The organism is Stenotrophomonas sp. Nf1, assembly GCF_003028475.1.
Taxonomy (GTDB): domain Bacteria; phylum Pseudomonadota; class Gammaproteobacteria; order Xanthomonadales; family Xanthomonadaceae; genus Stenotrophomonas.
Genome location: NZ_PYTV01000003.1, coordinates 1 through 55,784 on the forward strand (window position 1 = coordinate 1; position 55,784 = coordinate 55,784).

Annotated in this window: 55 protein-coding genes (1 of these 55 running past the window's edge); 26 read left to right on the plus strand and 29 right to left on the minus strand. The window is 66.8% G+C overall.

The features are described 5' to 3' along the window. Positions 1-305: 305 nt before the first annotated feature. From C9412_RS06500 to lpdA, 5 genes are all read left to right on the plus strand, one after another. Positions 306-1,727, plus strand: a complete 1,422-nt coding sequence (locus tag C9412_RS06500) for a cupin domain-containing protein (protein ID WP_107230899.1) — start codon at positions 306-308, stop codon at positions 1,725-1,727. A gap of 8 nt (positions 1,728-1,735) precedes the next feature. Then, the gene (locus tag C9412_RS06505; protein ID WP_107230900.1) at positions 1,736-2,632 is read left to right on the plus strand and encodes a GNAT family N-acetyltransferase; all 897 of its coding nucleotides are present in this window, start codon (positions 1,736-1,738) and stop codon (positions 2,630-2,632) included. Between the two features lie 186 nt (positions 2,633-2,818). Next, positions 2,819-5,650 (plus strand): 2-oxoglutarate dehydrogenase E1 component, encoded by a 2,832-nt coding sequence (locus C9412_RS06510; RefSeq protein WP_107230901.1) that lies wholly within the window; start codon positions 2,819-2,821, stop codon positions 5,648-5,650. A gap of 39 nt (positions 5,651-5,689) precedes the next feature. After that, positions 5,690-6,892: a dihydrolipoyllysine-residue succinyltransferase gene (gene sucB / locus C9412_RS06515; protein ID WP_106550907.1), complete on the plus strand. Its 1,203-nt coding sequence runs from the start codon at positions 5,690-5,692 to the stop codon at positions 6,890-6,892. 63 nt (positions 6,893-6,955) lie between these two features. Then, complete coding sequence (gene lpdA / locus C9412_RS06520; RefSeq protein WP_008264626.1) at positions 6,956-8,392, plus strand: dihydrolipoyl dehydrogenase; 1,437 nt, start codon at positions 6,956-6,958, stop codon at positions 8,390-8,392. A 100-nt stretch (positions 8,393-8,492) separates the two neighbouring features. On the opposite strand, the gene C9412_RS06525 is transcribed toward lpdA, so the two are convergent. Together C9412_RS06525 and C9412_RS06530 are read right to left on the minus strand one after the other, a co-directional pair. After that, complete coding sequence (locus tag C9412_RS06525; protein WP_181358715.1) at positions 8,493-9,374, minus strand: YwqG family protein; 882 nt, start codon at positions 9,372-9,374, stop codon at positions 8,493-8,495. 56 nt (positions 9,375-9,430) lie between these two features. Further along, a complete protein-coding gene (locus C9412_RS06530) occupies positions 9,431-10,324 on the minus strand; it encodes a LysR family transcriptional regulator (protein ID WP_107230903.1) in 894 nt (297 codons plus the stop codon). A gap of 128 nt (positions 10,325-10,452) precedes the next feature. Between C9412_RS06530 and gstA the strand changes: the two genes are divergently transcribed. Further along, positions 10,453-11,055: a glutathione transferase GstA gene (gstA, locus tag C9412_RS06535; RefSeq protein WP_107230904.1), complete on the plus strand. Its 603-nt coding sequence runs from the start codon at positions 10,453-10,455 to the stop codon at positions 11,053-11,055. A gap of 71 nt (positions 11,056-11,126) precedes the next feature. Here gstA and C9412_RS06540 read toward each other — a convergent pair whose 3' ends face one another. From C9412_RS06540 to C9412_RS06590, 11 genes are all read right to left on the minus strand, one after another. Next, complete coding sequence (locus C9412_RS06540) at positions 11,127-11,369, minus strand: hypothetical protein (RefSeq protein WP_107230905.1); 243 nt, start codon at positions 11,367-11,369, stop codon at positions 11,127-11,129. Further along, positions 11,366-11,578 (minus strand): hypothetical protein, encoded by a 213-nt coding sequence (locus tag C9412_RS06545; RefSeq protein ID WP_107230906.1) that lies wholly within the window; start codon positions 11,576-11,578, stop codon positions 11,366-11,368. The genes C9412_RS06540 and C9412_RS06545 overlap by 4 nt, the downstream gene beginning before the upstream one ends. Before the next feature lie 214 nt (positions 11,579-11,792). Continuing rightward, complete coding sequence (locus C9412_RS06550) at positions 11,793-13,385, minus strand: alkaline phosphatase D family protein (protein ID WP_107230907.1); 1,593 nt, start codon at positions 13,383-13,385, stop codon at positions 11,793-11,795. Beyond that, positions 13,385-15,628, minus strand: a complete 2,244-nt coding sequence (locus C9412_RS06555) for a TonB-dependent receptor (RefSeq protein WP_107230908.1) — start codon at positions 15,626-15,628, stop codon at positions 13,385-13,387. Before C9412_RS06555 ends, C9412_RS06550 begins: the two co-directional genes overlap by 1 nt. A gap of 169 nt (positions 15,629-15,797) precedes the next feature. After that, positions 15,798-17,228: a replicative DNA helicase gene (locus tag C9412_RS06560; RefSeq protein WP_057498262.1), complete on the minus strand. Its 1,431-nt coding sequence runs from the start codon at positions 17,226-17,228 to the stop codon at positions 15,798-15,800. Positions 17,229-17,574: 346 nt separating this feature from the next. Next, the gene (locus tag C9412_RS06565) at positions 17,575-18,135 is read right to left on the minus strand and encodes an NAD(P)H-dependent oxidoreductase (RefSeq protein WP_057498263.1); all 561 of its coding nucleotides are present in this window, start codon (positions 18,133-18,135) and stop codon (positions 17,575-17,577) included. A gap of 66 nt (positions 18,136-18,201) precedes the next feature. Continuing rightward, positions 18,202-20,145 (minus strand): asparagine synthase (glutamine-hydrolyzing), encoded by a 1,944-nt coding sequence (gene asnB / locus C9412_RS06570; RefSeq protein WP_107230909.1) that lies wholly within the window; start codon positions 20,143-20,145, stop codon positions 18,202-18,204. Between the two features lie 3 nt (positions 20,146-20,148). Beyond that, the gene (locus C9412_RS06575) at positions 20,149-22,428 is read right to left on the minus strand and encodes a transketolase C-terminal domain-containing protein (protein ID WP_107230910.1); all 2,280 of its coding nucleotides are present in this window, start codon (positions 22,426-22,428) and stop codon (positions 20,149-20,151) included. Positions 22,429-22,533: 105 nt separating this feature from the next. Continuing rightward, entirely contained in the window at positions 22,534-23,193 is a 660-nt protein-coding gene (locus tag C9412_RS06580) for a glutathione S-transferase family protein (protein WP_107231251.1), read from the minus strand. Between the two features lie 154 nt (positions 23,194-23,347). Continuing rightward, a complete protein-coding gene (locus tag C9412_RS06585) occupies positions 23,348-23,890 on the minus strand; it encodes a GNAT family N-acetyltransferase (protein WP_107230911.1) in 543 nt (180 codons plus the stop codon). Between the two features lie 132 nt (positions 23,891-24,022). Next, positions 24,023-24,865: a glycine zipper 2TM domain-containing protein gene (locus C9412_RS06590; protein WP_107231252.1), complete on the minus strand. Its 843-nt coding sequence runs from the start codon at positions 24,863-24,865 to the stop codon at positions 24,023-24,025. Between the two features lie 163 nt (positions 24,866-25,028). On the opposite strand from C9412_RS06590, the gene C9412_RS06595 reads away from it, so the two are divergent. Both C9412_RS06595 and C9412_RS06600 read left to right on the plus strand, forming a co-directional pair. Continuing rightward, positions 25,029-25,244, plus strand: a complete 216-nt coding sequence (locus C9412_RS06595) for a DUF6116 family protein (protein ID WP_107230912.1) — start codon at positions 25,029-25,031, stop codon at positions 25,242-25,244. Beyond that, positions 25,241-26,014: a TatD family hydrolase gene (locus tag C9412_RS06600; RefSeq protein WP_107230913.1), complete on the plus strand. Its 774-nt coding sequence runs from the start codon at positions 25,241-25,243 to the stop codon at positions 26,012-26,014. Before C9412_RS06595 ends, C9412_RS06600 begins: the two co-directional genes overlap by 4 nt. A 142-nt stretch (positions 26,015-26,156) precedes the next feature. On the opposite strand, the gene C9412_RS06605 is transcribed toward C9412_RS06600, so the two are convergent. Then, the gene (locus C9412_RS06605) at positions 26,157-26,984 is read right to left on the minus strand and encodes a tRNA threonylcarbamoyladenosine dehydratase (RefSeq protein WP_107230914.1); all 828 of its coding nucleotides are present in this window, start codon (positions 26,982-26,984) and stop codon (positions 26,157-26,159) included. 80 nt (positions 26,985-27,064) lie between these two features. Between C9412_RS06605 and C9412_RS06610 the strand changes: the two genes are divergently transcribed. Then, positions 27,065-27,499 (plus strand): cytochrome c, encoded by a 435-nt coding sequence (locus C9412_RS06610; protein ID WP_107230915.1) that lies wholly within the window; start codon positions 27,065-27,067, stop codon positions 27,497-27,499. A gap of 136 nt (positions 27,500-27,635) precedes the next feature. Continuing rightward, positions 27,636-28,133: a glycine zipper 2TM domain-containing protein gene (locus C9412_RS06615; protein ID WP_057498272.1), complete on the plus strand. Its 498-nt coding sequence runs from the start codon at positions 27,636-27,638 to the stop codon at positions 28,131-28,133. 73 nt (positions 28,134-28,206) lie between these two features. On the opposite strand, the gene C9412_RS06620 is transcribed toward C9412_RS06615, so the two are convergent. After that, positions 28,207-28,416 (minus strand): cold-shock protein, encoded by a 210-nt coding sequence (locus C9412_RS06620; protein ID WP_057498273.1) that lies wholly within the window; start codon positions 28,414-28,416, stop codon positions 28,207-28,209. A gap of 236 nt (positions 28,417-28,652) precedes the next feature. Between C9412_RS06620 and C9412_RS06625 the strand changes: the two genes are divergently transcribed. From C9412_RS06625 to arsC, 3 genes are all read left to right on the plus strand, one after another. Next, positions 28,653-29,138, plus strand: a complete 486-nt coding sequence (locus C9412_RS06625; protein WP_057498274.1) for a DUF456 domain-containing protein — start codon at positions 28,653-28,655, stop codon at positions 29,136-29,138. Positions 29,139-29,257: 119 nt separating this feature from the next. Then, the gene (locus C9412_RS06630; RefSeq protein WP_107230916.1) at positions 29,258-30,418 is read left to right on the plus strand and encodes a phospholipase A; all 1,161 of its coding nucleotides are present in this window, start codon (positions 29,258-29,260) and stop codon (positions 30,416-30,418) included. Then, positions 30,418-30,759, plus strand: coding sequence for an arsenate reductase (glutaredoxin) (gene arsC / locus C9412_RS06635; protein ID WP_107230917.1), 342 nt, complete (start codon positions 30,418-30,420; stop codon positions 30,757-30,759). Before C9412_RS06630 ends, arsC begins: the two co-directional genes overlap by 1 nt. 95 nt (positions 30,760-30,854) lie before the next feature. Here arsC and C9412_RS06640 read toward each other — a convergent pair whose 3' ends face one another. The 3 genes from C9412_RS06640 to C9412_RS06650 all read right to left on the minus strand — a co-directional run bounded on the left by C9412_RS06640 (position 30,855) and on the right by C9412_RS06650 (position 33,529). Then, on the minus strand, positions 30,855-31,490 hold the full coding sequence (locus C9412_RS06640; RefSeq protein ID WP_107230918.1) for a glutathione S-transferase family protein: 636 nt from the start codon (positions 31,488-31,490) through the stop codon (positions 30,855-30,857). Positions 31,491-31,548: 58 nt separating this feature from the next. Beyond that, positions 31,549-31,887 (minus strand): hypothetical protein, encoded by a 339-nt coding sequence (locus tag C9412_RS06645; protein WP_107230919.1) that lies wholly within the window; start codon positions 31,885-31,887, stop codon positions 31,549-31,551. A gap of 124 nt (positions 31,888-32,011) precedes the next feature. Then, complete coding sequence (locus C9412_RS06650) at positions 32,012-33,529, minus strand: fumarate hydratase (RefSeq protein WP_107230920.1); 1,518 nt, start codon at positions 33,527-33,529, stop codon at positions 32,012-32,014. Positions 33,530-33,688: 159 nt separating this feature from the next. Between C9412_RS06650 and C9412_RS06655 the strand changes: the two genes are divergently transcribed. From C9412_RS06655 to C9412_RS06670, 4 genes are all read left to right on the plus strand, one after another. Next, the gene (locus C9412_RS06655; protein ID WP_107230921.1) at positions 33,689-34,585 is read left to right on the plus strand and encodes an RNA polymerase sigma-70 factor; all 897 of its coding nucleotides are present in this window, start codon (positions 33,689-33,691) and stop codon (positions 34,583-34,585) included. 36 nt (positions 34,586-34,621) lie between these two features. Beyond that, the gene (locus C9412_RS06660) at positions 34,622-35,071 is read left to right on the plus strand and encodes a carboxymuconolactone decarboxylase family protein (RefSeq protein WP_053509636.1); all 450 of its coding nucleotides are present in this window, start codon (positions 34,622-34,624) and stop codon (positions 35,069-35,071) included. Between the two features lie 159 nt (positions 35,072-35,230). Then, positions 35,231-37,084, plus strand: a complete 1,854-nt coding sequence (locus C9412_RS06665) for an ABC transporter ATP-binding protein (protein WP_107230922.1) — start codon at positions 35,231-35,233, stop codon at positions 37,082-37,084. A gap of 80 nt (positions 37,085-37,164) precedes the next feature. Next, positions 37,165-37,944, plus strand: coding sequence for a ferredoxin--NADP reductase (locus C9412_RS06670; RefSeq protein WP_006455701.1), 780 nt, complete (start codon positions 37,165-37,167; stop codon positions 37,942-37,944). 76 nt (positions 37,945-38,020) lie between these two features. Here the strand turns inward: C9412_RS06670 and C9412_RS06675 are convergent, their stop codons facing one another. Next, positions 38,021-38,500 carry a glutathione peroxidase gene (locus C9412_RS06675; RefSeq protein ID WP_107230923.1) on the minus strand — a complete coding sequence of 160 codons (480 nt, stop codon included), beginning with the start codon at positions 38,498-38,500 and terminating at the stop codon, positions 38,021-38,023. A 161-nt stretch (positions 38,501-38,661) separates the two neighbouring features. Between C9412_RS06675 and C9412_RS06680 the strand changes: the two genes are divergently transcribed. Beyond that, entirely contained in the window at positions 38,662-40,830 is a 2,169-nt protein-coding gene (locus tag C9412_RS06680) for a M3 family metallopeptidase (RefSeq protein WP_107230924.1), read from the plus strand. 125 nt (positions 40,831-40,955) lie between these two features. On the opposite strand, the gene C9412_RS06685 is transcribed toward C9412_RS06680, so the two are convergent. The 4 genes from C9412_RS06685 to C9412_RS06700 form a co-directional block, all read right to left on the minus strand. Further along, positions 40,956-41,717, minus strand: coding sequence for a hypothetical protein (locus C9412_RS06685; protein ID WP_107230925.1), 762 nt, complete (start codon positions 41,715-41,717; stop codon positions 40,956-40,958). 148 nt (positions 41,718-41,865) lie between these two features. Then, positions 41,866-42,981, minus strand: a complete 1,116-nt coding sequence (cfa, locus tag C9412_RS06690; protein WP_107230926.1) for a cyclopropane fatty acyl phospholipid synthase — start codon at positions 42,979-42,981, stop codon at positions 41,866-41,868. A 19-nt stretch (positions 42,982-43,000) separates the two neighbouring features. Next, a complete protein-coding gene (locus tag C9412_RS06695) occupies positions 43,001-43,882 on the minus strand; it encodes a DUF3298 and DUF4163 domain-containing protein (RefSeq protein ID WP_107231253.1) in 882 nt (293 codons plus the stop codon). A 37-nt stretch (positions 43,883-43,919) separates the two neighbouring features. Beyond that, positions 43,920-44,222, minus strand: a complete 303-nt coding sequence (locus tag C9412_RS06700) for a GNAT family N-acetyltransferase (RefSeq protein ID WP_006455911.1) — start codon at positions 44,220-44,222, stop codon at positions 43,920-43,922. A gap of 208 nt (positions 44,223-44,430) precedes the next feature. Between C9412_RS06700 and C9412_RS20680 the strand changes: the two genes are divergently transcribed. Further along, positions 44,431-44,592 (plus strand): hypothetical protein, encoded by a 162-nt coding sequence (locus tag C9412_RS20680; RefSeq protein ID WP_181358714.1) that lies wholly within the window; start codon positions 44,431-44,433, stop codon positions 44,590-44,592. A gap of 55 nt (positions 44,593-44,647) precedes the next feature. On the opposite strand, the gene C9412_RS06705 is transcribed toward C9412_RS20680, so the two are convergent. Together C9412_RS06705 and C9412_RS06710 are read right to left on the minus strand one after the other, a co-directional pair. Continuing rightward, positions 44,648-45,274 carry a rhomboid family intramembrane serine protease gene (locus C9412_RS06705; RefSeq protein WP_107230927.1) on the minus strand — a complete coding sequence of 209 codons (627 nt, stop codon included), beginning with the start codon at positions 45,272-45,274 and terminating at the stop codon, positions 44,648-44,650. A 7-nt stretch (positions 45,275-45,281) separates the two neighbouring features. Beyond that, a complete protein-coding gene (locus C9412_RS06710) occupies positions 45,282-46,847 on the minus strand; it encodes an oligopeptide:H+ symporter (protein WP_107230928.1) in 1,566 nt (521 codons plus the stop codon). Positions 46,848-47,009: 162 nt separating this feature from the next. Between C9412_RS06710 and C9412_RS06715 the strand changes: the two genes are divergently transcribed. Continuing rightward, a complete protein-coding gene (locus tag C9412_RS06715; protein WP_107230929.1) occupies positions 47,010-47,858 on the plus strand; it encodes an endonuclease/exonuclease/phosphatase family protein in 849 nt (282 codons plus the stop codon). Positions 47,859-47,989: 131 nt separating this feature from the next. Here the strand turns inward: C9412_RS06715 and C9412_RS06720 are convergent, their stop codons facing one another. Further along, entirely contained in the window at positions 47,990-48,601 is a 612-nt protein-coding gene (locus C9412_RS06720) for a superoxide dismutase (protein WP_005410310.1), read from the minus strand. 219 nt (positions 48,602-48,820) lie between these two features. Here C9412_RS06720 and C9412_RS06725 point away from each other — a divergent pair, with 219 nt between their 5' ends. Together C9412_RS06725 and C9412_RS06730 are read left to right on the plus strand one after the other, a co-directional pair. Then, positions 48,821-49,273 carry a ribonuclease domain-containing protein gene (locus C9412_RS06725; protein ID WP_107230930.1) on the plus strand — a complete coding sequence of 151 codons (453 nt, stop codon included), beginning with the start codon at positions 48,821-48,823 and terminating at the stop codon, positions 49,271-49,273. After that, entirely contained in the window at positions 49,273-49,686 is a 414-nt protein-coding gene (locus C9412_RS06730) for a barstar family protein (protein ID WP_107230931.1), read from the plus strand. Before C9412_RS06725 ends, C9412_RS06730 begins: the two co-directional genes overlap by 1 nt. Positions 49,687-49,845: 159 nt before the next feature. Here C9412_RS06730 and C9412_RS06735 read toward each other — a convergent pair whose 3' ends face one another. Continuing rightward, positions 49,846-51,606, minus strand: coding sequence for a hypothetical protein (locus tag C9412_RS06735; protein ID WP_107230932.1), 1,761 nt, complete (start codon positions 51,604-51,606; stop codon positions 49,846-49,848). Between the two features lie 10 nt (positions 51,607-51,616). Beyond that, positions 51,617-52,216 carry an NfuA family Fe-S biogenesis protein gene (locus tag C9412_RS06740; protein WP_005410314.1) on the minus strand — a complete coding sequence of 200 codons (600 nt, stop codon included), beginning with the start codon at positions 52,214-52,216 and terminating at the stop codon, positions 51,617-51,619. 90 nt (positions 52,217-52,306) lie between these two features. Here C9412_RS06740 and C9412_RS06745 point away from each other — a divergent pair, with 90 nt between their 5' ends. From C9412_RS06745 to zupT, 3 genes are all read left to right on the plus strand, one after another. Next, on the plus strand, positions 52,307-52,657 hold the full coding sequence (locus C9412_RS06745) for a 4a-hydroxytetrahydrobiopterin dehydratase (RefSeq protein ID WP_107230933.1): 351 nt from the start codon (positions 52,307-52,309) through the stop codon (positions 52,655-52,657). Beyond that, positions 52,654-53,070 carry an energy transducer TonB gene (locus tag C9412_RS06750; RefSeq protein ID WP_107230934.1) on the plus strand — a complete coding sequence of 139 codons (417 nt, stop codon included), beginning with the start codon at positions 52,654-52,656 and terminating at the stop codon, positions 53,068-53,070. Before C9412_RS06745 ends, C9412_RS06750 begins: the two co-directional genes overlap by 4 nt. A 95-nt stretch (positions 53,071-53,165) precedes the next feature. Continuing rightward, positions 53,166-53,975 carry a zinc transporter ZupT gene (gene zupT / locus C9412_RS06755; protein ID WP_107230935.1) on the plus strand — a complete coding sequence of 270 codons (810 nt, stop codon included), beginning with the start codon at positions 53,166-53,168 and terminating at the stop codon, positions 53,973-53,975. Positions 53,976-54,091: 116 nt separating this feature from the next. Here the strand turns inward: zupT and C9412_RS06760 are convergent, their stop codons facing one another. After that, on the minus strand, positions 54,092-55,066 hold the full coding sequence (locus C9412_RS06760; protein WP_107230936.1) for an RluA family pseudouridine synthase: 975 nt from the start codon (positions 55,064-55,066) through the stop codon (positions 54,092-54,094). A 408-nt stretch (positions 55,067-55,474) separates the two neighbouring features. Between C9412_RS06760 and rne the strand changes: the two genes are divergently transcribed. Continuing rightward, positions 55,475-55,784, plus strand: the start of a protein-coding gene (gene rne, locus C9412_RS06765; protein ID WP_107230937.1) for a ribonuclease E. It continues 2,945 nt past the right edge of the window; 310 of the gene's 3,255 nt are visible here — the first part of the coding sequence; its start codon is at positions 55,475-55,477; the stop codon falls past the right edge of the window.

Here is a 55,784-nt window from a genome sequence, read left to right on the forward strand (position 1 = left end):
GCGCAGGAAACTGTCAGGGGACGGGCGGGTGGGCCATGCAGGGGCGTTGGCGCCATGGATGGCGCCATCGAGCTTACAGGGACGTACTTGCAGCGTCCCCTGCATGGCCCACCCGCCCGGCCCAGCCCATGAAGCCGGTCGACTAACAGTCGACCCTACCAAGAGGTCGCCACGAGGGGCTCCGCCGTTGGCCGGAACCCCGCGACAAACCACCGCACGTGCGCAATCCCAACGAACGTCGGACAATGGAACCCTTGGCGGCCCGCCACGCCGCCCCTCCCGCTTTCCGCTGCAAGGATTCCCCCATGGCCGCCCGCAAGTCCTCCGCTCCGCTCATCGAAGTCACCGCCCGCCCCGGCCAGCCGCTGGGCATGGCCCCGGCCACCTTCCTGCGCGATTTCTGGCAGAAGCGCCCGCTGCTGATCCGCAACGCCTTCCCCAACTTCCAGACCCCGGTTCAGCCGGAAGACCTGGCCGGCCTGGCCTGCGAGGAGGGCGTGTTGGCGCGCCTGATCGAACACAACAAGGCCCAGGACAGCTGGCGCGTGCGCAGCGGCCCGTTCCAGGAAGACATATTCCCCGCCCTGCCCGACCACGACTGGACCCTGCTGGTGCAGGACGTGGACAAGTGGGACAAGGACGTGCGCGCCCTGATCGAGCACTTCCGCTTTCTGCCGCGCTGGCGCATGGACGATGTGATGATCAGCTTTGCCGCCACCGGCGGCTCGGTCGGCGCCCATGTCGACCAGTACGACGTGTTCCTGCTGCAGGCCCAGGGCCATCGCCGCTGGCAGATCGACGCCAGCGAATCGATCAAGGGCAAGCGCCCTCCGCTGGGCTTCCGCCCGGACGTCGAACTGAAGCTGCTGCAGGTGTTCAAGCCCACCCACGACTGGGTGCTGGCGCCGGGCGACATGCTGTACCTGCCGCCGAACGTGCCGCACCACGGCGTCGCCGAAGACCCCTGCCTGACCTTCTCCTTCGGCATGCGCGCACCGGCCTCGGCCGAGCTGATCAGCGACTACCTGGACACCCTGATCGCCGATGCCGACGAGAACATCCGCTACCAGGATGCCGACCTGAAGGTGCCGGCCGACCCGAACGAGATCGACACGGTGGCGATGGCGCGGGTGATCACCGCGCTCAATGCCATCCGCATGAACGACCCGGACAAGCTGGGCGACTGGTTCGGCCGCTTCATCACCACCTACCGCGCCGCCGGCGAAGTGATGGCCCACCAGGCCGCGCCGGCCCAGGAAGAGGTGGTCGAAGCGCTGGCCTCCGGCCTGCTGCTGCAGCGCCATCCGTGGGCACGGCTGGCCTGGCGCCGGGCCCAGCGTGGCGCCAGCCTGTACGTCAGCGGCCAGGACTTCGCGCTGCCGGTGAAGGACGCCCAGCGCCTGGCCGGCGCCGAACAGCTCGACGCCGCCGCCTATCGCGGCCTGTCCGACAAGGGCCGCGCGGTGGTCCAGCAGCTGCTGGTCGGTGGTGTGTTCCAGCTGATCGATCCGAACGAGATGTACGAGGCCGAAGACGAAGATGAAGACGACGGCGAAGACGCCGTGGTGCTCGGCGAGGTGGTCGAAGGCCGTGACCGCGTCGATGCGATCGATGCGGACGCGGTGTCCGACGATGTCCACTCCGTGACCGTGCATGACGACGGCATCGAGGTCATCGTCAGCTTCGACGACGAGGACGAGGACGACAGCAACGACGGCCGCGCCTGAGCCCTGCCATGATCCGGGTCCAGCAGGTCAGCCACGCCGACGCCCACGTCGCCATCCACGACGTGCGGCAGCGGGTGTTCGTGCAGGAACAGGACATCGCCGCCGAACTGGAGCGCGACGCGCTGGACCCGGTCAGCGCCCATGTGCTGGCCCTGGACGCCGACGGCCAGCCGGTCGGCACCGGCCGCCTGGCCCCGGATGGCCGCATCGGCCGCATGGCGGTGCTGGCCAGCCACCGCAGCCAGGGCGTCGGTGAAGCCCTGCTGGACGCGCTGGTCGAAGCCGGGCGCCGGCTCGGCCTGGCCGAACTGCATCTGCACGCCCAGCTGCCGGCCCGCGACTTCTACGCCCGCCAGGGCTTCCTGCCTGAGGGTGAGGTGTTCGAGGAAGCCGGCATCGGCCACCAGCAGATGCGCCGCCGGCTGGGCGTGGCCAGCGCCATCGACAGCCGCGCCGAGGCGCTGGCCATCACCACCGCCATCATCCACCGTGCCCGCCGCCAGCTGTGGCCGCACAGCCGCCAGCTGGACCCGGGCCTGCTGGACGCGCCACCGGTACAGGCCGCCCTGCGCCGCTTCGCCACCGCCCGCCACGACAAGCAGCTGCGGGTGATCGTGCACGACGCTGCCGCCATCGCCGCCGCAGGGGCACCGCTGCTGGCGCTGGCTCAGCGCCTGCCCAGCGTGATCCAGTTCCGCGAAGTGACCGACCCGGTCGACCGTGCACTGGCCTCGGCCTGCCTGCTCAACGATGCCGGCGACTTCTACTTTCGTCTGATCGGGCATCGCCTCGACGGCGAGGCCGGTATCGCGCTGCCGGCACGTTCGCAGCCGTTCGAACAGCAATTGCAGCGTGTCTGGGACCGTTCGCGCGAATGCAGCGAACTTCGCGCGCTCGGCATCTGAGCCGACAGCGCCGCCCCAACCTGTCTGGAAGCGGCATCGGGGGACGCAGGATGCCGCCGCTGCTGCCCCTTCGTGTCCGGATGGGGGTACAATTTGGCTGTTTGAACGCGCCCGTGCAGGGCTATTCATGTTCCTGCCGGGTCCTTCTGAAGCCATACCCCACAAAGCGAATCAGCACCCTCCATCGTGGACAATCTACTGAAGCAGTTTGCGCAATCTTCGCAACTCGCCGGCGGCAACGCCTCCTATGTCGAGGACCTGTACGAGCAGTACCTGGTCTCCCCGGATAGTGTCGATCCCAAATGGAAGACCTACTTCGACGGCTTCAAGGGCCGTGAAGCAGGTGACATCCCGCACTCGGCCGTCATCTCCCACATCGCGGAAGCGGCCAAGGATGCGCTGAAAGCCGGCACCGGCACCGGTGCGGGCGACGAGCGTGAGCGCAATGTCGGTCGTCTGATCACCGCCTACCGTTCGCGCGGCCATCTCGATGCGCGCCTGGACCCGCTGGGCCTGACCAAGCCGGTCAACACCCCGGACCTGGGCCTGCCGTTCCACAGCCTGTCCGATGGCGACCTCAACAGCGAGTTCAGCACCGGCGGCGTCGGTGGCCAGCCGCGCATGAAGCTGCGCGACCTGCTGGCGCGCCTGAAGGCGACCTACACCGGCTCGATCGGTGCGGAGTTCATGCACATCTCCGAGGTCGAGCAGCGCCAGTGGATCTACAAGAAGCTGGAACTGGCCGGTGGCAACTACCAGCTGGACGCTGACACCCAGCGCCGCACCCTGGAGCGCCTGACCGCAGCCGAAGGCCTGGAACGCTACCTGCACACCAAGTACGTCGGCCAGAAGCGCTTCTCGCTGGAAGGCGGCGACTCGCTGATCCCGATGATGGACACCATCATCCGCAGCGCCGGCAAGGATGGCGTCAAGGACGTGGTGATCGGCATGGCCCACCGCGGCCGCCTGAACGTGCTGGTCAACACCCTGGGCAAGAACCCGCGCAAGCTGTTCGACGAATTCGAAGGCAAGTTCGAGCACGACGAGCACGCGTCGGCCGGCGACGTGAAGTACCACATGGGCTTCTCTGCCGACGTTGCCACCGACGGCGGCCCGGTGCACCTGGCGCTGGCGTTCAACCCGTCGCACCTTGAAATCGCTGACCCGGTCGTGGCCGGTTCCGTGCGTTCGCGCCAGGAGCGCCGCAAGGACACCGCCCGCAAGCAGGTCATGCCGATCCTGATCCACGGCGACGCGGCCTTCTCCGGCCAGGGCGTGGTCATGGAGCTGTTCCAGATGTCGCAGGCCCGCGGCTTCGCCGTCGGCGGCACCGTGCACATCGTGGTCAACAACCAGGTCGGCTTCACCACCTCCAACCCGCTGGATACGCGCTCCACGCGCTATGCCACCGACGTGGCCAAGATGATCGCCGCGCCGGTACTGCACGTGAACGGCGATGACCCGGAAGCGGTGGTGTTCGCCGCGCAGCTGGCCTTCGAGTTCCGCCAGACGTTCGCCAAGGACGTGGTCATCGACCTGATGTGCTACCGCCGCTGGGGCCACAACGAGGCCGACGAACCGGCGATCACCCAGCCGTTGATGTACCAGGTGATCCGCAAGCACCCGACCACCCGCGAGATGTACGCCGAGCAGCTGGAAAAGGCGGGCGTGATCGCCGCCGGCGCCGGCAAGGCGATGGTCGATGCCTACCGCGAGAAGCTGGACGCCGGTGAAGTGACCACCGAGCTGGCCAAGGTCGAGAAGACCCCGCCGAGCAGCCCGCTGTTCGTCGATTGGCCCAAGCTGCTGGAAGGCAAGCTGTCCGATCCGATCTCGACCAAGGTCGAGAAGAACAAGCTGGTCGAACTGGCCAAGCTGATCAACACCATTCCGGACGAAGTGCAGCTGCACTCGCGCGTGGCCAAGGTCTACGACGACCGCCGCAAGATGGCCGCCGGTGAGATCCCGGGCGACTGGGGCTTTGCCGAGAATCTGGCCTACGCCACCCTGCTCGACGAAGGCAATGCACTGCGCCTGGTCGGCCAGGACGTCGGCCGCGGTACGTTCACCCATCGCCACGCGATCCTGCACGACCAGAAGACCGACAACTACTACATGCCGCTGCGGCAGCTGGTGGATTCGCCGGAGAAGGCCACCGTCATCGATTCGCTGCTGAGCGAAGAAGCGGTGATGGCCTACGAGTACGGCTTCTCCACCACCGATCCGAACACGCTGTGCATCTGGGAAGGCCAGTTCGGCGACTTCGCCAACGGCGCGCAGGTGGTCATCGACCAGTTCATCGCCGCCGGTGAAGCCAAGTGGGGCCGCATTTCCGGCCTGACCCTGCTGCTGCCGCATGGCTATGAAGGGCAAGGCCCGGAACACAGCTCGGCGCGCCTGGAGCGCTTCCTGCAGCTGTGCGCGCTGGAGAACATGCTGGTCGTGGTTCCGTCCACCCCGGCACAGGCCTTCCACATGCTGCGCCGCCAGCAGCACCTGACCACCCGCAAGCCGCTGGTGGTGATGTCGCCCAAGTCGCTGCTGCGCCACAAGCTGGCCGTGTCGACCCTGGACGAGCTGGCCAACGGCGAGTTCCAGCACCTGATCGGCGACGCCAACGCCGACGCCAAGAAGGTCAAGCGCGTGGTGCTGTGCTCGGGCAAGGTCTACTACGACCTGCTGGAAGACCAGACCAAGCGTGGCCAGGACGACGTGGCGATCATCCGCGTGGAGCAGCTGTATCCGTTCCCGCGTGCGCTGCTGGCCGCCGAACTGAAGAAGTACGGCAAGGCCACCGACGTGGTGTGGACGCAGGAAGAACCGCAGAACCAGGGTGCGTGGTACCAGATCCGCCACCACCTGCAGTTCTGCCTGGCCGATGGCCAGAACCTGCACTACGCCGGTCGCGCACGTTCGGCTTCGCCGGCTGCCGGTCACATGGCTGACCACGTCCGCGAACAGCAGCAGCTGGTCGCCGACGCACTGGTCAACCCGTTCAACGACACGTTCGCTGAATAATCCTCCCCCTATTTAGAAGACAAACCAGGAAGCTCCCGCATGGCCACCGAAGTCAAAGCCCCGGTACTGCCCGAATCCGTCGCCGACGGCACCATCGCCACCTGGCACAAGAAGGTGGGCGACGCCGTCAAGCGCGACGAAAACCTGCTTGACCTGGAAACCGACAAGGTCGTCCTGGAAGTGCCGTCGCCGGTCGACGGCGTGATCAAGGAAATCAAGTTCGCCGAAGGCTCGACCGTGACCTCCAGCCAGGTCGTGGCGATCATCGAAGAAGGCGCCGTGGCCGCTGCTCCGGCTCCGGCCGCTGAAGCCGCTCCGGCTGCCGCCGCAGCCCCGGCCGCTGCTGCTCCGGCCGCCGCTGCCGCTCCGGCTCCGGCTGCCAAGTCGGCTGCCGACGCGCTGCCGCCGGGCGCCCGCTTCACCGCGATCACCGAAGGCGTGAACCCGGCCGACGTTGACGGCACCGGCCGTCGCGGCGCGGTGACCAAGGAAGACATCGTCAACTTCGCCCGCAACGGCGGCGCCGGCAAGGCCGGTGGCGCACGTCCGGAAGAACGCGTGCCGATGACCCGCATCCGCAAGCGCATCGCCGAGCGCCTGATGGAGTCGAAGAACTCCACCGCCATGCTGACCACCTTCAACGAAGTCGACCTGTCCAAGGTCTCGGCGGCGCGCAAGGAACTGCAGGACGAGTTCGTCAAGGCCCATGGCATCAAGCTGGGCTTCATGAGCTTCTTCGTGAAGGCCGCGGCCAACGCGCTGCAGCGCTTCCCGCTGGTCAACGCCTCGATCGACGGCGACGACATCATCTATCACGGCTACTCGGACATCTCCATCGCCGTGTCGACCGAGAAGGGCCTGGTCACGCCGGTGCTGCGCAATGTCGAGCGCATGTCGTTCGCCGACATCGAGAAGACCATCGCCGACTACGCCAAGAAGGCGCGTGACGGCAAGCTGGGCCTGGATGAACTGCAGGGCGGCACCTTCACCGTGACCAACGGCGGCACCTTCGGTTCGCTGCTGTCGACCCCGATCATCAACCCGCCGCAGAGCGCCATCCTGGGCATGCACGCCATCAAGGAGCGTCCGATCGCCCAGAACGGCCAGGTCGTGATCGCGCCGATGATGTACCTGGCGCTGTCCTACGACCACCGCATCATCGACGGCAAGGATTCGGTGCAGTTCCTGGTGGACATCAAGAACCAGCTGGAAAACCCGGGCCGCATGCTGTTCGGCCTGTAAGACACCTCCCGCCCCTCCGCGCCTGCGCGGAGGGGTTCTGGTAATGCATCAAGGAATAATTCAATGGCTGAACAATTCGACGTCGTCGTCATCGGTGCCGGCCCGGCCGGTTACCACGCTGCCATCCGCGCGGCCCAGCTGGGCCTGAAGACCGCCTGCATCGACGCAGCGCTGGGCAAGGACGGCAAGCCGGCCCTCGGCGGCACCTGCCTGCGCGTGGGCTGCATCCCGTCCAAGGCGCTGCTGGATTCCTCGCGCCAGTTCTGGAACATGGGCCACATCTTTGGCGACCACGGCATCAGCTTCAAGGATGCCAAGATCGACGTCGAAGCGATGGTTGGCCGCAAGGACAAGATCGTCAAGCAGTTCACCGGCGGCATCGGCATGCTGTTCAAGGCCAACAAGGTCGCCGCCTACTACGGCTTCGGCGAACTGCAGCCGGGCAACGTGGTCAAGGTCACCCAGCATGACGGCTCGATCGTCGAGCTGAAGGGCACCAACGTGATCATCGCCGCCGGTTCGGATTCGATCGAACTGCCGTTCGCCAAGTTCGACGGCGAGACCATCGTCGACAACGTCGGCGGCCTGGACTTCACCGAAGTGCCGAACCGCCTGGCGGTGATCGGCGCCGGCGTGATCGGCCTGGAACTGGGCAGCGTGTGGAAGCGCCTGGGCGCTGAAGTCACCATCCTGGAAGCTCTGCCGGAGTTCCTGGCCGTGGCCGACGCCGAAGTGGCCAAGACCGCTGCCAAGGAATTCAAGAAGCAGGGCCTGGACATCCGCCTCGGTGCCAAGGTCTCCAAGACCGAGATCACCGGCAAGGGCAAGAAGAAGGAAGTCGTTGTCACCTACACCGACAGCGAAGGCGAAAAGACCCTGACCGTGGACAAGCTGCTGGTGGCCGTCGGCCGTCGCGCCGCCACCAAGGGCCTGCTGGCTGAAGGCACCGGCGTGAAGATCAACGAGCGTGGCCAGATCGAAGTCGACGCGCACTGCCACACCGGCGTCAACGGCGTGTGGGCGGTCGGCGACTGCGTGCGCGGCCCGATGCTGGCGCACAAGGGCTTCGAGGAAGGCATCGCGGTGGCTGAGCTGATCGCCGGCCTGCCGGGCCACGTCAACTTCGACACCATTCCGTGGGTCATCTACACCGAACCGGAACTGGCCTGGGTCGGCAAGACCGAAGCACAGCTGAAGGCCGAAGGCATTCCGTACAAGGCCGGCAGCTTCCCGTTCGCCGCCAACGGCCGTGCCGTGGCGATGATCGAGCCGGCTGGCTTCGTGAAGATCCTGGCCCATGCCGAAACCGATCGCATCCTCGGCATGCACCTGGTTGGCGCCAACGTCTCCGAGCTGGTGCACGAAGGCGTGCTGACCATGGAGTTCAGCGGCTCGGCCGATGATCTGGCCCGTATCTGCCACGCCCACCCGTCGCTGTCGGAAGTGATCCACGACGCGGCAATGGCGGTCAGCAAGCGCGCCATCCACAAGGCGAACTGATCGTTCGTCTTCGCGGTGGGTGTCGACCGTTGGTCGGCACTGAACTGCAAACGAAAAACCCCGCCTCGGCGGGGTTTTTTGTGCGCGCGGCCAGGTCAACTCAACAACACTGCAGCGCCATCCAGGTCTGCGACAGATCGCGCGCGGCCAGGTCATGACGACGAATCCAGAAATACAGCATTCCCGAGTCGCCCCACATCGCGTCGTTGTCGGCCGAGTCCAGCTGCAACAGCAGCTGCCACTGGCCCCGGTCCTGTTCCCATGCAGGCCTGCGCGGATCGCTGTAGGCAGTGCCGTCACCGCACGACAGGCCGTGAGTGACCAGCTGCGCTTCCAGCTGCATGTCGCCCTGGATGCTATGCGCATGGCCTCCCACCGCGTGCAGTGGCTTGGCGCGGCCAGCATGATGGGCTGCGACGGCATCGACCAGCTCGAAGTAGGCGTCTTCGCAGCGTTCGTCCCAGCCCAGGCCGTGTTCCGTCATCCATCCGCCGACGCGTGCGCCCTCGGCCGATTCCAGCTGAGGCAGGCGGAGCCCGGGGTGGAACACCAACGCGGAAGGGACAAGTGCGAACGCTTCATCGGCCGCGGGCAGGCGTCGTACAAGCTCGTCGGCGTTGAACAGGAAGACGCGGTGTCCCGTGCGATGTTCCGGTTCGTAGCCCCATGGCTGTTCGTCCATGTCGTAGAAGAACGACAACACCCCCGTTGACGGCAGATCCAGCCCCGATGGCGCATCGGCCAGATCCGCCAGGTTGATCTGTAGCAGGAAGTCCAGCGCACGCCCTCGATGAACGGGCCACGCAAACCCTTCCGGAACATCGGGACCGCCACCTTTGCGTGACGCCCCCAGCATCGGTGGGTCCGTTGCAACGGGCGCGAACGCCAGGCAGGGCCGCAGCAGGCTGGACAAGGCGTCGGCCTGGGCAGCCAGTCCGTGCTGCGCACACAGGTCGGCGAACCAGGGCGGTGCAATATCCATGTCCAACATCCATGTTGATTGGGAAGCGGCAGTCTAGATTGCGAAAGCGACGTGTATCAATGTGGGGCCAATGGATCCACAGCCACGCCCAGGCCCCGCAGGAAGACCTGCGTCGCGCGCGAAGCGCGACCTACTTCCGAGCAGACCAGACCAAACACACGGCGGATGCCTGGGGTTATCGGCAGCACCCGCAGACCATGACGATCCGCTGGAAGGGTCGATTCCGGCACCAGCGAAACACCCATGCCCTCGCGGACCAGCACGCACGCACTAGCCCAGTCGCGCACCGTGATCCGCACATCCCTCAGCTGCAAACCGGCCTCTTCCATCAAGCGCTGACCGTTCACCGCGCAACCGCCAGTGGCGAGGATGAAGGGCTCGGCAGCCAGTTCGTGCAACCCGATCCCACGTTCGGTGGCGCGACGTGTCAAGGCATGCGCTTGCGGCAGCACCGCCACCCATACATCGCTACCGAGCGTCAGGGGAGATCGTTCAGCGGCCGGATTCATCACCACGCCGGCCTCGACCGCGCCTGATTCCAGCCAGCGTTCCACCTCTTCATCCGAGCCCTCAACAACCGCGATTTCGATGCCTGGGTGGCGGCGGTGGAAATCACGCAGCAGCGCGGGTAGCACGGTTGAAACGATCGAGGGAAAGCTGGCCAGCCGGATGCGGGCGCCACTCAGACCTTGGCTGTCATCGGCAAGGGTGCGGATGGCCTGCAGTCCCGCCAGCATCGTCCGTGCGTGATCGATCACCTGCTCGCCCAAGGCGGTGATGCCCACCTGTCGGCGCTCACGGTTGAACACGGCAAACCCCAGGGCCGCTTCCAGCTGCGCAATGGCCTGGCTGGCGCCCGACTGGGTGATGCCTACGCGCTGCGCGGCCCCCGAAATGGTGCCTGCGTCTGCCACGGCGACCAGCAGGCGCCAATGTGCAAGGTTCATCATGCTGGACAGTAGTACAGCTTATGCATTGAAAGTTGAACATTAATTTTACCGGGTGGCGCGGCGTCTGCAGACTGCCTGGCATCGGCAAGCCGTGTCCTGGCTACGCCGCCCTGCCCCGGAGACCTTCCATGAAGCTGTACTACGCGCCCTACACCTGCTCGCTTTCGCCGCATATCGTGCTGCGCGAGCTTGGCCTGCCCTTCAAACTGGTCAAGGTCGACAACACCACCAAACAGACCACCGATGGCCGTGATTTCCGCACCATCAACCGCAAAGGCTATGTAGCGGCGCTGGAACTGGATGACGGTCAGGTGCTGACCGAAGGACCGGCCATCGTCCAGTACCTGGCCGACCTGAAACCCGAATACGCGCTGGCCCCGCCCGTCGGCAGCTGGGAGCGGGTTCGACTGCAGGAATGGCTGAACTTCGTCACCAGCGAAATCCATGCTGGCTCGGCGCCGCTGTTCAACGCCACACTTCCGGAGGACGCCAAGGCATTCTTCCGCGAGAAGCTGTTCAAGCGTTTCGACATGCTGCAGGAGACACTGGCACAGCAGGACTTCCTGATGGGACCGTCCTTCAGTGTGGTCGACGCCTATCTGTTCACCGTGCTGGGCTGGTGCCGGTTCTTCGCCATCGACCTTGCGGCGTGGTCAGCGCTGCCCGCTTACGTCCGCAGGGTCAACGCGCGACCGGCCGTGCAGGCGGCGCTACGTGCCGAGGCCGCATGATGTAGAGCCGAGCCGACGCTCGGCTCTCCGGTTGGCGATCCGGGAAGGCACAGCCGAGCATGGGCTCGGCGCTACACCTTCCCAACCGGCTTCTTCGGCGGGTCGTCACAGACCCGGTGCTGCACCACCGTCTCGCCAACCTTCCATTCCTTCACCACCCGGCAGTTCTCCTTCTGCGCAGGCTTCTGCGGCGTCTTCAACTCGGCCTTGTCGGCATCGTTCTGGCGCTCCAGGTAGGCCCCGGTTGGCTGCGGCGTGGCGAACGCCGGGGCGGCCGTCAGCAGCATCAATGTCATGATGGCAAGCGGCTTCATGCGGTCACCGGGCCGCCGCCGAGCAGCCGCGCCGGCAGCATGAACAGCGCGCGCAGGAAAGCGAACAGTGCCGAGAAGGTGATGCCAACCAGACGGAACGGCAGGCTCAGCAGCCACACGAACGGCCAGGCGATCAGGGCCAGGATCGCCAGCGGCCAGCACAGCACGAACAGCAGGCACCACACACCGAGCGCGAACAGGGTCTTCATCACGGTCTCCTTGGGGCGGCACCCTGCCGCCTGCGGACACCTTGGCGCCCTGCCCCGGCGGCCGCAAATGGTTTGCGACGAAACCCGGCTGGGGGCGATGAAAGCGGTCCACCGCCGTTGTAGAGCCGAGCCTACGCTCGGCTGCTCATGGGAATGTGCGGACCAACGGTCCGCACCCACCGGAGGCAGAGAGCAGCCGAGCGTGGGCTCGGCTCTACAGGAGCTGCACCGCGCCCGGGCGGCCGTGGGTGACCTGGAAGCGCGCCGCAGTACGCACCGGCGCATCCGCGCGCAGCACGCTGTCGGCAAAGCGCAGTTCGGCATCCACGGTCTGCCGGTTCAGCTGCAGCTTCCACCAACCACGGCGGTCGCCGTCGAAATAACGGATATGCGGGTTCTGTGGAATCGACGGCCCGTAGTACGGCCCATACGGCGTATCGTCACCGCCACTGCTGATCGCCGGAGCGATGAATTCGGTGGCCAGCACCGGCGCGTTGGCGGCGTCGAAGTCCAGCTTCAGGTCGTTGACGAAGGTGGAATGCCAGTCACCGCCCAGCACGATGGCATTGCCCTGCCCGCCCGCCTGCAGCGCCTGCAACAGACGGTTGCGTGCAGCGGGATAGCCATCCCAGGCGTCGTTCCAGAAGCGTTCGCGCGGCGTGCCGCCGTCCAGCCGCAGCTGTGCCATCAGCAGCTGCTGCACCACCACGTTCCAGCGCATGCCGCGTGCGGCCGCCATCGACTGGGTGAACCAGGCTTCCTGGCCGAGGCCGAGCATGCTCATGCGCGGGTCCAGCGCTGCCTCGCAGCGTGGCGATTCGCCCACCCCGCAGGGATTGGCCGGGCGGAACTGGCGACAGTCGAGCAGGGTCAGCTGTGCCAGATCGCCGTAACGCAAGCGCCGGTGCACGCGCAGGCCGCCGTTGCCGGTTGGCATGCTGCGCATCGGCAGGTGTTCGTAGAACGCACGATAGGCGGCGGCGCGGCGGACGATGAAATCTTCCGTCGAGACGCCGGGCTTTTCCGGATGGATGCCGGAATAATCGTTCTGCACTTCGTGGTCATCCCAGATCACCGCGAACGCGTGTGCGGCGTGCGCGGCCTGTAGATCGGGATCGAGCTTGTACAGCGCGTACTGGTCGCGGTAGCGCTCCAGGCTGATGGTCTCGCCGCTGAAGCGCGCCGCATCCAACGTCTGGCCGCGCGCGTTCTGCAGCGGACTGTATTCGTACAGATAGTCGCCCGCATGCAGCACCAGATCCACGTCGCTCTGCGCGATGTCACGCAGCACCGGGTAGTAGCCACTGTTCCAGGCCTGGCAGGTGCACAACGCCAGCCGCAGCTGCTGCAGTTGGGTGTCCAGCAACGGTGCGGTGCGGAAGTGGCCGACCGGACTCTCCTCGTCACCATCGCAGGCGAAGCGGTAGTAGTAGTCGCGCCCCGGACGCAGGCCGTTGACCTCCACATGCACCGAATGGGCGAGCTCGGGCACTGCCGCTGCAACGCCACGCTGCACCAACCGGCGCATCCCGGGATCTTCGGCCACGAACCAGCGCACCGGCACCGCCCGCGACGGCATGCCGCCGCCGTTGAGCGGGTCCGGTGCCAACCGCGTCCACAACACCGCGCCCTGCGGATCCGGATCGCCGGCGGCAACGCCGAGGGTGAACGGATCACGTCCCAGCCGCGGCCGCGGACCGGCCGTGGCCAGCCCCGGCATCGCCGCCAGTGCGATCGCCGCCCCCGTGCCCTGCCACGCCATGCGCAGCAGGCGACGGCGGCTCTCCGGATCGACAGGGCCTCGCATCAGAAGCGCACGGTGGCGGTGGCCATCACCTGCCGCGGCGCACCGACCTGCATGGTCGCCAGGCTGCGCGTCGGGTCGGCGGCGTAGGTGCCATTGGTGTTGATCGAAGACAGGTAGCGCTTGTCGGTCAGGTTGGTCAGGTTCAGCGCCACGGTCAGGTTCTGCGCCGGGCCGAGCTTGCCGAAGTCATAGGCCACCGAGGCGTTGACCAGCCAGTAGCTCGGCACCGACACGTCATTGGTGTAGGTCACATAGCGCTTGCCGACGTGGTTGGCGGCCAGGCGCAGGTCCCACGGACCCGGGGTCCAGGCCAGGGTGCTGGCGAACATCCACTCCGGGGTGTCGACGGTCTTCTTGCCGCGGGTCGGCACCACGCCGTTGTTCACGTAGTCGTTGTCGTATGTGCTGTCATTCCAGGACAGCGCGTTGGACCAGGTCAGGTCCTGCATCGGCTTCAGCTGCAGGGTCGCCTCGGCGCCGCGGCTGGTCACCGAACCGACGTTGGAGAACAGCGCCGGGCAACCGAGGATGCCCACGCACTGCGCGATGGCCAGCAGGCGGTTGTCGAACTTGACGTCGTACACCGCCACCGAGGCTTCATAGCCCTGGCCGTAGCCGCGCCAGCCCAGCTCGAGGGTGCGCGACTGTTCCGGCTTCAGGTTCTGCGCGCTGGCATCGAAGGCCGCCTGCGGCACGTTGAACGGGCTGCCCACGCCCAGCGCATAGGCGGCGATGTTCTTGGCGAACGAACCGAAGATCTCGTTGCCTTCGTTGAGCTTGAAGTTGAAGCCGGCCTGCGGCAGGAAGCCCTTCTTGGAGGTCAGGCTGCTGTTGTTGGCATAGCTGCCCAGCGGCGTGCGCACGCTGGTGCGGGTGTTCGGCGACTTTGCACCGATGTCGATGGTCAGGCGATCATCGAACAGGCGGAAGCGGTCCTGCACGTAGAACTGGCGGGTGATGGTGGTGTAGCGCTGGTGCCACACGCGCTGGTCGGGATTGCGCAGGAAGAAGTCGTCGGTGACCGGGCCGTCGATGTAATAGAAGTTGCGCTGCACGCTATGGCCATTGTCTTCGTACCACAGGCCCGCTTCCAGTTCGTGGCCCGCCACGTTCCAGGTGAACGCCGAGGTCACACCGGTGCGGTCGATCGCGTATTCGGTGGTGCGGATCGAGATCGGGATCTCGCGGCTGGTGCCCGGGTTGGACGGATTGGACGGGCTGAACCAGTGGCCCTGGCCACGGTTGCTGTGGTTGTACACATTGACCTTCAGCCGCATCGACTCGTTCAGGCCGAAATCGCCGGCGATGCTGGACAGGTCGTCATTGCGCAGGCCGTGGCCGGAGTAGTAAGCATCCCACGGGCTGTTGACGCCGCCCGTGAACTTGCCGCGCGCGGCGGCGACGGCGCGATCCCAGTCCGGCGCGTAGTTGTCCCAGTCCCAACCGAGGCGATCGATCATCTCCAGCGACAGGTCCTGGTAATCAGCCTCGACGCGGCGCGATGCATTGAACAGCGCAGTGATCCTGCTGTCGGTGCCGAAGTTGTAGGTGGCCTTGCCGTTGAACTGCTTCAGCTCCTGCGACCCCTTGCCCTTCCACTTGTCGCCTTCGGAGTAGGCGCCGGACAGGTAGGCGGCAAAGCCCTGGTGTTCACCGGTATCCAGGCGTGCATAGCTGCGGCGCGCACTGTCGCTGCCAAAGCCCTGCGCCAGCACCACGCCGTACTCGGTGGACGGGTCGATCGAATAGAACTGGAACACGCCGCCGAGGTTGCTGGTGGACGGCGTGCCGAGCGCACCGATGCCGGTGGACACTTCGGCACCGCCCAGGTTCTCGCTGATCACCGCACGGCTGATATGCAGGCCGTTGCTGTTGCCGTAGGCCATGTTGCCCAGCGGGATGCCATCGAGCGTGTAACCCAGGCGGTTCTGGTTGAAGCCGCGCAGGCTGATGGTGGTGGACCACTCATACGCACCGGTGGCGTCGGCCGATTCGAAATGCACGCCCGGTTTGGTCGCCAGCAGCTTCAGCGGGTTGGCGCCAGGCGGCAGCACCTTCAGGTCCTCGGCGGTCACGCGCTGCACCTGGCGGGCTTCGCCGCGGCCGATCACCGAGACCGAATCGAGCGTGGTGGCCGACTGCACGTCGGTGGCGGGGGCGGTTTCGGCAGCAGCCAGCGATGGCAGCGATGCACAGACCAGCAGGGCCAGCAGATTGCGGCGGAGCGGAGCGTGGGACGGCATGAAGGCGGATTCCTTGGGCACGCTGGACGCCGAAGGGCGGCGTCGAAGGGCAGCAGCGGCGGAATCGTAGAAGCGTCGCGTTACATGTCATTTACACGCCACGTACGCACGTTCGGTGTTTCGAATGGTTTGCCGGCCAGGGGGGGCCGGCCAGCGGCCGGCACTACGGCTATTCGAATGAGCCGACCGAGTCGTGGGCCAGGTTGTCGAAGCGGGTGTACTCGCCGAAGAACTTCAGCTTGCACGAGCCGGTCGGGCCACCACGGTGCTTGCCGATGATGATCTCGGCCAGGCCCTTGTCCGGCGAGTTTTCCTTGTTGTAGTAGTCGTCGCGGTAGATGAACACGATCATGTCCGCGTCCTGCTCGATTGCGCCCGACTCACGAAGGTCGGCCATCACCGGGCGCTTGTCGGTACGCGTTTCCAGCGAGCGGTTGAGCTGGGACAGCGCGATCACCGGCACGTTCAGTTCCTTGGCCAGGCCCTTGAGCGAACGCGAGATCTCCGAGATTTCGGTCGCGCGGTTCTCGCTGTTGCCCGGCACGCTCATCAGCTGCAGGTAGTCGATCACGATCAGGCCCAGGTCGTGCTCGCGCTTGAGCCGGCGGCACTTGGAACGCAGCACCTCCGGCGACACGCCCGGCGTGTCGTCGATGAAGATCTTGGTTTCCTTCAGCATCTTGATCGCGCTGGTGACGCGGCTCCAGTCCTCGTCTTCCAGCTGGCCGGTACGCAGGCGCTGCGCGTTGATGCGGCCGTTGGAGGAAATCAGGCGCATCGCCAGCTGCGAGGCCGACATTTCCATCGAGAACACCGCCACGCCCTTCTTCGACTTGATCGCCGCGTACTCGGCGATGTTCAGTGCGAAGGTGGTCTTGCCCATCGCTGGGCGCGCGGCCAGGATGATCAGGTCGGTCGGCTGCAGGCCGGCGGTCATCGCATCAAAGTCGTTGTAGCCGGTCGGCAGGCCGGTGATGTTGCCACCGTTCTCGAAGCGGTTGCGCAGTTCCTCGAAGGCGTCCTTCAGCGCGCCGGGCATGGCCACGAAGTCGGTGCGGCCACGTGCGCCCTGTTCGGCGATGGCGAACACGCTCTTTTCCGCCGCCGACAGCAGCTCGCTGCTGTCACGGCCTTCGGGCTGGAAGCCATCATTGACGATGTCGGTACCGACCTGGATCAGCTGCCGCAGCACCGCCTTGTCGCGCACGATCTCGGCGTAGGCCACGATATTGGCCGCCGACGGCGTGGTGCTGGCCAGCTCGACCAGGTAGGCGCCATCGCCGACCAGTTCCAGCTTGCCCTGCGATTCGAACCACTCGCCCAGGGTCACCGCATCGAAGGGCCGCTCGCGCTCGGACAACTCGCGGATCGCCCGATAGATCATCTGATGGTCACGGCGGTAGAAGTCGCCTTCGGTCAGCTGGTCGTTGACCCGGTCATAGGCTTCCGGTGCCAGCATCAGGCCACCGAGCACCGCCTGCTCGGCTTCCACCGAATGCGGTGGTACCCGCAACTGATCGATGCGCGACTCGTCGCGATCACGATCAAAGCCATCACCGCGCTCTCTGCGGTTGGAACGGAAGCCGGAACGAGCGGACATGCTGCGGTGTTTCCTGCAAAAGTGGGCCGGGCCAGTGTAGGCATGCGCCGACCCCGGCAGCCATGGACAAGCCTGTGGATAAGCCGTGGAAGAACGGGGGATATCCGCCGGTGCCTGGCCATTCTGGCGTGGGGGCGTCGCAATGCCTGCGATGGGCACCGTTGCGGCACCCGAGCGGAGCATTATCGCAGATCAGGCGGCCCGGGTCGGAGCCCGTGCAGACGCGCTCAGCGGGACGTGGGGTCGGAGCCCGCCGCTGCGCGCCGGGGTCCGACCCCGGGCGTGGCTGGGGGCGTGGCTGGGGTCGGATCCCTCTGCAACGCAGAGGGCTCTGACCCCATCGGCCTCAATCGCCCTTGACGTGCACCGCGATCAGCGCCAGGAACCGGTCCACGTAGCCCTGCAGGAATTTCTGCGTGCCTTCGTTGTGGATCGTGCCATCGGCATCGATCAGGCCGTCCTTGAAGTGGATGAACGCCTCGGGCTGGCCGAGCACGTGCATGTCCAGGAACGCCAGGCTGTTGCGCAGGTGCTGCTGGGCCACCGCGGTGCCGATCTGGCCGATCGAGGCGCCGATCACCGCCGCCGGCTTGCCGGCGAAAGCGCTGTCACCATACGGGCGCGAGCCGATATCGATGGCGTTCTTCAGCACCCCGGGCACCGAGCGGTTGTACTCGGGCGTGACGAACAGCACCGCATCGGCCGCGCGCACCTGATCCTTCAACCGGGTGCCCTGCGGCGGATAGTGGCCATCGAAATCCTGGTCGTACAGCGGCAGGTCGCCGATCTGCACGTACTGGAAGCGCGCGCGGTCACCGGCGATCTTCTCCAGCGCATGGGCCAGCTTGCGGTTGCAGGAGTCCTTGCGCAGGCTGCCGACGAGCACGGCAATGGTGGGGACGGACATCGGGACATACTCCTCACGGTGCGGGAGGCCCAGCCTAGTGGCCGGGCCCGTGCAGGCCGGTGAAGATCAGCCGCCGCTGACGCCTGCGCGCACCTGCCGCCAATGCGCCTGCCAGGCCTGGAACATCAGCACGTTCCACAGATGGGTGTGCCACTTGCGCTGCCCGCCCAGGAACTGCTGCCACAGCGGTTGCACCGCCGCCGCCGACAACACGCCTTCGCGTTCCAGGCGCGCGGGCTGCAGCAGATCGTCGGCCCACGGCCGCAGGTCGCCCTTCAACCAATCGCTGACCGGTGCGCCGAAGCCACGCTTGGGTCGATGCACCATCGACTGCGGCACATAGCGGCCCAGCACGCGCTTGAGCAGCACCTTGCTGGTGGTTTCGCTGCGCTTGAAGCCCAGCGGCAGCGACCAGGCGAACTCGGCCACGCGCCAATCCAGCAATGGTGCCCGCGCCTCCAGGCTGACCGCCATCGAAGTGCGGTCTACCTTGCACAGCAGATCGTCGGGCAGGTAGCTCACGAAATCGGCCAGCATCATCGCATCGGCCGGGGTGCCGGCGCCGTGCAGAGGATCGGCCAGGTCATAGAAGCTGCCTGCGGCCTGCGCGCCGGGCACGGCGGCGGCCGGATCGCGCCAGCGCGAAATGCGGTTGCGGTAGACGTCGCCGATGCCACGCGCGCCGGTCTCGGCCAGCAGTGCCGCCAACCCACCGGTGCGCGAAGCCTCGCCCTGCTGCTGCGAACGCGCGCCCATCCAGCGCCGCAATGGGCCGGGCACGCGGCCGAGCATCTGCCAGTTGCGCAGCGCGCGCACGTAGCGCGTGTAACCGAAGAACAGTTCATCGCCGCCATCGCCGGACAGCGCAACGGTCACGCCCTGCCGCGCCAGCCGGGCGACCAGCGCGGTCGGTACCTGCGAGGCATCGGCGAAGGGCTCATCGAACATCGCCGGCAGCTGCGGCACCACCGCCAGTGCGTCGGCACCGCTGACATACAGTTCGGTGTGGTCGCAGCCCAGTTGCGCCGCCAGTTCCCTGGCCAAGGGCGCCTCGTCATGGCTCGAATCGCTGAAGCCGATGCTGAAGCTGTGCACTGGCTGCCCGCTCTGCGCCTGCATCAGCGCGGCCACCAGCGACGAATCGGTACCGCCGGACAGGAACACACCGACCGGCACATCGGCCACCATGCGCAGCGCCACCGCATCGCGCAGCAGCGTGTCCAGCTGTTCCTCGGCCTCCTCGATGCGGCCCTGGAACGGCGCGGCCAGTGCCGCCTGCATGCGTGCACGCGCATCCCAGTACGGGCGTTGCGCCTGCTCCGGGCGATGCGCGGCCGCACCGGCAGCAACCATCGCCGCGTCCAGGCGCAGCACCCGGCCGGGCATCAGCTTGTAGCAGCGCTGGTGGATGCTGTGCGGCGCCGGAATGTAGTCCAGCCGCAGCAGCAGGGTCAGTGCGTCGCGGTCGATATCGTTGTCGAAGGCCGGGTGCTGCCACAGCGCCTTCAGCTCCGAACCGAACACCAGCGTGTCACCGGCCCAGCCGTAGTACAGCGGCTTCTTGCCGACGCGGTCGCGGGCCAGCCACAGGCACTGCTCCTGACGGTCCCACAGCGCGATGGCAAACATGCCGTTGCAGCGCTGCAGAGTCTCTTCCACACCCCACTGCAGGATCGCCGCCAGCAGCACTTCGGTATCGGAATGGCCACGGAAGCCATGTCCCAGCGGCTCCAGCTCGGCGCGCAGCGCCGCGAAGTTGTAGACCTCGCCGTTGTAGGCCATCACGTAGCGGCCATCGGCCGAGGCCATCGGCTGGTGGCCCAGCGGGGACAGATCGAGGATGCTCAGGCGGCGATGCGCCAGCGCGATGCCGGACCCGGCATCGACCCAGCTGCCGCCATCATCCGGCCCGCGATGGTGCAGCGCCTGGCCCATGGCCAGCACCTGCGCCTGCAGCGCCTCGGCCGACGCCATCGGCGCCGGCAACAACATTCCCGCCAATCCACACATGCATCAGGGTTCCTGCGCCAGGTCGAGGGCGGCGCCAATCACCGCATTGTCGCTTGGAAGCCCGAACATTGCTGCCCCTGCCAGCGGGGTATAGGTATCGGCGCCACAGACCCGGCGCAGCGGCAGATGCCCGAACCCGGCTTCGACCAGGGCGGTGACCACGCCTTCGCCCACCCCACCGCTATGGCGGCCCTCGTCCAGCACCAGTACCCGCCGTGCGCTGGCCGCCTGGCCGGCGATGAAGCCGGCATCCAGCGGTACCAGCCAGCGCAGGTCGACCACCCTGACCTGCCAGCCCAGCTGCTGCTCGATCGCCCGCGCCGCCCGCAGCGCCATCGGCACGCCGTTGCCATAGGTGTAGACCACCAGGTCGTCAGCCTCGGGGGCATAGACCCGCCCCTCGCCCGGCACCAGCGCCTGCCCCTGCGCCGGGTAGTCGAACAGCCACTGGCCATCACCGGCGTCGTGCAGGTCCTTGCTCATGTACAGCGCGATCGGCTCCAGCAGCACCGCCACCCGCCCATCCACCCGCGCCATCGCCGCCAGCGTGCGCAGCATCATCACCGCGTCGTCGCCGCGCGACGGGCAGCCGACCACCAGCCCCGGAATGTCGCGCAGCGCGGTGATCGAATTGTCATTGTGGAAGTGGCCGCCGAAGCCCTTCTGGTAGCCCAGCCCCGCCACCCGTACCAGCATCGGGTTGCGGTACTGGTCATTGGAGAAGAACTGCAGCGAACACGCCTCGCCACGCAGCTGGTCGATGGCGTTGTGCAGGTACGCCAGGTACTGGATCTCCGGAATCGGCAGCATGCCCACGTTGGCCAGGCCCTGCGCCATGCCCAGGATCATGGTTTCATCCAGCAGCGTGTTGAACACCCGGCGCGGGCCGAAACGGCGCAGCAGATCCTTGCTGACTGTGTAGACGCCGCCCTTCTGCGCCACATCCTCGCCGAACAGCAGGCTCTGCGGGTACTTGGCCAGCAGTTCCTGCAGTCCATGGTTGATCTGGATTGCCAGGTGCCGCGGGGCCTGCCGCTCGGGCAGTGCCCCGGCGTCGCCATACAGTGCCTCGCGCGTTGCCGCCGGCACCGCCCGCTGCGCCTCGGCCTGCACCGCGGCCGGCGTGTATGGCGCCAGCGGGGCCATCACCTGCTGCAGCGATTGCAGCGTGGCGCTGCCTTCGGCGTCAGCCGCGGCGGCCATGCAGCGCGCGCGCATCGTTTCGTATGCGACCTCGATCGCCGCCGCATCCATCCAGCCCGACTCCAGCGCGATCTGCGCCGAGCGCAGCAGGGGGTCACTCGCCTCGGCCGCGCACAGCTCCGGCAGCGCGCGCCATTCCACCTCGAAATCGGTACCGGCGTGGCCCATCAGGCGCGTGGTGCGCAGATGCAGGAAGGTCGGCCGCCGGGTACGCCGGCAATGCTCCACCGCCGCCTGCACCTGGGCATGGCCGGTGGCCAGGTCCAGACCGTCGGCGAAGAAATAGTCCAGCCCTGGTTGCCGGCTGAAGCGTTCGGCGATCCAGCCTTCCGGAGTCTTCACCGAGATGCCCAGGCCGTTGTCTTCGCAGACGAACAGGATCGGTGCCGGCAATTTCTGGTAGGCCGACCACATGGCCGTGTTGAAGGCGGTCTGCGCGGTGGCGTGGTTGGCCGAGGCATCGCCGAACGAACACAGCACGATGCTGTCGGCGGGAACCGGCAGGTCCTGGCCCAGCCGCTTGCCACTCTCGATGGCCAGCGCGGTACCCAGCGCTTTGGGCAGGTGCGAGGCGATGGTCGAGGTCTGTGGCAGTACCCACAACGGCTTGCTGCCCCACACCTTGTGGCGGCCACCGCTGGCCGGATCCTCGGCACTGGCGGCGAACGACAGGGCGGCATCGCGCAGCGGATCGATGCCCGGTACCTGCCGCGAGCGCTCGGCCATGAAGGCGCCGGAGCGATAGTGCAGGAACGCCGGGTCGGTGTGCCGGCAGGCCCGCGCCAGCAGCGCGTTGCCTTCATGGCCGGAAGAACCGATGGTGTAGAAGACCTTGTTCTGCACGCGCAGTACGCGTGCCATCAGGTCCAGCTGGCGGCTGGCCAGCTGCGAATCGAACAGTTCATCGAAGGCCGCGGCAGTGAGCGTGCTGCCCGGCAGGATCGGTGCATCCGGCGCGGGGCGCGGGCGCGGGCTGCCGCGCCAACCGCGCACCGCCTCGAGGAAGTTGACATCGCACACATCGGCGCGGTTGAGCACGCGCATGCGTGCGGGAATCGGATCGGGAACCACAGCGAACATCGAACACCCTCCGTGTCGTTGTTGCGTTCTGCCGGGCATGGGGCCCTGCATCCGTAGCGTCGAGCTTGCTCGACTGCTCTGGAAACCCGTCGAGCAAGCTCGACGCTACGCGCGACCGTGCAGCCGTGCGCGCACCTCGGCGGTCACCGCCGGCATCGGCAGGAAGCGGGGCTGCGCACGTACGCGCTGCAGCCAGGCGCGCACTTCCGGGAACGGCTCCAGGCTGATGCCGCCCTCGTCCGCCACATCGGTGTAGGCGAACAGGGCAATGTCGGCGATACCGTAGCCGCTGCCGGTGAACCACGGCGCCTGGCGCAGGTGCTGCTCCATCACCGCCAGCGCGCTGGCGGCGCGTTCACGCAGGCGCGGCAGCTCGGCACGGCGCGGCGAATCGGCTGCGGTCCAGCCACGGATGAAGCGCGCCACGGCCACGCAGGGCTCATGCGTGTACTGCTCGAAGAACATCCAGCTCAGCGCCTGCGCACGCTCCCAGCCATCCACCGGCAGATACGGCGTGCCTTCGGCCAGCCAGAACAGGATCGCATTGGATTCGGTCAGCACGCGGCCGTCGTCGCGGACGATCAGCGGCACCTTGGCATTGGGATTCAGTGCCAGGAACTCGGCGGTGTGGGTCTGCCCGTGGGCGCTGTCGACCTCCACCCAGCGGTAGCGGCTGCCCAGCTGCTCCAGCAGCAGTCGGACCTTGTGGCAATTGCCCGAGACCGACATGCCATGCACCGTCAGCGAGACGCGCTCTTCCACCATTGCCTGCTCCATCGGATCCGGCCGGCGGCCGGCTGCACGCAGTCTGGCAAGCGTGCCGGTGAATGCCAAGCGCGGGTGCAGCATGGCGACACGGCAGTGCCGGCCGCTGGCCGGCAGCGATTGCCGGCCAGCGGCCGGCACTACCGGGCAACGCTCAGCGCACGCGCTGCCGCCATTGTTCGCGCGACTGGCCCCAGATCTGCATCGGCTTGTCGTTGTAGGGCGGCGGCAGCTCACCCATGCGCAGCAGCGTGCTGCCAAGCTTGCGCGCCACCGCCCGCGAGTTCTCGTTGTTCTCGGCGATGGTATGGATCACCTCGTCCCAGCCCAGCGTATCGAAGGCCCAGTCGATGGCGGCGACCGCCGCTTCCGGCGCATAGCCCCGGCCCCAGCTGGCATGACGGATGCCCCAACCCACTTCCGTCCCCGGCCAGTCCTGCGGCTGCCAGGGGCCCATCCGCCCGATCCAGTCGCCACTGGATTTCTCGATCACGCTGAACATCGAGAAGCCGAACAGCTGCCAGGCACCGGCCAGGCTGCAGAAACCGCGCCAGGCCACCGATGGCGGCTGCACCCCGCCCAGGGTGCGCATCGTTTCCTCGTCGGCACAGAAGGCCAGGTAGGGTTCGTAGTCCTCGCGCAGCAGCGGGCGCAGGATCAGCCGCTCGGTTTCCAGGCGCAGGTCGAAGATGCTCATGCCGACTCCATGTCGAAGGGGCCACCATGATGGTGGATTCCGTCGCCACAGGGATGAATGCCGGCGCGCACAACGAAACGGGCCGGCATGTGCCGGCCCGTTCGGTACTGCGTACTGCGCGCTGCGCCGGAATTACTGGCGCGTGGCGGCGGTCGCACCGGCGGCAGCGGTCTGCGTGACCAGCTGGCCGTCAACCACCGGCAGGCGATCGCTGGCCGGCTTGTTGTCCAGACGCACGGTCTTCTCGGCGCCGTCATAGCGGTAGGTCACGTTGTAACCCTTCACCACATCGTTGGTACCCATGGCAATGCGGGTGCCCGGCTTGCTGGCCATGCGCATCGTGCCGGTGGTGCCATCCTCGTTGCGGTAGGTCACGTTGTAGCCGGTGACGCGGCTCGACTCGGAGGTGGCCGTCTCGGTGTGGCACTGGCGCTCGGTACGGTTGACCACGCGGCCACCGACGTGGCGCTTGTCGATCTGGTTGCCGATCAGGCCACCAGCCACTGCACCGGCCGCGGTGGCGGCCTTCTTGCCGTTGCCGCCGCCGACCTGGTTGCCGAGCAGGCCACCGACCACCGCGCCGACCACGGTGCCGCCGACATTACCGTCGCGCTCAGGCAGGCGTTCCTGCACGGTCACGTCTTCGCAGACTTCGTGCGGGGTCTGGGTGGTGGAGGTCTCACGCACCGGATCGGTGCCGATCACGGTGGCATAGGCCTTCTGCTTCTCGGTGATCGGGTCGACCTTCAGCACGTCGGCATATTCCAGCCCACGCGGCGCGGACGGGTCCAGCATGTCACCACGGGCACCGTCGTCGCTGGCGTTGCCATCGACCAGGCGCGATTCGCCGTTGGGGGTTCCGGCGCTGATGGAATCGGGCGACGAACCGCCGCTCTTCATGAAGGCAGCGGTGGCGATGCCACCGACCAGCAGCGCGCCCGCTGCGACCAGGACAGTTGTTGTTGTACTTTTCATGACCTGCTCCTTGCGGACCATCCGCAACGTTCTCGACGCAGATTGCAGCATGCACTGCCTGAACGGAATCTCCACATTTCCTGCTCATTCCTGTAACCCATTCAGCATCGGGAAATGCTGGGCCCGTGGTAGCGTTTGCATATTCCCCACGAGGATTGCCGCCATGGCCAACCCGATGCTGCTGCCGGTTCTGCAATGGGCCCGCCGGCTGCGCTACCCCACCCTGTTCAAGCTGACCGCCGGCCTGTTCGTGCTGACCCTGTTCATCCCCGACCCGATTCCGTTCGTGGACGAACTGGTGCTGGGGTTCGGAACGCTGCTGCTGGCCAACTGGAAAAGCCGCAACACCGCGACGCCGCCCCCCCTGGAACAGCGTTGAGCGTGCTGGTCGACAGCCATTGCCACCTTGATGCCAGTGAGTTCGACCCTGACCGCGCGGCCGTGATCGCGCGCGCGCAGGCGGCCGGCGTCCATGCCCAGGTGGTGCCGGCAGTCACCGCCGCAAGCTGGCCGAAGCTGCGCGAGGTCTGCACACAGGCACCGGGGCTGTACCCGGCCTATGGCCTGCATCCGATGTTTCTGGCGGCGCATCGGCCCGAGCATCTGCCGCTGCTGCGCGAGTGGATCGAGCGCGAGCGCCCCTGTGCAATCGGCGAGTGCGGGCTGGACTTCTTCGTCGAGGGACTCGATGCGGACACCCAGCAGGCCTACTTCATCGGCCAGCTGGAACTGGCCCGTGAATTCGACCTGCCGGTGATCGTGCACGCGCGCCGCGCGGTGGATGCGGTAATCGCGGCGATCCGCCACATCGGCGGCCTGCGCGGCGTGGTGCACAGCTTTTCCGGCAGCCCGGAACAGGCCGCACAGCTGCACCGGCAGGGCTTCCTGCTCGGCCTGGGCGGCCCGTTGACCTACGAGCGCGCGCAACGGCTGCAGCGGCTGGTGCGGGAGATGCCGCTGGAACAGCTGCTGCTGGAGACCGATGCGCCGGACCAGCCCGACGCCGGCATCCGTGGCCAGCGCAACGAACCGGCGCGGCTGGCGGTCATCGCCGGCCACGTGGCCGCGCTGCGTGGGATGGAGCTGGAGGCGGTGGCGCACGCCACAACGGAGAATGCGCGGCGGCTGTTCGCGCTGCCGGCAATGTAACGGTGGGTGCCGACCTTGGTCGGCATGCTGCAGCCACTGCGGTGGACCCGATGCCGGCCAGCGGCCGGCACTACCGGCGATAGCCCCGGTTGGACGGTAGTGCCGGCCGCTGGCCGGCAACCCCGGGCGGGCGGCACCACCGTCATGCCTCGGCGTCGGCCTGGGCCACCTCAGCCTTCACCTTTTTCGGCTCCAGCAGCATCTCCAGCGCCTTGCCCACCGCAGCAAACGCGAAGGCGCCGGTGATGTGGGTGGCCGCACCGAGGCCGGCACCGCAATCCAGCTTCAGCGCGGCGTCGGCCCCCAGGTTCGGGCGCAGGCCACAGACACTGCCGTCGGCCTGGGGATACTTCACGTTCTCCAGCGAATACACCGCCGGCACGCCGAAATAGCGCTTGGCATTCTTCGGGAAATTGAACTCGCTGCGCAGCTTCTTGCGGATCAGCGCCAGCATGGCGTCATGCTCGGTGCGCGAGACATCGCGGATACGCACCAGGGTCGGGTCGGTGCGACCCCCGGCAGCCCCCACGGTCAACAGCGGCAGCTTGCGGCGGCGGCACCAGGCGATCGTCTCGACCTTGACCCGGAAGCTGTCGCAGGCATCGATCACCAGGTCGAAACCGCGGTCCAGCAGCTCGGCCATGTTGGAGACGGTCAGGAACGCCTGCACCGCGTCGACGCCGATATCCGGATTGATCGCACGGCAGCGCTCGGCCATCGCCTCGGCCTTGTTGCGGCCATAGTTGCCTTCCAGCGCGGGCAGTTGCCGGTTGGTGTTGGACACGCAGATATCGTCGGCATCGATCAGGGTCAGGTGGCCGACCGCCGAGCGCGCCAGCGCCTCCACCACCCACGAGCCGACCCCGCCCATGCCCACCACCGCCACGCGGCTGCCCTGCAGGCGCTCGAGCGCACCTACGCCATACAGCCGTTCGATGCCGGCGAAGCGTTGTTTGACCTGTTCGTTCATCCGGCTATTTTAACGTGCAGGCACGCGTGCCTACAGCGCGCCGGTACCAAACCCACCGTTGCACGACCGGAGAGCCCGCCATGAACGCCAGCCCGCCCCGCCGCCTGTCCTCCGCCCACCGCTATCTGTTCGTGCTGTGCCTGGGCCTGCTGATCGGCCTGGTCGCCACGGTGATGGTCGGGCGCGTGTTGCAGGCCCGCCGCGATCCGTTCCCGGACAGCCTGATGCAGGTGATGCAGCGGCAGTCGCAGCTGCTGCAGCAGGCTCAGCAGCAGAACCGCTGCAGCCTGGCCGACAGCGTTCCGCGCCTGCAGGCGCTGCGCCTGCTGTCCAACGACCTGGACCTGGCCTTTCCCGGGCTGAAGGACAGCGCGCAGTTCCAGCAGCATGCCAGCCGGCTGCGCGGCACCCTCAACGCTGCACTCGCTGCGCCACCCAGTGACTGCACCGCCCTGGCCAAGGTGGTGGAAACCGTGCAGAGCGACTGCCGGGCCTGCCATCAGGATTTCCGCTGAAGCGCATTCATCTTCCAGCCGGACTGTGCACGCGTGGTTGGCACCTCGTTCACGTTCAAAAGGGGACGATTCGTCCACCCTGCTGCATGACGCAGTACCACCCAACGCACCCGCCTTCACGGCCAGGAGACGCCCCATGAAGATCCAGCTCATCGCTGCCAGCGCCATCGCCACCCTTGCCCTGGCCGGCTGTGCCACCTCGCCCGGCTACGGCGGTGGCGGCTACAACAATGGCGGTTACAACTCGGGCGGTTACGGCAACAACGGCGGCTACAACCAGGGCCGCTGCGCCGACTGCGGCATCGTCACCCGCATCAACGTGGTGCCCTCGGGCCGTACCGCGCCCAGCGCGACCGGCGCGATCCTGGGCGGCATCGTCGGTGCCGTGGCCGGTCATGAGATCTCCGATCACACCGGTGGCAGCCGTGGCAACAAGAACATCGCCGCCGCCGCAGGCGCGGTCGGTGGTGCACTGGCCGGCAACCAGATCCAGAAGAACGTCACCAGCGACACCTACGACATCAGCGTGCGCATGGATGATGGCCGCACCATCGTGGTCAACCAGCGCGATCTGGCCGGCATCCGCGAGAACACCTACGTGCGCGTGGTCAACGGCAAGGTCATCCTGCGCTGATCGGCAACGGGCCACCGGTAAAGAAAAAGGCCCGCTTGCGCGGGCCTTTTCCGTTTGACGTGATGCAGCGCGATCAGGTCGGCTGCACGGCGTCGGCCTGCAGGCCCTTCTGGCCCTGCACGACGGTGAAGGTGACCTTCTGGCCTTCCTTCAGGCTCTTGAAGCCCTGGGTCTGGATGGCGCGGAAGTGCACGAACACGTCTTCGCCGTTTTCACGGCTGATGAAGCCGAAGCCCTTTGCATCGTTGAACCACTTGACGGTACCGGTCTCGCGTTCGGACATCTCACTAACTCCCTGATGACTCTCTCTTGTTGTTGGAAACGCCTGGTGGGCGGCTGACAAGCAAGGGGGAAGCGAGGTGTATCGATGCAGCGGATCGGGAAGATCTTGCTTCATCAGGCCACGATCCACGGTGACCTTGCCAAGCTCAGCGACTGCAACTTAACCCGACCAAAACGAAAAAGCAACTGGCAAAATCTTTCACTGTCAACCCCAAAACGACCACCATACGGACCAGCATGGGACTCTCATTCATCTTGTATCTGCTAGCGGTCATTTTTGTCCTCGTCGGTATCGCCGGGATCATCCTGCCGGCCCTGCCAGGCATCCCGCTGGTCTTCGTCGGCCTGCTGCTGGCCGCCTGGGCCGATGGCTTCGCGCATGTCGGCTGGCCCACCCTGGTGGCGCTGGGCGTGTTGACCCTGCTCTCGCTGCTGGTTGACGTGCTGGCCACCGTGGTCGGCGCCCAACGGGTCGGGGCCAGCCGCAAAGCCTTGTGGGGCACGTTCGTGGGCAGCATCGTCGGCCTGTTCTTCATGCCGATCGGGCTGTTCGCCGGGCCGCTGCTCGGCGCGCTGGCCGGCGAGTACTGGCATACCCGCGAACTGGGACGTTCGACCAAGGTCGGCCTGGCCACCTGGCTGGGCATCCTGCTGGGCCTGGCGCTGAAGCTGGCCGTGGTCATCGCGATGCTGGGCCTGTTTGCCTTCGCCTGGTTCCTGTAGCGGGCATCGCCTTCACGCCGCGCGCACGCCGTGCCCGTGCATAAACCGTGGGGGCTGGCCGCCATCCGGCGCAGTCGCCACACTGTGCGTTCCCCGTATTCACTGAAGGGCCTGCTGCAATGACCCTCCCCCCGCTGTTTCCCCGCCTCGCACCGCTGGCCGTGGCCCTGTCCCTGGCCAGCGCTACGGCGGCCGCCCAGGAATTCGCGCCCAGCGCCGAAGCCTCGCCGGCGGCGTGCGCGGCCATCACCACCGATGCGGCCCGCCTGGCCTGCTATGACCGTCAGTTCGGGCATACCCCGCAGGCCACGGCCGCCGCCGATGCAGCCGCCGAAGCCGCCGCCCAGGCCCGCCGCGAAGAACGCCAGACCGCACGCGTGAGCCAGGGTGAGGAAAAGCTGCGCGAGCGCGTCAGCGACCTGTTCCGCCCGGCCGCGCCGGACAGCGCGCTGGCCAATGCCGGCCGCGGCTCGCTGCTGGACAGCCGCTGGGAACTGGCCGAGGACTCCAAGCTGGGCCCGTTCCAGCTGCGCGCCTACAAGCCGGTGTACCTGTTGCCCGCGTTCTGGACCAGTGACCGCAACACCACGCCACACTCGCCGAACCCGGCCAATACGGTCACCACGCCGCAGGTGCTGGACAGCGCCGAATTGAAGTTCCAGATCAGTTTCAAGACCAAGATCGCCGAGAACCTGTTCGGCGACAACGGCGACATCTGGGCCGGCTACACCCAGAGCTCGCGCTGGCAGGCCTACAACGGAGAGGATTCGCGCCCGTTCCGCGAAACCAACTACGAGCCGGAAGTGATGATGGTGTTCCGCAACGGCTACTCGATCGGGGGCTGGCGCGGGCGCATGACCGGCATCGCGCTGAACCACCAGTCCAACGGCCGCGCCGACCCGCTGTCGCGCAGCTGGAACCGGGTGATGCTCAACATCGGCCTGGACCGCGAGAACTGGGCGCTGATGCTGCGCCCCTGGTACCGCATTCCGGAAACCCGCAGCGATGACAACAACCCGGACATCGAGGACTACATGGGCCGCGGTGATGCCACCCTGACGTGGAACCGCAACGGCCACGAGGTCTCGCTGATGGCGCGCCATTCGCTGCGCACCGGCAGCCGCTCGCACGGTGCGCTGCAACTGGACTATGGCTTCCCGATCAGCAACCTGCTGCGCGGCCACGTGCAGGTCTTCGATGGCTATGGCGAGAGCCTGATCGACTACAACCACAAGGCCACCTACGTGGGCGTGGGCGTGTCGCTGCTGGAGTGGTTCTGATGCAGGTGACGATCTGGCACAACCCGGCCTGCAGCAATTCGCGCGGCGCATTGAAGCTGATCCGCGACGCCGGCTTCGAACCGGTGGTGATCGACTATCTGGACAGTCCTCCCGACATCGCCACGCTGCGCCAGGTGCTGGCCGAATCGGGGTTGTCAGCGCATGAGCTGGTGCGCAGCAAGGAGCAACCGTTCGCCGAGCTGGGCCTGGTGGACGCCGATGAGGCCACCCTGTTGGCGGCCATGGCTGAACACCCGCGACTGATCAACCGTCCGGTGGTGCGCACCGCGCGCGGCACGCGCCTGTGCCGTCCCCCGGAAACGGTGCTGGAGCTGCTGTAACCCGCCCCGATCTGGTAGAGCCGAGCCATGCTCGGCTGCGGTCCGCGTGCAAGCCGTGAATGCAGCCGAGCATGGCTCGGCTCTACAGAACAGGCTTACAGCCAGTCGGTGATGCCTTCGCGGCGGTACACCTCGGCGAAGGCCGGGCGCGCCTTCATCGACGCGGCGTGCGCCTTCAGTACCGGCCAGGTGTCGCTGGGCTTGGGCATGTTGCGCGACCAGCGCATCAGCATCACCAGCATGTAGTCGACCACGCAGGGGGTTGCGCCCAGCAGGTAGGGGCCGTGGGTCTGCAGATGGGTGGCCACGTGCTGCCAGGCCGCTTCAAGGCGCTGCCGCGCCATTTCGCGGCTGGCGGCCACGTTCGCCTCGCCCGCCATCTCATGCGGATAGAACCAGGCCCGATAGGCCGGTTGCAGTGTATTGGCGCACCAGAACATCCAGCGGTAGGCATCACCCCGCTGTGGCGTGCCCAGCGCCGGCAACAGGCCAGCCTCCGGATGCCGGTCGGCCAGATACAGTGCGATGGCCGCCGCTTCGGTCAGCACCACGCCATCGATCATCAGCGTCGGCACCACGCCGGCCGGATTCAGCGCCAGGTACGCGGCCGCCTTGTGCTCCTGCGTATCGAAATCCAGCAGCACCAGTTCATGCGCGATGTCCAGTTCGATCAGCAGCCAATGCACCACCAGGGCGGCGGTACTGGGCGAGCCATACAGCGTGGTGCTCATGCGGCGGATCCTGCGCGGGTGGAGCGGCCGATTATGCGCCCACGCGGGCAATCGTTGCTCAGCCACAGCTGCTCATGCAGGAATCCCGGCGTTCACCACAGGACATCATCGGCGCGCGCATCGTGCAGTCATGCGCTTTCAGTTCGCAGGAACGACGCAACTCCGGGTTGTCCACGTCCTTGCAGCGCTTGTCCGGCGCCGGCACCACCTGCTGCTCGCAGCTGTTCTGGCGGCTGCCGATGGAATCATTCTGCGCCATGCAGCTGCGGTAGCTGGCCTGGCACTGCATGCGGCATTGCGCCGATGCGGAGAAGTCCGCGCCTTCGTACGACGCTGGGGTACTGCAGCCGGCCAGCGCCAGCAGCACGCCTACCACGATGAATCGATGCAGGGCCATGGCCACGTCCTGTGTGAGCGAATGCCGACCGTAGCAGAGCGATCGCTGCAGATTCGTTAACCCCCGCCCCAGATACAGCAACGGCGCCACGCGGGCGCCGTTGCCTGGAACAGAAGCGGAAGACTTACTCCACCACCACCGGAATCTTGCCGATGCGGGCCTGCCATTCGCGCGGGCCGGTCTTGTGCACCGATTCGCCGGTGGAGTCGACCGCCACGGTCACCGGCATGTCCTGCACGGTGAACTCGTAGATCGCTTCCATGCCCAGGTCCGCAAAGCCAACCACCTTGGCCGCCTTGATCGCCTTGGACACCAGGTAGGCCGAACCGCCGACCGCCATCAGATAGGCCGACTTGTTGTCACGGATCGCCTCGATGGCCGCCGGGCCGCGCTCGGCCTTGCCGACCATGCCCAGCAGGCCGGTCTGCTCCAGCACCTGGCGGGTGAACTTGTCCATGCGGGTGGCGGTGGTCGGACCGGCCGGGCCCACCACTTCGTCGCGCACCGGATCGACCGGACCGACGTAGTAGATGAAGCGGCCCTTCAGGTCGACCGGCAGTTGCTCGCCCTTGTTGAGCATGTCGACCATGCGCTTGTGCGCGGCGTCGCGGCCGGTCAGCAGCTTGCCGTTGAGCAGCAGGGTCTGGCCCGGCTTCCAGCTGGCCACGTCTTCCGGAGTGATCGTGTCCAGGTCCACACGGGTGCCCTTGGACGCGTCGTAGGTCAGCTTCGGCCAGTCTTCCAGCGACGGCGGGTCCAGCATCACCGGGCCGCTGCCGTCCAGGGTGAAGTGCGCATGGCGGGTGGCCGCGCAGTTCGGGATCATCGCCACCGGCAGGTTGGCCGCATGGGTCGGATAGTCGTTGATCTTGATGTCGAGCACGGTGGTCAGGCCACCCAGGCCCTGCGCACCGATGCCCAGCGCATTGACCTTCTCATACAGCTCCAGGCGCAGCTCTTCGATGCGGTTGGAGGCGCCACGGGCCTGCAGCTCGGTGATGTCGATCGGCTCCATCAGCGCTTCCTTGGCCAGCAGCATCGCCTTCTCGGCGGTGCCACCGATGCCGATGCCGAGCATGCCCGGCGGGCACCAGCCGGCGCCCATGGTCGGCACGGTCTTCAGCACCCAGTCGACGATGGAGTCGGACGGGTTGAGCATGGCGAACTTGGTCTTGGCTTCCGAGCCACCGCCCTTGGCGGCGACGATCACGTCGACCGTATTGCCCGGCACCACCTTGACGTTGACCACGCCCGGGGTGTTGTCCTTGGTGTTGATGCGCTTGCCGGCCGGATCAGCCAGCACCGAAGCGCGCAGCTTGTTGTCCGGGTGCAGGTAGGCACGGCGCACGCCTTCATTGGCCATGTCTTCCACGCCCATGGTGGCGTCGTCCCAGCGCACGTCCATGCCGATTTCCAGGAACACGGTGACGATGCCGGTGTCCTGGCAGATCGGACGGTGGCCTTCGGCGCACATCCGCGAATTGATCAGGATCTGGGCCATCGCTTCCTTCGCGGCCGGCGACTCCTCGCGCTCGTAGGCGGCGGCGAGGTTCTTGATGTAGTCGACCGGGTGGTAGTACGAGATGTACTGCAGCGCGTCGGCGATGGACTGGATGAGGTCTTCCTGCTTGATCGATGTCACGGCTTGCTCGCTTGCTCGAGGCTGGCGGGGGTAATCCGCCCATTTTACCCCCTCCGCCGACTGCGCGTAGATTCAGCGGGATCAGATCCCTTTCCAGCGGAAAGGGATCTGACCCCACCCCTCTGTCACGGTTCATTCCGGTCCGGCGTCCTGGTCAACATGAACATCGAAACCGCTTTCCAGACCCACCGCCCGCGCCTGATGGCGCTGGCCTACCGCCTGCTCGGCAGCCGCGCCGATGCCGAAGACGTGGTCCAGGACGCCTGGCTGCGCTGGTCCGGCGCCGACCCGGCCAGCGTCCGCGACGCCGAGGCGTGGCTGGTCACCACCACCACGCGGCTGGGGCTGGACCGCCTGCGCGCGGCCAGACGCGAGCGCGTGCACTACGTCGGCCCATGGCTGGCTGAGCCACTGGCGGTCACCCTCGAGGCCGATCCGGCCCCCGGCCCGGCCCAGCTGCACGCGCTGGCCGACGATGTCTCGGTCGCCTTCCTGACCCTGCTTGAGCAGCTCGGCCCTGAAGAGCGCGCCGCGTTCCTGCTGAAGGAAGCCTTCGACCACGACTATCGCGAGATTGCCGAGCTGATCGGCCACAGCGAGGCCAACTGCCGGCAGCTGGTGCACCGCGCGAAACAACGCCTGCAGTCCGGGCGGCCGCGCTTCAACGCCGATGCCAGTCAGCACCGGCAGCTGCTGGCGCGCTTCATGGAAGCCTCGCAGCGCGGCGACAGCGAAGCGATCCAGGCCCTGCTGCACGCCAACGCGCTGCTGGTCTCCGACGGTGGTGGCGTGGTTACCGCCGCGATCCGCCCGCTGCTGGGCGCCGAGCGCATCGGCCGCCTGTTCTGGGCGATCGCGCGCCGTGGCGCGGTGCATCCGGCGCAGCTGGGCTATGTCAACGGCGAGCCGGCAATCCTGCGCTTCATCGGTGATCGCCTGCACTCGGTCACCACCATCGAGGTGATCGATGGCCGCATCGCCAACGTCTACAGTGTGCTGAATCCGGAAAAGCTGCCGACGGTTGTCACGCGCGAGGGTGCTGCGGCGTCCTGGTAGTGAAAGGTGGCCATGGTGGCCGCCGTGGAGCCGAACATGTCCGACCACGCCTCTCCCCGCGTCCCGTACACCCGCCTGGCCGCCGAGGCCTTCAAGGGCCTGCTGGCCACCAGCAAGGCGGTGCATGACAGCTCGATCGACCCGACCCTGATGGAACTGCTGTTCCTGCGCGTGTCCCAGCTCAATGGCTGCGGCTACTGCATGGACATGCACGGCACCGCGCTGCGCAAGGGCGGTATAGAGCCGCGCAAGCTCGACACCCTGCCCGCGTGGCACGAAAGCCGCTTCTTCGATGCGCGCGAGCGCGCCGCGCTGGGCTGGGCCGAGGCGCTGACCCGGCTGACCGACGGCGCGCCGTCACAGGCCGCGTTCGATGCGCTGGCGCCGCACTTCGATGAGAAAGGCATCAGCGACCTGAGCATGGGCATTGCGGTGATCAATGCCTGGAACCGGTTGGGCGCCGGCCTGCTGCCGCCGCTGCCGTAACGGAGAGCGGGGTCGGATCCCTTCGCATGGCGAAGGGCTCTGACCCCGAGGCGCGGAGACGGGGTCAGAGCCCTTTGCGTGGCAAAGGGATCTGACCCCGGTGCTGCCGCACGGCTGCACTGACCCCTTCTGCACGGCCCGGGCGCGCACAATGCGCGCATGCCTGCCGCCTCCGAAAAAAAGCCCAGCCTGCGCCAGCGCTTCAGAGCGATGCGCAACCTGCCGCCGTTCCTGCGCATGGTCTGGCAGACCAGCCCCGCGCTCACCCTGGCCAGCCTGGGCCTGCGCCTGATCCGTGCGCTGCTGCCGGTGGCGATGCTGTACGTCGGCAAGCTGATCATCGACACCGCGCTGCACCTGAGCCAGCACGATGCCGGCTTCCCGCCGCTGGGCGAGGCGCTGTCCAGTGGCCTGCTCAATCCGCTGCTGGGCCTGTTGGCGCTGGAGTTCGGCCTGGCCATCGGCTCGGACCTGCTCGGCCGGCTGGTCAGCTATGCCGATGCGCTGCTCTCGGAACTGTTCGCCAACGTCACCAGCATCCGCTTGATGGAACATGCCGCCACGCTGGACCTGGAGGACTTCGAGGACCCGGACCTGCAGGACAAGCTGGACCGTGCTCGGCGCCAGACCATGGGCCGGATGAACCTGATGAGCCAGCTGTTCGGCCAGGTGCAGGATGCGATCACCGTGGCCAGCCTCGCCGTCGGCCTGCTGGTCTACGCACCGTGGCTGATCCTGCTGCTGGCGCTGGCGCTGGTGCCGGCCTTCATTGGTGAATCGCACTTCAACGCGGCCGGCTACAGCCTCAACTTCCAATGGACGCCCGAGCGCCGCCAGCTCGACTACCTGCGCCAGCTCGGCGCCAGCGTGGAAACGGCCAAGGAAGTGAAGATCTACAACCTGCACCGCTTCCTGGTGGAGCGTTACCGGCGCCTGTCGGTGGCGCTGTTCCAGGCCAACCGGGCGCTGGCCCGGCGCCGCGCGTTCTGGGGCACGCTGCTGGCTGCGCTGGGCACGCTGGGTTATTACACCGCCTACGCCTACATCGCCTGGCGCACGGTGCGCGGCGATTTCTCGATCGGTGACCTGACCTTCCTCGCCGGCAGCTTCCTGCGCCTGCGCCAGCTGCTGGAAGGCCTGCTGATCGGTTTTTCGCAGGTGGCCAGCCAGGCGCTGTATCTGGACGACCTGTTCTCGTTCTTCCAGATCGAGCCGGAGATCCACACCCGCGACGGCGCCGTACCGGTGCCGCAGCCGATCCGCCAGGGCTTCGTGTTCGAGAACGTCGGCTTCCGCTATCCCGATGCGGAACAGTGGGCGGTGCGCCATCTGGATTTCCAGCTGCATGCGGGCGAAGTGCTGGCCCTGGTGGGCGAGAACGGCGCCGGCAAGACCACCCTGGTCAAGCTGCTTGCGCGGCTGTACGAGCCGGATGAGGGCCGCATCCTGCTTGATGGCCGCGACCTGCGCGATTACGACCTGGACGACCTGCGCGCCAACCTCGGGGTGATCTTCCAGGACTTCGTGCGCTACAACCTCAGCGCCGGCGAGAACATCGGCGTCGGCCAGGTCGAGGCGATGGACGACCAGGCGCGTATCGCCGACGCCGCCCGGCGTGGCATGGCCGAGGAAGTGATCGACGCACTGCCCGGCGGCTACGACCAGCTGATCGGGCGCCGCTTCAAGCAGGGCGTGGACCTGTCCGGCGGCCAATGGCAGAAGATCGCCATCGCCCGCGCATGGATGCGCAATGCGCAGGTGATGATCCTGGATGAGCCCACTGCGGCGCTGGATGCACGCAGCGAGTTCGAGGTGTTCCAACGGTTCAGGGAGCTGGCGGATAATCGCACCGCTGTACTGATTTCCCACCGTTTTTCCTCGGTGCGCATGGCCGATCGCATCCTGGTGCTGGCCGATGGGCGGATCGAGGCCAGTGGCACCCACGCCCAGCTGATGGCCCAGGGCGGCCGCTACGCCGAGCTGTTCGAGCTGCAGGCGGCCGGTTACCGCTGAGAACGCCTCTCGTTCCGCCTAATGAGAACCTGTCTCATTTGAGATAGAATCACCCCCGACGACTTTCGATAGATACGCCCATGTCCTCCGCTTTCGGCGCCGAAACGGTGCTTGAGGTCCGTCACTGGACCGACGCCTACTTCAGCTTCACCCTTACCCGCGACAGCGGTTTCCGCTTCGAGAACGGCCAGTTCGTGATGATCGGCCTGGAAACCGAGGCGCGGCCGCTGCTGCGCGCCTATTCCATCGCCAGCGCCAACTGGGAAGAGCATCTGGAGTTCTTCAGCATCAAGGTGCAGGACGGCCCACTGACCTCGCGCCTGCAGCACATCAAGCCGGGCGACAAGGTGCTGGTCGGCAAGAAGCCCACCGGCACCCTGCTGATCAGCGACCTGCACCCGGGCAAGAACCTGTATCTGCTGGGCACCGGCACCGGGATGGCGCCGTGGCTGTCGGTGATCAAGGATCCGGAGACCTACGAGCGCTTCGAGAAGGTGATCCTGTGCCACGGCGTGCGCTACGAAAAGGACCTGGCCTACCGCGATTACTTCGAGAAGGAACTGCGTGAGCACGAGTTCCTCGGCGAGATGATCGGCGACAAGCTGCTGTACTACCCGGCCGTCACCCGCGAACCGTTTGCCAACCAGGGCCGCCTGACCTCGCTGATGGAAAGCGGCGAGATGCAGCGCACGCTCGGCCTGCCGGAGCTGAGCCCGGAGAACGACCGCGCGATGATCTGCGGCAGCCCGCAGATGCTGGCCGACCTGCGCTCGGTGCTCGACGCACGTGGCTTCCAGGTTTCGCCGCGCATCGGCCAGCCGGGCCACTACGTATTCGAGCGCGCTTTCGTCGAGAAATGATGCTGTAACGGTAGTGCCGGCCGCTGGCCGGCACTTCCTGGCACCACGGGGTTGCCGGCCAGCGGCCGGCACTACCTCACAGCAGCGCTTCGATCGCTCCGCGCAGCTGCTCCGGCTTGGTGGTGGGCGCATACCGCGACACCACCTGCCCCTGGCGGTCGACCAGGAACTTGCTGAAATTCCACTTGATGCGGGCGCTGCCCAGCAGGCCGCGCTTCTGGCGTGACAGCCAGGCCCACAGGGGATCGGCGCCCTCGCCGTTGACCTCGATCTTCTGCGACAGCGGGAAGCTGACCGGGTAATCCAGCGAGCAGAACTGGCGGATCTGCGCGGCATCGCCGGGCTCCTGTGCGCCGAACTGGTTGCAGGGAAAGCCGATCACCACCAGGCCGCGCTCGCGATAGTCCTGCCACAGCTGTTCCAGCCCGGTGTACTGCGGGGTGAAGCCACAGCGACTGGCGACATTGACCAGCAGCAGCGGATGGTCCTGGTACCGGACCAGGGCCTGCGGCTGGCCGTCCAGGTCACGGAAGCTGAAATCGTAGGCGGTGGTCATGGCGCTGGGCCCGGGGAGAGGACACCCGCATGGTACCGGGGTAGCCGCGTGCCCGGCAGCCACCCATGCGGCGGCGCTGCCAGCATGCCTTTTGACACAAGTGGGCGCGCGACCGGCCGGGTTACCCTCGGAACCTTGTTTGCCTTACCGGAGTTCCTACCTTGACCACTCGCCTTGCCCTTGCCGTGGCCATGTCCCTCGGCCTTGCCCTGCCCGCCTTCTCCGCCGGCGCGGCCACCCCGGCCGCCAGCACCGCCGCTCAGCAGGCCAATCCGTTCTTCGCCGAAAGCCCGCTGCCCCTGCACTTCCCGCAGTTCGACAAGATCAAGGACAGCGATTTCGCCCCGGCCTTCGACGCCGGCATGGCGCAGCAGCTGAAGGAAGTGGAAGCGATCGCCAACAACAAGGCCAAGCCGACCTTCGACAACACCATCATCGCCCTGGAAAAGAGCGGTGACGTCCTCGATCGCGCCACCACCGTGTTCTTCAGCCTGGTCGGCGCCGACACCAACGACACCCGCAAGAAGCTGCAGGCTGATTATTCGGCCAAGTTCGCCGCGCACAGCGATGCGATCGCGCTGAACGGCAAGCTGTTCGCGCGCATCCAGGCACTGTACGACACCCGCAATCAGCTGGGCCTGGACGCCGAGGGCGTGCGCCTGGTCGAGAAGTACTACGACAACTACGTGCGCGCCGGCGCCAAGCTGTCCGACGCCGACAAGGCCAAGCTGAAGGAAATGAACGCCGAGCTGGCCAACCTGGGCACCAAGTTCAGCCAGAACGTGCAGTCGGAAGTGAACGCTTCGGCGATCACCGTCGCCGACGTCAAGGAACTGGACGGCCTGTCCAAGGAGCAGATCGCGGCCGCTGCCGAAGCCGCCAAGGCCCGCGGCCAGGACGGCAAGTACGTGATCACCCTGCTCAACACCACCGGCCAGCCGCCGCTGACCAACCTGGCCAACCGTGCCCTGCGCCAGAAGATCTACGAAGCCTCGGTCAGCCGTGGCAGCCGTGGCGGTGAGTTCGACAACACCGCACTGGTCTCGCGCATCATGCAGCTGCGTGCCGACAAGGCCAAGCTGATGGGCTTCCCGAACTTCGCCGCCTACAACCTGACCAACCAGACCGCCAAGACCCCCGAAGCGGTCAATGCGATGCTGGGCAAGCTGGCCCCGGCTGCGGTGGCCAACGCCAAGCGTGAAGCCGCCGACCTGCAGGCGATGATCGACCAGGAGCAGAAGGCGGCCGGCAAGAAGACCTTCGCGCTGGAACCGTGGGACTGGGCCTTCTACAGCGAGAAGGTGCGCCAGGCCAAGTACAACTTCGACGAGTCGCAGCTCAAGCCGTACTTCGAAATGAAGAACGTGCTTGAGAACGGCGTGTTCCATGCCGCCAACCTGGAATTCGGCCTGACCTTCAAGCAGCGCACCGACCTGCCGGTCTACCACGATGACGTCACTGTCTACGATGTGTTCGACGCCGACGGCAGCCAGCTGGCGATCTTCATCTTCGACCCGTATGCGCGCGCCTCCAAGCGTGGCGGTGCGTGGATGAACTCCTACGTCTCGCAGTCCAAGCTGACCGGCTTCAAGCCGGTGGTGGCCAACCACCTGAACATCCCGAAGCCGCCGGCCGGCCAGCCGACCCTGCTGACCTGGGACGAGGTGAACACCACCTTCCACGAGTTCGGCCATGCCCTGCACGGCATGTTCTCCAACGTGAAGTACCCGTACTTCTCCGGCACCTCGGTGCCGCGTGACTTCGTCGAGTTCCCCTCGCAGGTCAACGAGATGTGGTCGGACAACCCGGTCATCCTGAAGAACTACGCCAAGCACTACCAGAATGGTTCGGCGATGCCGCAGGCACTGCTGGACAAGGTGCTGGCCGCGGCCAAGTTCAACCAGGGCTTCGCCACCACCGAGTACCTGGGTGCGGCCATGCTGGATCAGCGCTGGCACCAGATCGGCGCCGACCAGGTGCCGGCGGCCAAGGACGTGATGGCCTTCGAGCGTGCTGCGCTGGAGAAGGACGGCATCTACTACGCGCCGGTTCCGCCGCGCTACAAGACCCCGTACTTCAGCCACATCATGGGCGGCTACTCGGCCGGCTACTACGCCTACATCTGGTCGGAAGTGCTCGACGCCAACACCCAGAAGTGGTTCAAGGACAACGGTGGCCTGAGCCGCAAGAACGGCGACCACTTCCGCGCCACCCTGCTGTCCAAGGGCGGCAGCGTGGATGCCATGCAGCTGTTCCGCGATTTCGCCGGCCACGAGCCGCAGATCGAGCCGCTGCTGGAAAAGCGTGGCCTGACCGGCGCCGGCAACTGATCGCTGGCGCGGTAGCGTGAAACGAAAACCGCCCGGGAGACCGGGCGGTTTTTTTGTTGGATGGGGTCAGAGCCCATTTCCACGAAACGGGATCTGACCCCATCCACGCATGGCGTGGATGCGCTTCAGCGCCGGAACACGCGTTCCCACCATCGCTTCTGCGTGGCCGCTGCCGGAGCCGTATCGGCCGTGACCGGATCCTGGGTTTCCGCCATGAACTGCGCCAGCTGCGCTGCGGCGGCCTCCGCGTACAGCAACGCACCTTCCGGGGCGCAGTTGAGCAGATTGCTCATGCTGGTCGATGCGTTGAGGTCCATCGGATTCGGCTCGACCACCTCGCTTGCCTCCAGCAATCCGCATCCCTTGGCGATGGCATCGTCAACCACCGCCCAGAACACCGCCAGCCGTCCCTCCGAGAACAGTTCATCCAGCCGGGCGCGCAGGTCGCCATCGACCTCGTAGTCGGCGCGCATTCTCCGCAACTGGGCAAGGGTGATGAAGATGCCCCCGGCATAGTTTTCCGTCAGATGGCTGCCGCCTGCTGCGTCTGCCCACTGCGGCGGCACCAGTTGCCGCCAGTCCGCGAAATAGCGGGCAACCACCGGATCGTCGATGAAGAACGAGAGGGCGCTCCCGCGAAGATAGTGATGCCGGCGCAGGTGACCGGCCACGATCGCCAGGTACAAAGCGTGCCCCTTCTCGAAAGGCACTTCTGTACTGATCGAGCGAGCCTCGTCGATGCGTTCCTGCAGCTGCGCCATGTAGAACGGCTCGATCCGGAACTGCTGCTGCAACGCATTGACCAGAGTCGCGTCCTCCAGCGCACGAAAATAGATGTCACGGATCTCCGAATCCGCGATTGGATGGTAGGTGATGTCCCAACCCATACTGCAACGCCTTCAGGAATGCGGTGATCCCGCCGACCCGGCAGCTTAGCGTCGAGGACACCCATGCGGGGCGCCGAACGCGTAACACCCGCCACTGACGTCAATGCACGTCATATCTGGCCCGATCTGCCCCTGGCTCGGCGCCACCTCAGCGCGGCGCGACGTACCCGCCCGGCACGCCTTCCGGCGACAGCACCAGCTGCCACAGCTGCGCGTGCCGGCAGCGGAAGGTCGCCATCGATCCGGCCAGGTAGAACCGCCACATGCGCCGGAAATGCTCGTCATAACGGGCATCCAGCTGCGGCCAGGCCGCCTCCACATTCCGCCGCCAGGCCTGCAGGGTCAGATCGTAGTCGGTGCCGAAGTTGTGCCAGTCCTCCAGCACGAAGCGTCCTTCGAACGCCTTGCTGATCTGCAGCGCCGAAGGCAGCATCGAATTGGGGAAGATGTAGCGCGCGATCCACGGATCGGTGCGGTGCCGGGAGATGTTGGTGCCGATGGTGTGCAGCAGCAGCAGGCCACGCGGCGACAGGCAGCGCCGGGCCACCTCGAAGAAGCTGGCGTAGTTCTTGTCGCCGACATGCTCGAACATGCCGATCGAGAAGATCGCATCGAACGGCTCGTCCAGTTCGCGGTAGTCCTGCAGGCGGATCTCGATCGGCAGGCCGGCACACAGCTCGCGGGCGAAGTCGGCCTGCTCCTGCGAGATGGTCACGCCGACAGCGCTGACGCCATAGCGCTCGGCCGCGAACTTCAGCGCTTCGCCCCAGCCACAGCCGATGTCCAGCACGCGCTGGCCCGGGCGCAGCCCCAGCTTGCGGCAGACCAGGTCGAGCTTGGCCTCCTGCGCGGCGTCCAGATCGCCGGCACTGCGCCAGTAGCCACAGCTGTACACCAGGCGCTGGCCGAGCATGGCCTGGTAGAGATCATTGCCAAGATCGTAGTGGCGCCGGCCGACCTCGTAGCTGCCCTGCCCGGTCTGCAGGTTGAACAGCCGCGCTTTCAGCGCATCGGCCACTTCGCGCCAACCATGCACCCGTTCGTCCAGATGCGCCTGCATCAGGTGGACAAGGAATTCATCCAGGACGGTGGCATCCCACCAACCGTCCATGTAGCTCTCGCCGAGGCCGAGCGAGCCGTGTGCCATGACCCGCGCGAAGAAGCGCGGGTCATGCACCTGGATGTCCTGTGGCTGGGTGCCGCCGATGCGGACCCCGGCTTCGTGCAGCAGGCCGGCGACCCGCTCCTGCAACCCTGTATCCACCCCACGTCCTCCACTGCGATCAACCGCGTGCGAACAGCTCCACGTAGTCCTTGGCCACGTGCGGCAACACCACCGCCGCCGGTACGTCAGCGGTCTGGGTGCCGTCCGAGTATGGACCCACCTGGTACGGCGGGAACACAAAGCGCAGCGCGGTGATCTGCCCCTTGTCGTCGGTCAGCGGCTGGAACTGGCTGAAATTATCGGCCTGCGGGCCGGTCCCGTCGGCGATCATGCGCGAGGCATTGCGCAGCGATTCCTGCAGCTGGGCCGGGTCCATGTCTTCGCCACTGAGGCGGGTGGCCACGCGCTCGCGCAGCTGCTCGGCGACGAAATCACTGATCGCCTTCCAGCCCTTGGCATCGGGCACCAGCTTCTCGGCACTGAGCATCTGCTGCTGCTGCGGCAGCCACACGAAGCGCGCCACCAGCGGCTCGCCGTGGGCGCCACCGGTATAGCGGCTGCCATCGGCGCTGACCACCACCAGCTGCGGGGTTTCCAGCAGCTTCTCAAAGCTCAGCGACAGTTCGTAGGGCATGGTCGGCTTGTCATTGCCCAACCCATCCAGCGCCTGCTGCAGGTCGCTGCGTGCACTGGTGGCATAGCCCTGCAGCGCGCGCGCCAGCCCCGGGTAGCGATCGATGCCGGCCGGGTAGCTGATACCCACCACCTCACGCTCGTTGTTCTCGATCACGTCGCGCAGATCCAGCGGCGCTTCCGCGGCCGGTGCCGGATCGACCGCAGCGGTTTCGGCGGCCGGAGCCGCATCGGTCGCCGGTGCCGGTTCGCCCTGACGCTGGCACCCGGCCAGCACCAGCACACCCACCACGCCGGCCAGCACGCTGCCGTGCAGTGGCCGGTTGTTTCCAATCTTCATCGAAATCCCCTGTTCATGTTTGTCCATCATCGCCTGCCCTGGCTGAAGCGTGGCCCGCTGGCGCTCAGCCCACCAGCAGGTCGTGGTACTCCTCGTGCCGCTGCAGGAAGGCTTCGGCATAGGAACACGCCGGCACCACCTTGTACTTCTGTTCGCGGGCAAAACGCAGCGCGACGCGGGTCAACTCACCGGCAATGCCACGGCCGGCGATCGGCTCGGGCACTTCGGTGTGGGTGATGACCATGCGCCTGCGCTTGATCTGGTAGTCCAGTACCGCCAGCTGTCCTCGCACACGAGCGGTGAAGCGATGGTTGGCCAGGTCGTGCTCGACCTCGTAGGCCAGACCGGGGGGCGTGACCGAAGCCATGGAACTGTCTCCTGCGGCGACTGCGTGGATGGTGCGCAGCCGGGCGCCATGATCGCGTGAAGCCTGAACAGGGGCAAGTCCAGTCCGTTCACGTCACTTTTCGACCCTCAAGCTGGAGCCTGGGCGGCCGCTATCGCCTGTGGAGGGGTCTGCCTTGGCTGGCACGGCCCTTGCGAACGTTGATCACGTGCACCCCGCGGAGGCTTTCATGCACCCCAGCGACACCCATTCGGACACCGACCACGCCCTGCTCGAGGGGCTGCTGCAACTGGCAGTGGAAGGGCAGACCGAAGACCAGGATTTCCAGCGCATCGGCGAGGAAGTGTTCGCACGCCTGCTGGACACCTACGGCCAGCAGACCCGGGCCTGACCCGCAACCAGGCCCCTGCCCCGGGGTCGGATCCAGCGGATCCGACCCCAGCCCCTCAACCGCCGCCGAGGCGGAAGGTCGGGTTGGACAGTTCGCGCAGGAAGTGGCTGAAGATGCTCGGCTGCATGGCCAGCATGAAGATCACGCCGAACGCCGCGCCGGCCAGGTGCGCACTGTGGTTGATGCGGTCACCGCCACGCTTGTCCATCCAGATGCTGTAGCCGACATAGAACGCGGCGTAGATGATCGCCGGTGCCGGGATGAAGAACACCAGGATGATCGACCACGGCTTGATCAGGATGAAGGCGAACAGCACCGCCGACACCGCACCGGACGCACCCAGGCTGAGGTAGTTCGGGTTCTTCTGGTTCTTCAGGTAGCTGGGCAGGATCGAGACCAGCAGCGCGCCGATGTAGAACGCCGGGTAGGTCAGGTAGCTGCCGGTCAGCTGCACCATCACGCTCTCGATGAATCCCCCGAAGAAGAACAGGGTGATCATGTTGAAGATCAGGTGCGACCAGTCGGCATGGATGAAGCCATAGGTCACCAGCCGGTCGTACTGGCGGTGACGGTCGATGGCCGGCGGCCACAGGATCAGCCGGTCGGCCAGCTTGCGGTTGTTGAACGCCATCCAGGACAGGATGGCGGTGATGGCGATCAACAGCAGATTGACAGGGGTCATCTCAGGCTCAGGCGCTGCGGTAGTTGTCGACCATACGATAGCGTTTTGCATACCAACCGAACGCCAACGCCGCGATGAAGGCAAAGCCGGCGAAGAAGAACATCAGGAAGGCGGCCTCGCTGAGCCCGGTGCCGGCAATCTGGTGGGTCACCGCATCGTTGCGCACCGCCGCGTTGGACAGCAGCACCCACAGGTTGCCGATGGTGGTGGTCAGGTTCCAGAAGCTCATCACCACGCCCTTCATCGCCTGCGGCGCCTGGCTGTAGGCGAACTCCAGGCCGGTGGCCGAGACCAGCACCTCACCGAAGGTCAGCAGCGCATACGGCAGCATCTGCCAGAAGATCGACATGGCGTTGCCGCCATCCATGATCACCTGGATGCCACCGACCACGATCCAGGCCAGGCCGCTGAAGGCGATGCCGGCGGTCATGCGGCGCAGCGCGGTCGGCTCGAAGCCGAAGCGGCGCAGGGCCGGGTACAGCACCAGGTTGTTGAACGGGATCAGGATCATCACCAGCAGCGGGTTCAACGCCTGCATCTGCGAAGCGGTGAACCAGCTCGGCATCTGCATCTGCTGGCCCTGCAGCACCCAGGTCGAGGCCTTCTGGTCGAACAGCGAGAAGAACGGCGTGGTCAGCGCGAAGATCACCAGCACGCGCAGCACCGAGCGCACGCCTTCGACCGCCTCGGCCGGATGCTGGCCGCGGGCGCGGTCCAGCTGCAGCCAGGTGCCACCGCCGATGCCGGCCAGGATGGCCACCAGCGCCAGGCACAGGCAGATCACGATGCCCAGCGAACCGACCAGGCCGAACGAGGCCACCGCCAGCACCAGGCCGAGCGCGGCGATCACCAGGCCAGGACGGCCCTGGCCGGCCACGCGTGCAGTCAGCGCGGTGCGCACCACGTTGGCGAACGAATGCGGATCCTTCGGCGGCAGCGGCACCAGCACATAGCGCTTGCGGCCCAGCCAGAACACAAAGGTGGCCACGAACATCAGGATGCCCGGGATGCCGAACGCCCACTGCGGGCCCCAGTTCTTCAGCACCAGCGGAATCAGCAGCGAGGCGAACAGCGAGCCGAAGTTGATGATCCAGTAGAAGGCGTCGAAGACGATCTTGGCCAGGTGCTTGTTGCTCTGGTCGAACTGGTCGCCCATGAACGAAGCCACCAGCGGCTTGATGCCACCGGCGCCGAGCGCGATCAGGCCCAGGCCGAGGAAGAAGCCTTCGCGGCTGTTCTCGAACAGCGCCAGGCACAGATGGCCGGCACAGTAGACCAGGCTGAACCAGAGGATGGTGTGGTACTTGCCGAAGAACTTGTCGGCCAGCCAGCCACCGAGCAGCGGGAAGAAATACACGCCGATCATGAAGCTGTGCATGATGTCCTTGGCTTCACCGGCACGGCCTTCGGCTGTGATTTCCTGCAGCAGCAGCGAGGTGATCAGGAACTGCACCAGGATGTTGCGCATCCCGTAGAAGCTGAACCGTTCGCAGGCCTCATTGCCGATGATGTACGGGATCTGGCGCGGCATCTTTCCCTGGCCGGCGATGGGGGCGACTGCGTCGTGGCTCATCCTGTAAGGCATTCCTGCAAAGCGAAAGGCGCAAGATTACCGGAACCCGGGCTTGCGAGGCACGCTGCAGGGCTGCATGACAACGGTGGCAATCCATGGCAGGCGACCCCGACCCTGCCGGAAGTCACGGCACCTGCACGACAAAAGCGTAAACTTATCGTTATGCGCCCCCTCACCCACGCCCGCCTCCTGCTCAGCTGCCTTGCGCTGGTGCTGGCGTTGCAGGCGCAGGCGCGGCCACAGGCGCCAGCCAGTGCCACCACTGATGCCGAGCCCCGCCAGCTGACGGTGGCCGCACTGGAACTGCCCAGCCGCGACGACGCGCAATGGAAGCTGCGCCGCGAGCAGGTCGCGCAGCTGCTCACCGAACTGCAGCCGGACGTGATCTCGGTGCAGCAGGTGCTGCAGCAGCAGGGCCGCAACCCGGCCTGCTGGCTGGCCAGCCGGCTGCGCTACAGCTGCGACTTCGTTACCGCCGACCCACCCAGCCAGTCGCTGCGGCATGGCAACGCGATGCTGACCCGGTTGCCGGTCAGCGAAGACGGAGTCACCCTGCTGCATCCACCGGGCACCTTCAGCGCGGCCGGCATGATGCGCCTGAAGCTGGGCCAGGCGCTGGTGAACATCTACGTGGCGCGGCTGCGCCCGGACCCGGACGAGGCGGCCGCCCGTCAGCATCAGACCAGCGACCTGATGACCTGGATCGGGGCCACGGCCGAAGGCATGCCCAGCCTGATCGCCGGTGATTTCTCGGCAACCACGGTGGAACTGGTGCGCAGCACGCCCGGCTTCCAGCCGGCCCGGCGCAATCCCGGCGGCCGTCCCGAAGCGCCTGCGGCCAGTGGTGGCGGCGCCAGTGGCCACGGCCTGGACGTGCTGTTCCAGGTCAAGCACTTCGGCGGCATCCGCCAGCAGCCGATCCTGCTGCCGGCCGACGGTGACCTGCCCGGCCTGCGCCTGGGGGTGATGGCAACCCTGCGCCTGCAGGGCGATACGGCCACCACGGAATAGGTAGTGCCGGCCGCTGGCCGGCTCCCCCGGCACCACACGGATGCCGGCCAGCGGCCGGCACTACCCAATGACTGCTGCAACAAAAAGGCCGGGGTCTCCCCCGGCCTTTTCATTTCATCCAGTGACGCAGATCAGGCGATCGCTTCCTGGTAACGGCGCTCGACTTCGTTCCAGTCGATGACGTTGAAGAACGCGCCGATGTATTCCGGGCGACGGTTCTGGTACTTCAGGTAGTACGCGTGCTCCCACACATCCAGGCCGAGGATGGGGGTGTTGCCTTCCATCAACGGGCTGTCCTGGTTGCCGGTGCTTTCGACCACGACCTTCTTGTCCGGGGTGACGCTCAGCCAGGCCCAGCCACTGCCGAAGCGGGTCAGGGCGGCCTTGGTGAAAGCATCCTTGAACTTGTCGAAGCCGCCCAGGTCCTTGTCGATGGCCTTGGCCACGTCGCCCACCGGGTTGCCGCCGGCGTTCGGCGCCATCACCGTCCAGAACAGCGAGTGGTTGGCGTGGCCACCACCGTTGTTGCGCACCGGGCCCTGCAGGTTCTCCGGCAGCGACTTGAGCTTCTTCACCAGTTCTTCGACCGGCAGGTCAGCGTACTCGGTGCCTTCCAGCGCCGCGTTGACGTTGTTGATGTAGGTCTGGTGATGCTTGGTGTGATGGATTTCCATCGTCGCCGCATCGATATGCGGTTCCAGCGCGTCGTAGGCGTAGGACAGCTTGGGCAGGGTGTAGGCCATGATGCATCTCCTGATTGCGAGGGCACCCGACGGTGTCGGGCGGTGCGCGGTGAATGATGGGGACAGACCGCCAGATTACCAAGGGGGATGTAAAGGAAATTGCGTCCTGCCGGTGAGCATCCCGGCAATTGTTACGCAGCAGTGACGCACCGCCCTCCTCATGCACCGTGCAGCGCACAGGCGCTACAGTGCGTGCATCACCCTCACCTGCCCCCGCCCATGCGCAACCCCCGGCTGCTGATCACCGCCATCGCCCTGCTGCTGCTCGGCCTGGTCGTCAACCACTTCATGCAACGGCCACCGGCGCCGCAGTTCGCACCGGACCTGCAGGGCACGCCCGCCGCGCGTGCACCGGCGGCGCGCAGTACCGGCGACGCCAGCGGGCTGCCGGCGTTCCTGCCCGCCGAAGCACGGCAGACCATCGCCCTGATCCAGCGCGGCGGTCCGTTCCCGCACCGCCAGGATGGCAGCACCTTCGGCAACCGCGAGCAGCAGCTGCCGCAGCGTGCGCGCGGCTACTACCGCGAATACACCGTCGATACGCCCGGCGCGCGCACCCGTGGCACACGCCGCATCGTCACCGGCGGCGATCCGCCGGAGGCGTGGTACTACACCGATGACCACTACGCGTCATTCCGCAGCTTCACCGTACCGGCCCAGGGAGCGCAGTGATGAGCCATGATGATTTCGGCCTCGGCCTGCATGACATCAACAATGCCGGCGTCTACGCCATCGACAGCGAGGACATCGGCGCGCTTGCCGCAGCGATGCGCGATGCCGGCCTGAAAGTGATCCGCATCGATCTGGAAGGCGTGACGGACAAGCGCACCTTGCTGGCCCGGCTGGCCGCGCAGCTGGATTTCCCGGCCGGCTTCGGCGGCAACTGGGATGCCTTGTCGGACAACCTGCGCGACCTGCAGTGGCTGCCGGCCAACGGCTATGCGTTGTTCCTGGCCGATGTGGACGCAATGCGGGCCACTACGCAGAAAGAATTCGACACCCTGCTGGACGTGATGGATGAAGCCAGCCGCGACTGGGTCGGCCGCGATGTGCCGTTCTGGGTGTTCCTGTCGCAGAGCGCGTAGGCGCAACGCCCTGGTAGAGGCCGACCTTGGTCGGCGCACGTGCCCTGGTAGAGGCCGACCTTGGTCGGCGCTCATGCCAACCAAGGTTGGCATCTACCCAGGCGCGCCTGCACGACGACCTCACCCCGCGATGGAAACAGGCGTGGACAACGGCAACCGCTAGCGGCTTCCGTTGTCTTCCTGCAGTTCCTTCTTGAACGGGATGTCCGGCGGCGGCCGCGCCACGGCCGGCTGGTCCTGCATGTTCGGATCACTCAGGCCGCAACCGCCACCGGCCTGCAGGATCGAGATCACACAGGAAATCCGCGTGCTGGTGCCCGGCAGCGGGATCTCCATCGTCTGGATGCCCTTGCGCACCCACTCGGCCAGCAGCGACTCCTGCGGCACCCAGTATTTGTCGAACGAGGTGGGCGTGTAGTCGTACGGCGGCCGCTTCAACCACGTGCCCGACTGGGCGATGCGCTCCCGGCTCCAGCCATCATTGGCACCGCCCGGCGCGCCGCGCTCGGCATGACCCTCACCGTCCTGCCCCGGTACACGTACGCTGCCATCGGCATTGAACAGGCCATCACCCTTGCCGGCGCTGCTGGCCTGGCGGGCACCGCTGCTGGCGCCATCACGGTTGCGGCTGGACGCGCCCCAGTCATCGCCCTTGGCGGGGGTGGCCCAGTTGCCCGGCGTGGGCGCAGGGCGCGCGCCGGCCTGGCCGGGTGCGGTGCTGGGCACCGACGCTGCCGATGTCCGGCTGCTGGCCTGCGCCGCACTGCCGCTGGCCGTCGGCGTCGCGGCCGGCGCACTGCCACTGGAGGTGGAAGGCGACGCTGCCGGCGCCGACGCGACGGCGCGCTCGCGCACCTGCACCTCGCGACCTGCCGGCGCACGCACTGCCGGCGCGCGGCCGGCCACGTCCGCCATCCGCACCTGCGGATCGACCACTGCCTGTACCTCACGTTCGCGCACCTGCACGTCGCGCTGCGGCACGCGCACCTGCACATCGGCCGCGCGCAGCGGCTGCGGTGCGACCGGCGCATCCACCGCGCTGACCTCGCGTTCCTGCACCTGGATCTCACGCACCTGCGGCGCGCGCACCGCGACCTCCGGCGCCCGCAGCGGTGTCGGGGTGGGCGGCGCCTGCACCGGCTGCACGCTGCGCTCGCGCACCGCCGGCGTGGCGTCGCGCGGCACGATGCTGACCTCGGTACGTGGCACGCTGACCGGAGGCACCACGAAATCGCTGCTGGCCTCGGCCACGGTGGTGGCCTGCACCGGCGAGGGCGGTGGAGCTGCCAGCGGCGCGGGTTCGGCAGTGGCAGGCGGCGCGGGCTGGCTGGCGGTGGGTGCCGCTGCTGGCGCGGGCGCAGGCGCCGCTGCAGCGGCCGGACGCGGCTCGGGCGCGGTCGCCGCGCCCCCGTTACGGCCCGCCGCAACCTGACCGGCCGGCGCGGCCGCAGCCGCTTCAGCGCCGGGCTGATCGCCGCCGCCTTCCTGGCTGGCGCGGCCGACGAACTCAACCTGCACGCGCTCGCCCTCGGCGCCCTCTTCGTCCGGCGCCGTGGTGCGGATCACCGCCACCCACAGCAGCAGAACGAAGAACAGCAGATGCAGCAGCGCACTGGCCAGCGCGGAGGTCCAGCGCATCCAGCGCTGGTCCCGCGGCGCGGCATCCCAGTCCTGCCAGAACAGGCGGCGCAGGGCCTGCCAGGGCGACAAACGCGGCAGCCGGCCCGGCGGGCCCGGCAGCGGCCGCGGCAGCAGCACCGCGATCACCTCACGGGCGTGCAATGGCCTGGGCAGCGGACCCAATGAGCGCAGCCACAGCGCCCAGCCATACGGCAGGCGCGTGGTCTTTTCGAGGATGGCCCCTGGCTGCTGGCGCGCCAGCAGCAGGTCGATGAGTTGCTCGGCCCGGGTCAGAGGCACGCGTCGGCGATCAGGCGGCGTTGCCGCGCGGAATGTACGGCGCGTGGCCGCTGTCGTGGTCGGTCGCGTCGCGCACAGCGGTCACGCCCGGCACGCGTCCCATCAGGGTCTTTTCGATGCCCTGCTTGAGGGTCACGTCGGCCATGCCACAGCCCTGGCAGCCGCCACCGAAGCGCAGCAGCACCACGCCTTCGGCCGAGACTTCCTGCACAGCCACCTTGCCGCCATGCGACGCCAACTGCGGATTGATTTCGTTTTCCACCACCCAGTGCACGCGCTCGACCAGCGAGGCCGCATCGCCGGGCGCTTCGCCCTTGATGCGCGGCGCCTTGATGGTCAGCTGCTGGGTGCCGGCGCTGCCGGCGACGATATCGATCTCGGCGCCGTCGAGCCAGCCGACGCTGCCGGCATCGACATAGAGGGTGAAGCCATCGCAGTCCACCGCCCACTCGTCGCCAAGCAGGTCGGTCGGCTCGGCGAACTCCAGCCGGGCGTCGGCGCGCGGCGTACCGGGATCGACGGCACTCAAGCGCACGCCCATGCCGGGCACGCCCTCGCGTTCGATCAGCTTGCGGAAGTGGGTCTGGGCAGTGTCGGAGATCTGGATCATCAGGCTATTCTAGCCAAGTCAGCGTCGGCCGCTCATTCGGTTTATACACCGTCCGGCGCATTGTTCAGTCAACACGAGGTGGAGGAACCCATGTCCGACCTGATTCCGCTGGCACAGGCGCACTGCGTGCCGCGAAAGGGCAGCGACCACAAGCTGGGCGAGGCCCGCCTGGCCGAACTGCTGCCGCAGGTGCCGGGCTGGGAGCTGGCCGAGGCCGGCCAGGCGCTGGTGCGCACCTTCCGGTTCAAGAACTATTACGAAACGATGGCCTTCGTGAACGCGCTGGCCTGGATCGCCCACCACGAGGACCACCACCCGGACCTGGGCGTGCACTACGACCGCGCCGTCGTGCGCTATTCCACCCACGACGTGGGCGGCCTGAGCGAGAACGACTTCATCTGCGCGGCAAAGACTTCGGCCCTGACGGAGCAACTGCCATGAACGTACGTTTGCTGAGCCTGTCCCTGATCGCTGCGACCGGCCTGGCCGGCTGTGGCCCGTCCGAACCGCCGGCACCGCCACCGCCGCCGCCGACCGAAGTGGCCGCAGTGAAGACGCCGCCGCCGCAGTACCCGCTCGAACTGGCCTGCATGGGCGTGGGCGGCACCAGCACGTTCAAGGTGACCATCGGCACCGACGGCAAGCCCAGCGAGGTTGCGCTGCTGACCGGCGCCGGCAATCCGCAGCTGGACGAGCTGGCCAGGACCGCGGTGCAGGGCTGGCAGTTCAATGCCGCCACCCGTAACGGCCAGCCGGTGCCGGCCACCATCCAGGTGCCGGTCAGCTTCAATCCGCCGCAGCCGAAGCCGGACCAGTGCTTCGCGATTGAAGAGCGCCTGCGCCGCGGCGGCTGATCGCGCACTCCGACGAGGCCAGCCGACGCCCGCCTCGCCCTCGCCGCCCCGGCCCTGTCCGGGGCGGTTGTCTGTCAACAGGACCGCGTCGGTAGATGCTGCAGATTCCCCCCGAAAACATCTGGATCGCGCTGGCGGTCACCCTCGCGGCCGGCCTGGCGACCGCCATCGGCAGCCTGATGGTGCTGTTCTCGCGCCGGCCCAACCCGCGCCTGCTGGCCTTCGGCCTGGCCTTCGCCGGTGGCGCGATGGTCTATGTGTCGCTGTCGGAAATCCTCAACAAGTCCATTGCATCGTTCGCGCTGGCCTATGGCGAGCGCACCGGCTTCACCTACGGCACCCTGGCGTTCCTGCTTGGCGTAGTGGCGATCGTGCTGATCGACCACTTCATTCCCAATCCGCATGACAGCCTGGACAAGCAGGACCCCGCGTTCCGCGAGAACAGCCGCGAGTACCTGAAGCGCGTCGCCCTGCTGACCTCGATTGCGATCACCGCGCACAATTTCCCGGAAGGCCTGGCGACCTTCTTCGCCACGCTGGAAAGCCCGTCGGTGGGCATGCCGCTGGCCTTCGCCATCGCCATCCACAACATTCCCGAGGGCATCGCGATCGCGGTGCCGGTGTACTTCGCCACCCAGAACAAGTTCTATGCGTTCAGCGCCAGCCTGCTGTCCGGCCTGGCCGAGCCGGTGGGCGCGGCACTGGGCTACTGGCTGCTGTCCGGATCGCTGTCGCACGCCACCTTCGGCTGGGTGTTCGGGCTGATTGCCGGCGTGATGGTGTTCCTGGCGCTGGATGAGCTGCTGCCAGCGGCCAAGCGCTATGCCAAGGGCCACGAGACCGTGTACGGGCTGGTGGCCGGCATGGGCACGCTGGCGATCAGCCTGGTGCTGTTCAAGTGGTGAGGGGCCGGTAAGGCACATCCACGCATGGCGTGGATCTACCGCCCCCGGGTAGCGTCGAGCTTGCTCGACGGCCCTTCGGTCGGGTCACGCGGAAAGCCAGTCGAGCAAGCTCGACTCTACTTCAGCCGGTCCAGCGCCTCGACCAGCTCATCGGCCAGCGGCGCGTTCAGCACATACGGGCTCTTGCCCGCGTCCAGCGCGAACTCCAGCGAGGCCGCATGCAGGAACAGGCGCTTCAGCCCGATCTGCTCACGAAGCCGCTTGTTGACTGCCGGATCGCCGTACTTGTCGTCACCGGCCACCGGATGCCCCAGATGCTGGGCATGCACGCGGATCTGGTGGGTGCGACCGGTCTCGATGCGTACTTCGCAATAGGAATGACCACCGCGGCGCTCCAGCACCCGGAAGTGGCTGATCGATTCCTTGCCGATCGCGTTGACCTGCACATGGCGCTCGCCGCCCTGGCGCAGGCCCACGTGCAGCGGCGCATCCACCGTCATCACGCCGTCGGGCATGCGCCCGGCCAGCAGGGTCAGGTAGCGCTTGCGGATGCCGGCGCCGTGGTCTTCACGCAGCAGGGCCTGCAGCTCGCTCAGCGCCGAGCGCTTCTTGGCCACGATCAGCAGGCCCGAGGTGTCGCGATCCAACCGGTGGACCAGCTCCAGGGTCTGGCCCGGACGCAGCGCCCGCAGCGTCTCGATGGCACCGAAGCTGATGCCGCTGCCGCCGTGGCTGGCCACGCCGGTGGGCTTGTTCAGGGCCAGCAGGCGCGCGTCTTCGAAAACGATGGCCTGCTCCAGCCGGCGCATGAACGCCTCGGGCGGACCCGCCTTGTCTCCTTCTTCCGTGAGACGGACCGGCGGCACACGCACCTCATCGCCCGCCTCCAGCTTGCGTTCGGCCTTGGCGCGGCCGCCATTCACGCGGACCTGGCCGCTGCGTACCAGCTTGTAGACCAGGCTGCGCGGGGCGCCCTTGAGCTGGCCAAGCAGGAAATTGTCCAGGCGCTGGCCGGCACGGTCCTCGGGAACGGTGATCATGCGCACGGAAGGCTTGTCGCCGGCGGGCTTGGTGGGGTCTGAGGCAGTCATCTGGCTGTTTATTCTGTTACACTCGGGGGGCGAGATAAGGGATTGATTTCGTTGGAAGTTACTCAGGGCCAGAAGCCCAGCTTCCGACGAATCCGGCACAGTGCGCGACCACCGCCCGCGGGGCGGCCATGTTAGCGGCTCACCGGCCTTCCCGGCCATCGCCGGATGCCTGACACGCAACCGTGCTGAACATGTCCCGCGTGGCGCTCCAGCCTGGCTGACAGCTGCCTGCGGCCCTGCAACACCCCAAAACCCATAAGAGTGAAGCGCTCCCGCGGCCTGCCGTGGTGTCGTAGCGCTGGAAACCCAAGCCGCCCTCCCCGCGCTTGCGCGAATGGGCGGCGAGCCGTGTCCAGAGGCGAAACCCCATGGCGTTCCGCGCGGTAGCCGCTTGCGAGGAACGCAACAATGAAGCGAATGCTGATCAACGCCACGCAGGCTGAAGAGCTGCGTGTTGCCATCGTGGATGGCCAGTCGTTGTATGACATCGACATCGAACAGCCGTCGAAGGAACAGAAGAAGTCCAACATCTACAAGGGCCGGATCTTCCGCATCGAGCCCTCGCTGGAAGCGGCCTTCGTCGAATACGGTGGTGGCCGCCATGGCTTCCTGCCGCTGAAGGAAATCTCCCGCGACTACTTCCAGGCCGGTGTCGACCACAACAAGGCCGGCATCCGCGAGCTGCTCAAGGAAGGCCAGGAGATCGTCGTCCAGGTCG

Excerpts from the sequence above, each read along its gene's own strand:
- C9412_RS06500 (WP_107230899.1), top strand. The coding sequence starts at position 306 with ATGGCCGCCCGCAAGTCCTCCGCTCCGCTCATCGAAGTCACCGCCCGC.
- C9412_RS06505 (WP_107230900.1), top strand. The coding sequence starts at position 1,736 with ATGATCCGGGTCCAGCAGGTCAGCCACGCCGACGCCCACGTCGCCATC.
- sucB (WP_106550907.1), top strand. The coding sequence starts at position 5,690 with ATGGCCACCGAAGTCAAAGCCCCGGTACTGCCCGAATCCGTCGCCGAC.
- lpdA (WP_008264626.1), top strand. The coding sequence starts at position 6,956 with ATGGCTGAACAATTCGACGTCGTCGTCATCGGTGCCGGCCCGGCCGGT.
- C9412_RS06525 (WP_181358715.1), bottom strand. The coding sequence starts at position 9,374 with ATGGATATTGCACCGCCCTGGTTCGCCGACCTGTGTGCGCAGCACGGA.
- C9412_RS06530 (WP_107230903.1), bottom strand. The coding sequence starts at position 10,324 with ATGATGAACCTTGCACATTGGCGCCTGCTGGTCGCCGTGGCAGACGCA.
- gstA (WP_107230904.1), top strand. The coding sequence starts at position 10,453 with ATGAAGCTGTACTACGCGCCCTACACCTGCTCGCTTTCGCCGCATATC.
- C9412_RS06540 (WP_107230905.1), bottom strand. The coding sequence starts at position 11,369 with ATGAAGCCGCTTGCCATCATGACATTGATGCTGCTGACGGCCGCCCCG.
- C9412_RS06545 (WP_107230906.1), bottom strand. The coding sequence starts at position 11,578 with ATGAAGACCCTGTTCGCGCTCGGTGTGTGGTGCCTGCTGTTCGTGCTG.
- C9412_RS06550 (WP_107230907.1), bottom strand. The coding sequence starts at position 13,385 with ATGCGAGGCCCTGTCGATCCGGAGAGCCGCCGTCGCCTGCTGCGCATG.
- C9412_RS06555 (WP_107230908.1), bottom strand. The coding sequence starts at position 15,628 with ATGCCGTCCCACGCTCCGCTCCGCCGCAATCTGCTGGCCCTGCTGGTC.
- C9412_RS06560 (WP_057498262.1), bottom strand. The coding sequence starts at position 17,228 with ATGTCCGCTCGTTCCGGCTTCCGTTCCAACCGCAGAGAGCGCGGTGAT.
- C9412_RS06565 (WP_057498263.1), bottom strand. The coding sequence starts at position 18,135 with ATGTCCGTCCCCACCATTGCCGTGCTCGTCGGCAGCCTGCGCAAGGAC.
- asnB (WP_107230909.1), bottom strand. The coding sequence starts at position 20,145 with ATGTGTGGATTGGCGGGAATGTTGTTGCCGGCGCCGATGGCGTCGGCC.
- C9412_RS06575 (WP_107230910.1), bottom strand. The coding sequence starts at position 22,428 with ATGTTCGCTGTGGTTCCCGATCCGATTCCCGCACGCATGCGCGTGCTC.
- C9412_RS06580 (WP_107231251.1), bottom strand. The coding sequence starts at position 23,193 with ATGGTGGAAGAGCGCGTCTCGCTGACGGTGCATGGCATGTCGGTCTCG.
- C9412_RS06585 (WP_107230911.1), bottom strand. The coding sequence starts at position 23,890 with ATGAGCATCTTCGACCTGCGCCTGGAAACCGAGCGGCTGATCCTGCGC.
- C9412_RS06590 (WP_107231252.1), bottom strand. The coding sequence starts at position 24,865 with ATGAAAAGTACAACAACAACTGTCCTGGTCGCAGCGGGCGCGCTGCTG.
- C9412_RS06595 (WP_107230912.1), top strand. The coding sequence starts at position 25,029 with ATGGCCAACCCGATGCTGCTGCCGGTTCTGCAATGGGCCCGCCGGCTG.
- C9412_RS06605 (WP_107230914.1), bottom strand. The coding sequence starts at position 26,984 with ATGAACGAACAGGTCAAACAACGCTTCGCCGGCATCGAACGGCTGTAT.
- C9412_RS06610 (WP_107230915.1), top strand. The coding sequence starts at position 27,065 with ATGAACGCCAGCCCGCCCCGCCGCCTGTCCTCCGCCCACCGCTATCTG.
- C9412_RS06615 (WP_057498272.1), top strand. The coding sequence starts at position 27,636 with ATGAAGATCCAGCTCATCGCTGCCAGCGCCATCGCCACCCTTGCCCTG.
- C9412_RS06620 (WP_057498273.1), bottom strand. The coding sequence starts at position 28,416 with ATGTCCGAACGCGAGACCGGTACCGTCAAGTGGTTCAACGATGCAAAG.
- C9412_RS06625 (WP_057498274.1), top strand. The coding sequence starts at position 28,653 with ATGGGACTCTCATTCATCTTGTATCTGCTAGCGGTCATTTTTGTCCTC.
- C9412_RS06630 (WP_107230916.1), top strand. The coding sequence starts at position 29,258 with ATGACCCTCCCCCCGCTGTTTCCCCGCCTCGCACCGCTGGCCGTGGCC.
- arsC (WP_107230917.1), top strand. The coding sequence starts at position 30,418 with ATGCAGGTGACGATCTGGCACAACCCGGCCTGCAGCAATTCGCGCGGC.
- C9412_RS06640 (WP_107230918.1), bottom strand. The coding sequence starts at position 31,490 with ATGAGCACCACGCTGTATGGCTCGCCCAGTACCGCCGCCCTGGTGGTG.
- C9412_RS06645 (WP_107230919.1), bottom strand. The coding sequence starts at position 31,887 with ATGGCCCTGCATCGATTCATCGTGGTAGGCGTGCTGCTGGCGCTGGCC.
- C9412_RS06655 (WP_107230921.1), top strand. The coding sequence starts at position 33,689 with ATGAACATCGAAACCGCTTTCCAGACCCACCGCCCGCGCCTGATGGCG.
- C9412_RS06660 (WP_053509636.1), top strand. The coding sequence starts at position 34,622 with ATGTCCGACCACGCCTCTCCCCGCGTCCCGTACACCCGCCTGGCCGCC.
- C9412_RS06665 (WP_107230922.1), top strand. The coding sequence starts at position 35,231 with ATGCCTGCCGCCTCCGAAAAAAAGCCCAGCCTGCGCCAGCGCTTCAGA.
- C9412_RS06670 (WP_006455701.1), top strand. The coding sequence starts at position 37,165 with ATGTCCTCCGCTTTCGGCGCCGAAACGGTGCTTGAGGTCCGTCACTGG.
- C9412_RS06675 (WP_107230923.1), bottom strand. The coding sequence starts at position 38,500 with ATGACCACCGCCTACGATTTCAGCTTCCGTGACCTGGACGGCCAGCCG.
- C9412_RS06685 (WP_107230925.1), bottom strand. The coding sequence starts at position 41,717 with ATGGGTTGGGACATCACCTACCATCCAATCGCGGATTCGGAGATCCGT.
- C9412_RS06695 (WP_107231253.1), bottom strand. The coding sequence starts at position 43,882 with ATGGACAAACATGAACAGGGGATTTCGATGAAGATTGGAAACAACCGG.
- C9412_RS06700 (WP_006455911.1), bottom strand. The coding sequence starts at position 44,222 with ATGGCTTCGGTCACGCCCCCCGGTCTGGCCTACGAGGTCGAGCACGAC.
- C9412_RS20680 (WP_181358714.1), top strand. The coding sequence starts at position 44,431 with ATGCACCCCAGCGACACCCATTCGGACACCGACCACGCCCTGCTCGAG.
- C9412_RS06705 (WP_107230927.1), bottom strand. The coding sequence starts at position 45,274 with ATGACCCCTGTCAATCTGCTGTTGATCGCCATCACCGCCATCCTGTCC.
- C9412_RS06710 (WP_107230928.1), bottom strand. The coding sequence starts at position 46,847 with ATGAGCCACGACGCAGTCGCCCCCATCGCCGGCCAGGGAAAGATGCCG.
- C9412_RS06715 (WP_107230929.1), top strand. The coding sequence starts at position 47,010 with ATGCGCCCCCTCACCCACGCCCGCCTCCTGCTCAGCTGCCTTGCGCTG.
- C9412_RS06720 (WP_005410310.1), bottom strand. The coding sequence starts at position 48,601 with ATGGCCTACACCCTGCCCAAGCTGTCCTACGCCTACGACGCGCTGGAA.
- C9412_RS06725 (WP_107230930.1), top strand. The coding sequence starts at position 48,821 with ATGCGCAACCCCCGGCTGCTGATCACCGCCATCGCCCTGCTGCTGCTC.
- C9412_RS06730 (WP_107230931.1), top strand. The coding sequence starts at position 49,273 with ATGAGCCATGATGATTTCGGCCTCGGCCTGCATGACATCAACAATGCC.
- C9412_RS06740 (WP_005410314.1), bottom strand. The coding sequence starts at position 52,216 with ATGATCCAGATCTCCGACACTGCCCAGACCCACTTCCGCAAGCTGATC.
- C9412_RS06745 (WP_107230933.1), top strand. The coding sequence starts at position 52,307 with ATGTCCGACCTGATTCCGCTGGCACAGGCGCACTGCGTGCCGCGAAAG.
- C9412_RS06750 (WP_107230934.1), top strand. The coding sequence starts at position 52,654 with ATGAACGTACGTTTGCTGAGCCTGTCCCTGATCGCTGCGACCGGCCTG.
- zupT (WP_107230935.1), top strand. The coding sequence starts at position 53,166 with ATGCTGCAGATTCCCCCCGAAAACATCTGGATCGCGCTGGCGGTCACC.
- C9412_RS06760 (WP_107230936.1), bottom strand. The coding sequence starts at position 55,066 with ATGACTGCCTCAGACCCCACCAAGCCCGCCGGCGACAAGCCTTCCGTG.